The organism is Woronichinia naegeliana WA131 (genome assembly GCA_025370055.1).
GTDB lineage: Bacteria > Cyanobacteriota > Cyanobacteriia > Cyanobacteriales > Microcystaceae > Woronichinia > Woronichinia naegeliana.
On record CP073041.1, the window covers coordinates 3,806,319 to 3,863,989 of the forward strand.

The window sequence follows — 57,671 nt, forward strand, 5'->3', positions numbered from 1 at the left end:
AGGCCAAACGGATAGAAAAATTAATCCGAAAAGCTTCACCGCCTGAATAGGTTTCGTAGGGACGAGTTCCTTGGATATCAGCAATCAGAATATCTAAGGTGTCAATAAATTTAGGAGTACGACGTTGGGCAGTGGCTTTACTGGCTTTTTGAGTGACAAATTGGATATGGAGTTGATTACCCGTTAAACGAGCGAGGATACGATTGGTTTCTGCTTCTAATTGGGGCAGAATGTTTTCAATCATGAGGGTTTGAATGCCATTTTTTCCGAAGGCTTTAGCCAACTCCTGATGAATGCGATATTGTTTTTTAATTTCTTGCAGTTGTTGTCGATGTTCCTGATTTTGTTCCTGCAAAATATCTAATTGAATTGCCTGTTGTTCATAACGTCCTTTTTGAGCTAAATAGTCATCTAATTGACGACGACGACTTTGGATACTGGCTTCTAGGGTTTTAATTTGGGCTTCATGGTCGGCATAATGTTCTACTTGATGGTTTAAGCGTTGGATTTCAAGGTGCATGGTTTGATATTCCCTTTGCCGTTGTTCTCGGCGATCGCTATTTTCATCTAAACGCGCTTGATAGGGGGGAAATTGTTCCTGAGCCTGTTGTAATTCTTGATAGCGTAATTGCCAAACCTGTTTTTTCTGTAGGGTTTGTAATAATTCCTGGTGCTGCGATCGCTGATAACCTAAATGATTGAGTGCCTTTTGAGCCGCTTGTAATTGTTGATAAAGCTCAGAATCGTGATGTAATTGTTGACTAGCAAGTTGACGATCTGCAATTTTTGCTAATAGTTGAGGACGTTCTGCCTGAATCAATTTGAGACGACGTTGAGCATCTTCTAGTTTCGATTGTTGAATTTCAGCCCAGCGATATTTTTCTACTTCTCCCCTGACTAAAGCATGACTTTGTTCATCATACTGTAATTGCTCTAATTCCTCATTCAAGTTAATTAATTCCTGTTGTAAATCCTGGGCATAGGTTTTCTGAGCTAGTATTAAATCTAACTGTTCAATTTCCGTGTCAAGACTAGCAATTTGATTATAAATCTCGCCACTACGCTCTAAATCAGCTTCTAATTGTCCATACTGTTGTTGCAAAGTATCATAAATGGCTAACTCTTCTTTGATTTGGGCATATTCACCCCGTAAAATTTGTAATTCTCTTTCACAGACAGACATTTGTTCTTTCAAAACCCAAATTTGCTCCTGTAACTGTTGCTGTTGTTCCTGGGTTTTTTGAATGACCTGTTGATGATAATGACCATCTAAATTTTGCTCACAGAGAGGACAAATTGCACCCGGTGTATCGAGTAATTGTTGTTTTTGAATTAATTCCTGAATCTGTTCTTCACAGAGTCGTTGATGTTCCTGAAGGCGCTCTTGAAAATGGCGACGCTCCTGACCTTTTTCATGAACTCGCTTTTGGTAAACTTTCTTTTTATCGAGTTCTTTAATCTGAGCATCTGTCGTTTGTAAGGCCTGACGTTTACGGGGAATTTCAGTAATATTGGCCTGTAATTCTTGCCTCAAAAGTTGACGTTGTTCCCGTTTTGCTTGTAATTGAGCGGCTGCTCGTTCAACGTCGGACTGAAGTTCATAGCGTCTTTGTTGTAGCGGCGAAACGCGATGTTGGAGACTATCGAAATGTGCTAATCGTTGCCGAGCCTTTCTTAATTGACTGAGACCGGTTTCAATATCTAGGGTTTTTGTCAGAATGGGCTGTAATTCTTTTTCCTGTTGATTAAGAGTATCAAGACGCATCTGAAATTGCTTTAATTCCAGTTGAATGGCATGATCGGTTTGCAGAATTTCTTGCTCTAGTTGTTGCTGTTGCTGTTGGGCTTCCTGAAAAAGCTGAAATTTGCTTGCTAGATCTGATTCCTGTTGTCGATATTGTAAAAATTCTTGATAGTTTTGCTGGATTTCTTCCCTTTGATCTAAAATTGCTTGAAGTTTTTGTAATTGTTGCTTAAGTTCCTGATCAGCTTGATCAAGACGTTGGATTTCTAGCATTAAATTTTGGGCTTGACTTTGTTGCCAATCCAATTGTTTCTGCCAGGTTCGACGTTGATTTTGGCTGGTTTGTAATTGCTGAAGTTGCCATTGTTCCTGTTCCTGTATCTTTTGAATGATTTCAATTTCCTGCTCCAACCGTTTTCGATGCTGTTCAACCACTTCTCTCTGGGCTAAATCCTGTTCAACGGCTTGTAATGTCGCCTCTAGTAACTCGATCTGTCCTTGCTTTTGCTTGGAAATATCTTTCGCTTTAATTGCTAAAACTTCGTATTGATCTAATTTTAATAAATTAGCTAAAATTTGTTTGCGATCGCTGGGGCCTTTGAGCATAAATTCATCCGCCCGTCCCTGACGTAAATAGGCAGAATTAATAAAAGTATCGTAATCTAATTTAAGAACTTCAATAATTTGCTCTTGAGTAGCCCGCAAACCTTTACCTGACAGAGAACGAAACCCCGCTTCATATTTAATTAAAAAATCTAAGGCACTGCTTTTGCCTCGATGACGACTGCGAATAATTTTGTAAGTTTCTTGATTATTTTCAAACAAGAAATCAACTCGTACATAGTCGCTGCCATTGTGCAGCACATCATCTTCGCTATCCGCCCGACTTTTTCCCCAAAGCACCCAGGTAATGGCCTCCAATAGAGAAGATTTACCTGCCCCATTCGCACCACAAATGCAAGCCGTATGCAATCCCCGAAAGTCGAGGGTTGTATCCTGGTAGCTGAGAAAATTTTTAAGGGTTAATTGTTGGGGAATCACCCAGTTTAGTCTCCATGTATTGTTGTGTTTGTCCAGTTCTTCAATCTTGCTATAACATTTGTATTTCTGATAAACTGGAAAAACTGTTGCGTTTCGCTGATCTTAACTAATGTCTAATGATTATAATGATTCTCTAGAGGAGGCAAGACGCAAACTCGTTGGGGACAACGCTGATTGGATTGTAAAATTTGACGTAGAGGACTATGTTAACAACCCTCCTATGATTAGGATATTATATCAGGAGAAACAACTTTTGCAGACAGAGTGCTTCGGGTTAAAAAAAGATTTAGAGGAGCAGGTGGTAGAATTTAATGAACTTCACTCAAAAACAGTGCGGTTATCAGAACAATTAAATCAGGTTCAAAAAGACTCGCTCCCGATTTTTACCCTATCAGTTTTGGCAAACTTGATGACGGGTATTGGGATCAACCTCCTTACCAGTAATTCTCAACAATGGATAGGTGGACTATTTATCATTGCTTCAGTGGTCATTTTAATCATAATCTATCAAAAAACGCTCAAATAATTTATTAGTCACATTAAATATAAGGAGAATTTATCTATGAGTACCACTCAAGTTTTAGAAGAAGATCTTAATAATACCCATCCCAATGATAGTGATTGGATGGAGAGTATCCGTTTAAGCCGGCTTGGTAACGACTATGCTGCTACCAAAGATTATGAAAAAGCAATAGATTATTTTCTACAATCTCTAGCAATTGCCAACCAAATTAATGATGATAGTCTTAAAGCTAAGATTCTTAGCAGCTTAGGTCTTGCCTATGCTATTTTGGAAGACTATGAACGAGCTATTGAATACTATCAAAAGTCACAATCTATTGCCGAAAAAATTGGAGATTATTCTAGGATTTCCATCAATCTAGGTAACTTAGGAACTATCTATAAATCTCTAAAACAACATCATAAAGCAATTGAGTATTATCAACAAGCTTTGATAGTTGCCAAAAAGTTCTCTGATCAATCTATAGTCGGAATTAATTTAAGTAACCTAGGACTCTCCTATGCGGAACTTAAAGATTATTCCAAGGCCATTGAATGTCAAGAACAAGCATTAGCAATTGCTGAAATTCTTAATGATCATCAAGCATTAGTTAAACGATGTGGCCGGCTTGGTAATATTTATGCTGATTTAAATCAACAAGATAAGGCGATTTATTACTTTAAAAAATCATTAGAAATTGCCAAAGAGATAGGTGATCGTTTTAGTGAAGGATTTTACTTGACAAATTTGGGTATCAGTTTTGCCCAGCTTCATCGTAATGAAGAGGCAAGAAAGGCTTTAACAGATGCCGTTGGCATTTTATCTCAAGTTGGTAGTTCTTCTGTCAAGGTTGCTGAAGATGTTTTGGCGAATCTTCATTAACCGAGTAAAAAGAAAGAAAATAAACTACTGAAATTATCAATCGGAGCGGGTAACATTTCGCCTCGAAAGTCTAGAATCTGCACTAACACTAAATAGGCGATCGCTAAAATAACTGAAATTGCACCTGTAACGATAGCAACGATTTTTCCTCGATCCATGGGGTTTACCTCATTAATATTGACTAAAATTGACTAAAATTTACTAAGATTTAAAGAAATTTAGAGAAATTATTCATCCTATCCCTTACAAAATAGCGTATCGAGGGTATTGCGTCCCGTGATGGGATTGGTTCCCTGGGCTAAACCGCAAAGATAGGCTTCTGTATCGGGTCGTAGAATAATATCCGTGAAATCGGCTCCGGTGATGATCGCCTCGCCAAACTTAGCATTCGTCCCAAAGGCTCCTTCTAAAAGCGCGTTGGTCAAATTGGCATGGGTCAAACGGGACGATTCAAAATCACTGGCACGCAGATCGGCGGCTTCAAAATTCGCGCTTTCTAAATTAGCAGAGAAAAAACGGACTCCCTGCAAATTGGCATGACTAAAATTGCAACCGCGTAAATTGGCATGATCAAATTCAGCATCCCGTAGATCTTGACCTGAAAAATCACAGTTGACTAAATTAGCCCGATTATAACTAACCGCTTCCACCGGCCCTAGAAACCAGAGCCAGCAAGTCGCAACAAGACAAAAGGCGATCGCTGTTCGACGCAAATCATTAAGCAGTTTGAAATGGGTAAGCATCGTCAAAATTCTCCGTTCCGAAAGCAAGTAGGGTGAAAAAAGCTTTTAAACAAGAGAAACTTCATAACAAATTACTAAGCGTCTCTCTGTAGGATCTTAACTGAAGTCTGCCATTCATCCCCAGTCAACCCATTTTCCGAGTCTCTTCCTCCTCTACTTTCTCCAGTCAGACCTATTGTGTTATAACTAATAGTAATAACAGTTTAAGGTAAACAATCAATGAAGCGAAAAACTTACTCCATTAGTCCCGCTAAAATTGGCAACCAGGACGGCTTTCGCTTACCACGACTATTTTCCCTAGAACATCCCCAGTTAGTCAAAGCATCAGGAGAAGTCGAGGTTTTAGATGAACAGACCTTACTGGTACGCTTGCAACCAACTGAACGAGAAGAAGATACGGAAGAAGATGGAGTAATGATGACCCTCTTTTTAGAATTCTTGATGAAAGATGCGATTAGTCATCCCGATAATCTGATTCCCTACACCCAGGAAATGAGTACTGAGCTAGACGAATTATTAGCCGGTGTGGAGATCGACCAATGAAACCAATGGTCTGTCAGGGGTGGAGAATTTATTTTCACCCTCTCTTTTTTCAGCAGTGGCAAGACTTAATTAAACAGGTCGAACACCTCAAACTCAAATTAGAAGGCGATCGCTTTCTGAAGCATCCAGAGGTAAAGCTACTCAAAGCGATCGATGTGGGCATTAGAGAAAAGATTCCCCTCGATCCAATGGCCGCTTATTTTAGATTACAAGGGCCTTTGCGACAGTTTAATCGCCTTAAAAAAATGGGTTTACCGCCTCGATACCGCCTATTTTTTCGGGTTTTTCCCCAAGAGAAAGCTATTATTATTCTCTGGCTGGGCTTTCCCAGAAAAGCCGGTGATCAAAAAGATTGTTATCGTGTCTTTGAAAAAATGCTCAAAAATAATCAATTTCCGCCGACGATGGAAGAGTTGCTGAACTTACAAAACTCGGAACCTTCTCCCGATCAAATCTAGTATAAAATTTCACTCCCCCCATCCCCCTAGTCCCCCATCTCCCAGTCCCCCCAGTCTCCCGATCGCCCAAAGCAGCCAACAAAGCAGTAAGGTTAGAAGAGTAAAATTTCCTGGGTTATGAAACGAATTTTTATTACCGGCATTAGTGGTTGTATTGGTCATTACTTAGCCGATGCCTTGATTGAGAATACCGAACATGAACTTTTCCTACTGGTCAGAAATCCGGCCAAACTACAATTTAATAGCCAAATTAGGTCTGGTATTCATCTCCTAACGGGGGATATGGCCCATTTAGAACCCTATGACGACCTGCTTAAAAGTGTGGATGTGGCCATCTTAATTGCCACAAGTTGGGGTGATCCCCAAGAAACCTATGAGGTTAACGTGGTGCAAACCCTAGGGTTAATCAACCGTCTGGATCCGCAACACTGTGAACAGATTATTTATTTTTCTACTGCCAGTATCCTTAATCGTCAAGGGCAACCCCTCAAAGAAGCGGGAGAATTGGGGACTGACTATGTTCGCACCAAGTATCTTTGTCATCAAGCTCTCTCTTGTTTAGCGATCGCTGATAAAATCACCACCGTTTATCCCACCCTAGTATTTGGCGGCGAAGAACATAAACCCTATTCCCATCTATCGGGAGGTTTTGGTGAAATCCTAAATTGGATTAACTTGATTCGTTGGTTTCGGGCCGATGGTAGCTTTCACTTTATCCATGCCAAGGACATTGCCCAGGTTGTCGCCTATCTAGTGGAGCATCCCCAGGGTCATTATCAAGATGTGGTCTTAGGCAATGCGTCTCTGACTGTTGATGCGGCGATCACCGAAATCTGCACCTATCTGCAAAAGCCCATTTATTTTCAGATTCCGCTTTCCCTCGCTTGGGCCAACTTTTTCATCAAAGTTTTTCGTTTGCAAATGGCTGACTGGGATCGATTTTGCCTGGATTATCGCCATTTTACTTACCAAGACCCCCGTAATCCTGCTAGTTTCGGACTAACGCCCCACTGCGCCACCGTGCCCGATTTATTGCAGATTCATGGCATTTTGCCTCGATCTTAACGGTTAGGACAGAAAAACCTTACCGCAGATGGGCAAGGATAACACTAGAATAGGGAAAGAAGCCACTCCCCTGAGAAAGCAAGTGACTTCTCCATTGAACATAAATGGTAGTTTGCTCTTAAGCGTTGTTTAGTTTACGGCTAGACAACGTTATTTTTTGAACCTGGTTCAGGCATGGCAAGGAGAGACGCTTACTCTTCCTCATCGTCAGCACCCACTTGTTTTAAGTGAATATGCTTACGACCTAGGGTAATTTCAAATTCATCACCAGGTCTTAAGCCCATTTTCTTGGTGTAAGCAGAACCAATTAACAAATTGCCATTGGATTGTACGCTAATGCGATAACTAGCAGAACGACCACCCCGGCCTTGACCATTTAAGGTGCTGTCTAATTCAATCCCCTCTGCGTCAATTAACGCATTGAGAAATTTCATCATATTGACACGGGGAACACCTTTTTTGGTGGTGGTGACGTATCCACACTCTTTCGCTTTATCGTCTTTGCTGAGGGAACCAAGCTCCCTGACTTTATCGAGTAACTCGACTCCCGTTAAGGGTTTAGATGGGGGGATTTTAGACATGAACTTCGCGTTTTAGTAAAGAATTGTCACGTTTACAGCTTTGATTCGGGATAACAGTAGGGTAACTAAAAAAAATTAGGGTTCCTATCTGTCTCTAACCTTATCTTACACGCAGAAAGTAAAATTTATTCAATTTCTGTCGAAATTAATCTGATGCTTTGAAGTCAATCTTTATCTTATCCATCGACTTGACATTCTTCAAGGTTTAACCGATGCCCTTCTCCCCTCTATTCCGGTTATCGCTTCACCAACCCAGAGAACTATTATGGTTATGCCTAATGGAAACGTCTTCGTTTAAACTAAGGAAATGAAGCTCACAACCAAAAGTCACTATAGCGTTAAAGCCCTGTTAGATCTTAGCCTTCAGTCTGGTTATGGCCCAGCTTCTGTAAAAGCGATCGCCCAACGGCAGGATTTACCTGCTCCCTATTTAGAAAAATTACTGATGGAAATGCGTCGAGCCGGTCTTGTAAGATCTCTTAGAGGTGTACAAGGGGGTTATCAATTGGCTTATCCACCGACCCAAATTTCTCTCGGTCAGATTTTTGATGCAGTGGGAGAAACAGTAGAGCCATTACCTCGCCATCACCCTGATCAAGTCCAAGCAGAAGACTGGGTAACTTATAGTCTCTGGAAACAACTTCATCAAAAATTTAAAGCGGCTCTTTATACCATTACCCTGGCAGATCTCTATTATGATGCCCGAAGTTGGCAAGCCTCCCAGGGAGCAGAAACGAATTTTATGGTTTAATAGTCAATCTCGTCAGAATTGTAACCGGAGGAAAGACGATGAATTTAACGGAATCTTCCCAAATCTATCAAGGAAGTTGCCACTGTGGCAAGGTTCAATTTCAAGTTCTGGTGACCAATCATCGGGCAAGGGATTGCAACTGCTCTATCTGTTATAAGAAGGGTTTTATTCATTGTATTGTTCCCTTAGAGCATTTTAGCTTACATCAAGGAGAAGAGGCTCTAAGTACCTATACTTTTAATACCAAAATCGCTAAACATACTTTTTGTTCACATTGTGGTATCCATCCTTTTTACTATCCCCGTTCCCATCCCGACTGTATTGATGTTAATGTGCGCTGTTTAACCGGAAATGTTCTCTCTAATTTTGTCATTGAGCCTTTTGATGGTCAAAATTGGGAAGATAATATTGAGCAAATTCGTTTTTTATGAAGATTTTGTTGGTGGACGATGAGATTGCTCTAACCACGCCCCTCAGTCGTGTTCTTTGCCAAGAAGGTTATCAGGTGAAAGTGGCTAATGATGGGCTAGAAGGATTGGGGTTAGCTTTGGAGCAGGACTATCATCTGCTTATTTTGGATTGGATGTTACCCTTTCAGTCTGGTTTGGATATTTGTCGAACCCTGCGATCGCGGGGCAAAACAGTACCAGTGCTTTTTTTAACGGCCAAGGATACCTTAGATGATCGTGTTTTAGGCTTAGATGCTGGGGGGGATGACTATTTGATTAAACCCTTTGAACTGCGAGAATTGTTAGCACGAGTGCGGGCCTTACTGCGACGCTTTCAAACCGTAGAAACTTCCGACAGCGATCGACGGATAAAATTTGCCGATCTAGAACTAGATGAAGATAATCAGATTGCCTATCGACAGCAACGAGTCATTCATCTCTCAGAGAAGGAAGTGAAACTGCTGGCTTTTTTCATGCTCCACCCCGGACAACTCTTAAGTCATGAACAAATTTATCAGTCTCTCTGGACAGAGAATGATCCGCCAGGGAGTAATGTGATAGCGGCCCTGATTCGTTTACTCAGACGTAAAATTGAGTTAACAGGAGAAACCACCTTAATTCATACCGTCTATGGCAAAGGTTATCGGTTCGGAGAGTAAAGACGAAGGGAATCAATGCCAACCGAGTTTGATCACCTTAAATGCTCCAAACGTAAGTATTGTACTGCATTATAATCTGAGAAGCTGTTATAATGGGAAATATTTGCAAGGCTTGAATAACATTTTAGTCCGGTCGTCTGTTGATATTCTTAACTGGTCTTGTGAGGTTGTTTAGGAGACTTTATGAGCCAACCCTTGATCCTCCATCAACTTGTCTTCAATTCGACAACCTTTAAAAAAACGATTCATCTCCATGAGTCGCTTTATTCTATCGGCCGACATCCTTCTAGTTCCATCGTTATCCCCTCCTTAAAACTTTCTCGTCATCATGCAACCCTTGTGAAATACGTTGTAGATGAGCAGGAGTTGTTTTGTATTGTTGATGGCGATACTTACGGAAAAAGAAGTACAAATGGCATTTATATAAACGGACAAAAATACTTAGAATATGAGTTGAAGCATGGTGATACAGTAGTTTTTCCAGGGGATATTCGAGCCACCTATCAAATCGTGCATGGAGCTGATAACTCCTATTACCGAGAAGATCAAGGAGAGGATCAGACCAGTGATAGTGCTATTTTTAAAGCAATTTTAACGCAAGCAAAATCAACCAACTTAGGTTCAAGCGTTGATCCTGACCTGGTAGAAGATCTGAGCTTAGTTGATTTTACTTCTCTTGTTGAACTCAGTCCGAATCCGATTATTGAACTGGATTTTGCCGGTAATATCATTTATTTGAATGCTGCCGCCACCAAGAATTTCAACAATATTCATAAGCTCCAATCGGAGCATCCTTTATTGGTGAATATTACTCAAAACCAACAACATCGTAATGGCAATTTAGTCGTTCGTGAAATTGAGGTGAATAATCATTATTTTGAACAATATATTCATTACTTACCAGAACATCAGAAGATTCGGAGTTACATCTTTAATGTCACTCAGCGAAAAAAAGCAGAGAAAGTTCTTAAATATAAGGCTTTTTACGATCCTTTAACTCATCTACCCAATCGCTACTATTTTAACCAAAGATTATCTCTAGCGATCGCCACTGCTCGCACCCAGAAATCCCAAATCGCTTTAATGTTCCTAGACATAGATAACTTCAAAAGAATCAATGATAATTTAGGTCATCGGTTTGGAGATGACGTTCTACAGCATTTTAGTAAACGGATTAAACGCAATCTACGTCAAGGAGACTTGCTCTCCCGTTGGGGAGGAAATGAATTCACTATTATATTAGATACCTTTGAAGATCTTCAAGAAGTAGAAGACATTGCTAATCGTTTGTTAAATTGTCTTAGCATTCCCTTCCAGATTGGAGAACAACAGCTTTATGTAAAAAGTAGTATTGGTATCGCGCTCTATCCCCGTGATGGCGAGAACGCAGAAGAGCTACTGAAAAACTCCGATTCCGCTCTCTATCGAACCAAAGAAAGTGGTCGTAATCATTACCAATTTTCTAGCCCTCATTTAATTGTTCAAACCTCAGAATCTTTTCAGTTAGAAAACTGGTTATATCAAGCCCTAGATAAAGAGGAATTATTACTTCATTACCAACCTCAAATTAATATTCAGACGGGAGAACTCTATGGCATGGAAGCTCTGATCCGTTGGCAACATCCTAAATTAGGGTTAGTTCATCCCAGCAAATTTATCCCTCTAGCTGAACAGAATGGTCTGATTCATGCCATTGGCGAATGGGTACTAAGACAAGCCTGTGAGCAAAATTATCTCTGGCAAAAAGGCGGCGTTAAACCATTTCGGATTGGGGTAAATCTTTCTACCAAACAACTTCAACAACCAAGCTTAATCCATTCTATTACTAATATTTTAGGAGAGACAAACTTAGGGGCTGAATGGTTAGAACTAGAAGTAACAGAATCAGCTTTAATGCATAACTTTGATATTGCTCGTAATACCCTACAGCAGTTACGAAATCTAGGTATTCATCTATCAATGGATGACTTTGGAACGGGTTATTCTTCCCTCGGTTATCTTAAGCAATTTCCTTTCCAAACCCTCAAGATTGATCAGGTTTTTATCAAAGACTTAAGCAAAGATAATTTACAAGATATGGCGATTATTTCGGCAGTTTTAGCTTTAGGTCAGGGTTGTAACCAGAGTGTGATTGCGGAAGGGGTGGAAACCGAAGAACAATTAGAATTACTCAAACAACTGCAATGTCAGATTATCCAGGGCTACTGGTTTAGTCGTCCCTTACCCGTTAGTGAAGTTTCACGCTTTATTAATCAAAGTCATTTCTATCCTAAGTTAGGGCAATAAATGAGGAGTAAAACTTTGTCCAACTTTATAGCGATACATTCTTAAACGTTCATTTAATCTAATTAATTTTAAGTCTCCCATTTTGGGCGGTAAATGGAGTTTTAATCTTCTAAATAATTCTTGAGCCATTTCTGGATCATCGATTATGACTCGATCCTGATTGCGGTATAGAGGATTATTAGTCGCTAGTTTTGGAGAAGAGCTTTCAATAAACTTGACAAAATTAGCGCATTCTTGCTCCGAATAAATATCATTGACAACCCAAAGCAATGACTCGGACTCGAAACGCATGGGGACTTCTATCGTCATTTTTCACCTCGTTAGCCAGGGCAACAATCAGATCAAGCTAACTAATGTTAACAATTATATTGTTTGTCAGGAAATGGTAGCAAAATATACTTTTACTGTGGTCTAATAAAAAGTAGAGACCCATAAAACAGTTTAGGGGTAAAGGTTTCCAGTTGATCCCCTCTGTTAAAGGAGTGCAGTCTGAATGTCTGAATCTTTGTTTGCCGATGCCAGTAAACGTCTTGAAAAGGCGTTAAAGTATGTAGCTATTTCCGAGGATGCAGGAGAACGGTTGAAATACCCGAAAACCAGTCTCAGTGTCTCAATTCCGGTACGAATGGATGATGGTTCCTTGCGGATTTTTCAGGGTTATCGGGTTCGCTATGATGACACCAGGGGGCCAGGTAAAGGCGGTGTTCGTTATCATCCCAGGGTGACGATGGATGAAGTACAGTCCCTGGCTTTTTGGATGACTTTTAAGTGTGCCTTATTGAATTTACCCTTTGGGGGGGCAAAAGGCGGTATTACCCTAAATCCGAAGGAATTGTCTAAACCAGAATTGGAACGTCTTAGTCGTGGCTATATTGAGGCGATCGCCGACTTTATTGGCCCAGATATTGATATTTTGGCCCCGGATGTTTATACCAATGAAATGATGATGGGCTGGATGATGGATCAATACAGTATTATCCGTCGCCAAATTAGTCAAGGAGTTGTCACCGGCAAACCGATCACGATGGGAGGAAGTCAGGGACGCAATACCGCCACTGGGACGGGAGCCTTTTTTATCATGCAGGCCATGTTACCCCGCTTTCAACAACAACCCGATAATACGGCGATCGCGGTTCAAGGCTTTGGTAATGCGGGAATGGTAGTAGCCGAATGTCTCTATCATGCTGGCTATAAAGTAGTCGCCATTAGTGATTCCCAGGGTGGCATTTATAATGAGCAAGGATTGGATATTCCTAGCATTGTGGCCTATAAACGCAATCATCGCAGTGTGGCTAATATGTACTGTCAAGACACGGTTTGTAATATAGGCAATAATTCCAGCCTCACCAATGAAGAGTTATTGAGCTTAGATGTGGATGTCTTGGTTCCAGCCGCTCTAGAGAATCAAATTACTGAAGCCAATGCCGATAACATTAAAGCCCGCTACATTTTTGAAGTTGCCAATGGCCCCATTACCTCTGGGGCTGATGCCATTCTAGATCGTAAAGGAATTTACGTTTTTCCTGATATTTTAGTCAATGCAGGGGGTGTAACTGTCAGTTACTTTGAATGGGTGCAAAATCGCAGTGGTTTATATTGGAATCTGACCGAAGTTAATGAACGCTTAAAAACGAAAATTGTGGCCGAAGCTGAACAGGTTTGGAAAATTGCCCAGGAATTTACCATTTCGCTGCGAACTGCTGCTTATATCCATGCCTTAAACCGTTTAGGAGAAGCCCTTGATGCCAAAGGAACCAGGGATTATTATCTAAATCGCTTAAAATAACATCTGTGTAGATTTCTCTAAGACAGATATGCGGATTTTAGTAATTTAAATCGTCTTTGGCGGGCCGATCAAGCCCGTTCCTATCAATGATCCGAATGGCGCAACTTCCACAGATAGCATTCCGACAATTTTTGCGAAAGGCTAAACTGCCATTCTGTTCCCACTTGATACGGTTTAGGCAATCGAGGATTGTGGTTTTTGGCTCTACGTCTAAAACATAGCTTTGCAGAGAAGGAGTTTGATTGTCAGCCGAACGGGCAATGTGAATGGTAATTTCTATAGGGGCGATCGCGGTTTATCATTAAATATGAGGGGAATGAGAATGTCTTCTTTTAGTTTAGAATAAAATTTTTAAGAGAAATGCTACGTTTTGTAAGGTTTGGCAGAGGGCTTGAAGTGGTACACAGTTCCCAGCCAGCGATCGCCTCTTGTCCTACTCAAAAATCAATCACGGATCAGGCTAGATAAATTCTAATTAAGACTTAAGTAGCTGGTTGCAATTAAATATAAAACGTGGGATGGGCATCCTGCCCGTTCACAGGCTAGAAGCCTGTTCCACCATCTAAAATTAATTAAGCCCACTTACTTAAATGACGCTAAAAAAAATTGTAATAGTAATCGTATCGCTATAATTCCCAGATTTTGTCCTAGTTTGTTGGGCTGGAATACGACCATAAATGGAAACCATAACATCACTATTATTCGTTGGATTCAGCGGCCCATAATGACTACTGCTTTCAGTTCCATTTCCCCAAATGATATTTTTGCCTGAGTCTAGATAGAGATTGTAATTAAGGGCATCATCGCCACTTTTCAGAGTGCGGGAATTATAACTATTACTATTACCTTTATTCAAATCAATCGTAATTAAGTCCGTTCCTAAATCTATACAGCGATAGGTTACATTTCCCACTGCATCCGTCGGCATATTGCTAAAAACATCATAGGAACCAAAGGTAACTCCTACTACATTCGTAATTGTACAACTACCCGCGATCGCCGTTTTAGAAACCGCGTCAAAAGTTGTTAACAAGGAATAAAAAGCAATCAAACTGTAAATAAATATCGCCAGTCCCCCAGAATTGGCGGATTTAGCGATTATCTTGTTTGTCAAGGCCTTGATAGGATCGCTATCAAATAAAATTAGTCAAAACAAACAACTCATCCTCATACAACTCGTCAGAGAATGAGTTATGTTAACTCTTTCAACCAATATCAGAGAATTAGCACGCTTGCAGTTTTTCCTCCTTTGTCTCTATATTTTCAGGACATCGCCAAGGTTTTTGACTCTTGACTATAGCATGAAGAAATCCCAATAGCTTATGAGCACAGGCAATTAAAGCTACTTTTTTGGCCTTACCTGCCTGGAGCAATTTTTGATAAAACGCCTTAATTACCGGATTGTGTTGTATTGCCACTAGGGCTGACATATACAGCACGGCACGCACCCTTGCTCGTCCACCGATAATACGTCGTTTTCCTCGCATTTGCCCACTGTCACAGTTCATGGGAGCAATTCCCACTAGACTCGACAGTTTCTTCAATGGTAGCTCTCCTAATTCTGGCAACATTGATAGCAAGGTCACGGCCGTTACTCTGCCCACTCCAGGTACACTGGTTAATAGCTCATACTGCTTTTTACTCTCTTCGTTGTCTTGCCGCAGTTGGTCTATCTGCTCATCCATTCCTTTTATCCTTTGTTTGAGCCATTGAATATTAGTCTCAATGTCAGCTTTCGCCGTGCTACTACGAACACTGTGCGCTCGTTTTTGTTCACTGTTTAGCATTTCCACTAACTGACTACGACGATTGACCAAATCGGATAAAGCTACTTGAGATGGGTGCGACCTTTAGTTGATAAAAGCTGTTGTAATCAGGGTTCTACAGGGAACCCATATTGATCAAGTTTTGCCCAAAATTGACTCCATCGTTCCTTGGTCAATACCAAAGCTCGTAGGCTCAAAATAATTCCTGCTCCTTTTTCCTTCCATCGCATCCCTGAACAACATAATCGTTGTTTGACCAACGTCTTACAAGCTGCTTCCGTAACACCTGAACCAATCGGATACTTTTTCTCTAAGTATTCAGCATAATCCATTTGATGCTGATGATTCTCGTAATAAGTAATCGCCGCTTGTAGTTTCTCGGTAAGATTCTTAGAATGACTTTTTTCTTCTTTGACTTCTTTCATCAGATGGGTGCGACCTTTAGTTGATAAAAGCTGTTGTAATCAGGGTTCTACAGGGAACCCATATTGATCAAGTTTTGCCCAAAATTGACTCCATCGTTCCTTGGTCAATACCAAAGCTCGTAGGCTCAAAATAATTCCTGCTCCTTTTTCCTTCCATCGCATCCCTGAACAACATAATCGTTGTTTGACCAACGTCTTACAAGCTGCTTCCGTAACACCTGAACCAATCGGATACTTTTTCTCTATGTATTCAGCATAATCCATTTGATGCTGATGATTCTCGTAATAAGTAATCGCCGCTTGTAGTTTCTCGGTAAGATTCTTAGAATGACTTTTTTCTTCTTTGACTTCTTTCATCAGATTTAGCAGTTCTCCTGCTTTTCCTTTTTCATGCTTGAGTTCTCGACAATTTTCAGTCAACCATTCTTTTTGTTTTGACACGGTATTCGGATGCAACGCTTCTGCCAAGGCACCTAAGTAACCAGAGGCATGATAGAAATCTAATATCTGTTCTTCCGTTTGCTTTTCTAAAAACTTCCAATTTGATTCTGCCCCGTCTGCTATCCCGACCAATGTTGCCTCTGGATAACGGTTTTTCGCTCGCTCAATTTCTCTTTCTAATCTTTCTAGAAAACTCTTTTTTCCATACTCTGGTGCCGCACCTAGATAGATTGTAGGTTGACGTTCGCCTTCACTATCGTATAGGGAAACGGTTCCCACCATTGCTTCACGGTAGCCATCCTCACACATCAGCATACAGGTTCCATCTAATCCTATTCCCACTGTTGCAATTTGGCTATCCTCCTTGGGCGGGGCATAACTCCACGCTTCTTCTTTTGCCTGTACCACACTTCCTACTGCTTCACTCAATCTTTGGATATAGGATAGCGCTACTTTTCTACCATGATTTTCTAATAAATCATTTTTCACCTCTTTGCCTGCCATCCCTGACATTTTTGAGGATACCTGTTTTGCCAATAATGGCGTTGATGTTATGATTATCCTTGCTTCTCTTTCTAAGGGGCAATACGTTTTTCCTCAAAGGTGAACGCTGATATACATGACGATTCACTATAACCTCACCATAAGGTGTTTGATATTCTTTCGGTTGCTCTCCCTTACTCTTCCAGATTTCTTCACCGATTTTTAAGGGTGAACCATCTGTATCTAAATATTTCAAGGCTTCTTTGCTGGCGATGCAACCTACTTCGTTTAAGCCTTTTTGAATATTTATTTCTGTATCCAACATTGAACGACTGAGTTCTAATGTTAGTTCTATTTTTATCTTTGAACCCTCTACATTAATTAGTTTTGCTGTCATCATTGTTTCCTCTTTGTCACTTTTCATCTCATGTTAACACTTTTCTTTTCCTTCATCAACTAAAGGTCACACCCCCTCTTTGCCTGCCATCCCTGACATTTTTGAGGATACCTGTTTTGCCAATAATGGCGTTGATGTTATGATTATCCTTGCTTCTCTTTCTAAGGGGCAATACGTTTTTCCTCAAAGGTGAACGCTGATATACATGACGATTCACTATAACCTCACCATAAGGTGTTTGATATTCTTTCGGTTGCTCTCCCTTACTCTTCCAGATTTCTTCACCGATTTTTAAGGGTGAACCATCTGTATCTAAATATTTCAAGGCTTCTTTGCTGGCGATGCAACCTACTTCGTTTAAGCCTTTTTGAATATTTATTTCTGTATCCAACATTGAACGACTGAGTTCTAATGTTAGTTCTATTTTTATCTTTGAACCCTCTACATTAATTAGTTTTGCTGTCATCATTGTTTCCTCTTTGTCACTTTTCATCTCATGTTAACACTTTTCTTTTCCTTCATCAACTAAAGGTCACACCCCATCAGATTTAGCAGTTCTCCTGCTTTTCCTTTTTCATGCTTGAGTTCTCGACAATTTTCAGTCAACCATTCTTTTTGTTTTGACACTGTATTCGGATGCAACGCTTCTGCCAAGGCACCTAAGTAACCAGAGGCATGATAGAAATCTAATATCTGTTCTTCCGTTTGCTTTTCTAAAAACTTCCAATTTGATTCTGCCCCGTCTGCTATCCCGACCAATGTTGCCTCTGGATAACGTTTTTTCGCTCGCTCAATTTCTCTTTCTAATCTTTCTAGAAAACTCTTTTTTCCATACTCTGGTGCCGCACCTAGATAGATTGTATGTTGACGTTCTCCCTCACTATCGTATAGGGAAACGGTTCCCACCATTGCTTCACGGTAGCCATCCTCACACATCAGCATACAGGTTCCATCTAATCCTATTCCCACTGTTGCAATTTGGCTATCCTCCTTGGGCGGGGCATAACTCCACGCTTCTTCTTTTGCCTGTACCACACTTCCTACTGCTTCACTCAATCTTTGGATATAGGATAGCGCTACTTTTCTACCATGATTTTCTAATAAATCATTTTTCACCTCTTTGCCTGCCATCCCTGACATTTTTGAGGATACCTGTTTTGCCAATAATGGCGTTGATGTTATGATTATCCTTGCTTCTCTTTCTAAGGGGCAATACGTTTTTCCTCCTACTGAACGCTGATATACATGACGATTCACTATAACCTCACCATAAGGTGTTTGATATTCTTTCGGTTGCTCTCCCTTACTCTTCCAGATTTCTTCACCGATTTTTAAGGGTGAACCATCTGTATCTAAATATTTCAAGGCTTCTTTGCTGGCGATGCAACCTACTTCGTTTAAGCCTTTTTGAATATTTATTTCTGTATCCAACATTGAACGACTGAGTTCTAATGTTAGTTCTATTTTTATCTTTGAACCCTCTACATTAATTAGTTTTGCTGTCATCATTGTTTCCTCTTTGTCACTTTTCATCTCATGTTAACACTTTTCTTTTCCTTCATCAACTAAAAGTCGCACCCTCCCCACTTTGATTCCATCCCCCACATACACTCGTTTTTCCTTGATTCGATATAGATTTTCATGCTGACTTACCCACTTCGACCATCCCAAGGTCAGTCCTTTGACGTTAAATGCCTTGGATTCAAACCAATGTAGTGCCTGATGGTAGTAGCTCTCTGTTAACCCTAAGGCATTGACATAGCTTGTTATTGCGCTCGGTTGGCTGTTGAGCACTACTCCCCAGGCTAATAGGATAAACCATTGGTACGTTGCTTCTCGGCTAAAGGCGGGACGGAGATTCTCTAGGATTTGCTCTAGTCGCTGACATAGTTGCATAATTGATAGATAGCACTGGCTATCGATTTTCTATATCAGCCAGTTTCGGACATAACGGCACTCTTGGGTATCGCATGTCCGATTTTCTTTTCTCACTTACCCTGCTCGAGAACTTCCCACTGTCCAGTTCTGAAGTAGAGTAGAAAGATTCATTACCAAAAAGTTCATCGCAATTACCGTTTCCGAGGTCTCAGGTAGTTTGGCCATCACTCGACCAAGACTAAATTTCCTCTTTCCCTGTCCGAATTTACCCTCAATGGCATTACGCACTCTTTCATCTGAGCGTGCCTCTTTCTTTTTTTCTTTGCTCACCTCTTTCGGCGGTCTTCCCAATCGGGGACCACTCATTCTTATATCCCTTTCTTTACAATAAGCTCGATTCGCTTTTGTTCGATAGATTTTATCCACATGAACCGATTCCGGATAACATCCTGTTTCCCTTTTATATTCTTCTATTCGCGCTTGTAAATCTCCCGATTCGTTGTAATTATCCCAACTTAATTTGTCTAAGAAGACAAAGCCATTCACATTACTTGCCGATATTTTAGCTCCAAACTCTACTGCTTTTCCCGCTTTTCCACGCACTATTGGACGCACGTGAGGTTGGCTTACACTCACAATTCTGTTTTCTACTTTATTTGTCTTTTTTTCATACATTTCTAACTGTTGCTCATACACTTTTCCTATCGTTACAAGCTCTTCTTGCTCTTTTTTCGTTAGTTTTTCTAACTTTGCTCCCTCTTCTATCATTTTTTCTATATCAGACAAGTTTCTTTTTATATATCCTAGTTGTTTTTTTGTTCCTTTTCTTCTTTCTTTTTTTGACACACGACGTTTTTTTGCTATGGCTAAGTACTCTTTTCTTGCCACTTCCCTATAAGTCCTCGGCTTTTCTTTCCTTTTCTCTTTTATTTCTTCATACAGCTTATCTATTATTTTTTCTGTTTTTTCTCTGGCATCATTCAATATTCCTATATCCGTTGGATATTTTATATCTGCTGGTGTACAAGTCGCATCTAGCAATAACTTTCCTTCATTTTCTTTTTTTTCTGACGCTACACCCGTCGCTTTTTTTTCTATTTCTTTATTAATTTTATTTATTAATTCCATTCCTATTTTTTTACGAAAATGAACCATCATTGACGCATTAAATGCTTCTTTGCTACTATAGCTTTCCATTCCTATAAAGTACTGTAAATAAGGGTTCTCTTTTATTTGTTCTACTGTTTCTCTGTCACTTTTTCCTGAAATTTCTTTGATAATTAGGGCTTGCTGAAAAAAGCTGAAACCTTTACGGAGAAAAATAGTAGGCGAATTAAGAACCGCTAGAATGCACGAAAATAGGGTAGAATGCCTCAAAACCATTGCATTAAGAAGAGAGAAAGCAGATGTACCGAAAGCAACAGTACTCAATTGAAACACCAGAAAACTTGAAAAATCTGTTCGGCGGGCAGTTAGACGAAGAAAATCGTTGGATAGAAATGTCAAAAATGATTCTTTGGGAAGAATATGAGGAAGAATATGCAAAAAACTTCACAGAAAAAAAAGGAGCCCCAGCCAAATCATTTAGAATGGCATTAGGAGCATTAATTATCAAAGAAATTTCAGGAAAAAGTGACAGAGAAACAGTAGAACAAATAAAAGAGAACCCTTATTTACAGTACTTTATAGGAATGGAAAGCTATAGTAGCAAAGAAGCATTTAATGCGTCAATGATGGTTCATTTTCGTAAAAAAATAGGAATGGAATTAATAAATAAAATTAATAAAGAAATAGAAAAAAAAGCGACGGGTGTAGCGTCAGAAAAAAAAGAAAATGAAGGAAAGTTATTGTTAGATGCGACTTGTACACCAGCAGATATAAAATATCCAACGGATATAGGAATATTGAATGATGCCAGAGAAAAAACAGAAAAAATAATAGATAAGCTGTATGAAGAAATAAAAGAGAAAAGGAAAGAAAAGCCGAGGACTTATAGGGAAGTGGCAAGAAAAGAGTACTTAGCCATAGCAAAAAAACGTCGTGTGTCAAAAAAAGAAAGAAGAAAAGGAACAAAAAAACAACTAGGATATATAAAAAGAAACTTGTCTCATATAGAAAAAATGATAGAAGAGGGAGCAAAGTTAGAAAAACTAACGAAAAAAGAGCAAGAAGAGCTTGTAACGATAGGAAAAGTGTATGAGCAACAGTTAGAAATGTATGAAAAAAAGACAAATAAAGTAGAAAACAGAATTGTGAGTGTAAGCCAACCTCACGTGCGTCCAATAGTGCGTGGAAAAGCGGGAAAAGCAGTAGAGTTTGGAGCTAAAATATCGGCAAGTAATGTGAATGGCTTTGTCTTCTTAGACAAATTAAGTTGGGATAATTACAACGAATCGGGAGATTTACAAGCGCGAATAGAAGAATATAAAAGGGAAACAGGATGTTATCCGGAATCGGTTCATGTGGATAAAATCTATCGAACAAAAGCGAATCGAGCTTATTGTAAAGAAAGGGATATAAGAATGAGTGGTCCCCGATTGGGAAGACCGCCGAAAGAGGTGAGCAAAGAAAAAAAGAAAGAGGCACGCTCAGATGAAAGAGTGCGTAATGCCATTGAGGGTAAATTCGGACAGGGAAAGAGGAAATTTAGTCTTGGTCGAGTGATGGCCAAACTACCTGAGACCTCGGAAACGGTAATTGCGATGAACTTTTTGGTAATGAATCTTTCTACTCTACTTCAGAAGACAAAAAGTAAAAAGTTGTAGAGTCGTTTTTCTTGTGAAAAATGGTGTTAATTTTCCTCTCTTTTGTGAGGAGTGATTTGTGTTGACCTTTTTAGACAGAAAGGAACAATATATTAAACAAAATCTGTATTTTGATTTGTTTCCATAAGGATAAGTTATCTATGCTTTTTCAGTCCATACTTCCCTAACCCACATTTCTTTCGTTTTTTGACTTTTTCAGCAAGCCCTAATTAATGCTCCTAATGCCATTCTAAATGATTTGGCTGGGGCTCCTTTTTTTTCTGTGAAGTTTTTTGCATATTCTTCCTCATATTCTTCCCAAAGAATCATTTTTGACATTTCTATCCAACGATTTTCTTCGTCTAACTGCCCGCCGAACAGATTTTTCAAGTTTTCTGGTGTTTCAATTGAGTACTGTTGCTTTCGGTACATCTGCTTTCTCTCTTCTTAATGCAATGGTTTTGAGGCATTCTACCCTATTTTCGTGCATTCTAGCGGTTCTTAATTCGCCTACTATTTTTCTCCGTAAAGGTTTCAGCTTTTTTCAGCAAGCCCTACTTAATACCCAAGGTTGAGGGATATCCAGCCAACTGACTACAATACGGGCAATGTGATGGTAATCCAGCTCAAATCCTGAGAAAAAGCGTTGTAAGCGTTTTTAATGAGAATCCACCAATGCCCGACCTTCAAAACCCAGGGCCAATTCTTTAAGGTTAACCGTTTTCACTTTGAGGAGGGCGAGTAAGAACAAGGCTAGGAAGGAGAGTCTGGCACCATGCCATCCCAAATCCCAAATGGGGTTTTAGGGCTTGTTTCAATGCGTTATATTGGTTCATGGGTTTTCTTACATTACGTTCATCTTCCATGAAACCCCTTTCTCGTATACTTTTCAAGCCTTTTGTCCTGTACTTAGATAAAAATAATGTCTCTTGTAATCCTGATAATTTCTTTTCCCAATTCAATATTGTTGTTTTCGCGTAGCCAAATACTCGGGCTGCTGCATTTAATCCTATTCCTTCCATTCTGGCTTTTAATACTTTTACAATTTCACTTAATGGGGTTTCTAAGCCAGCGATTACGCTACCATAAGTCTCAGCAAAACAAGAACTACATTCTTGACAAATGAACATTTTACGTTCCCCGTTACCTTTCGTTTGATAATAAGAATGTATTTTTACGTTTTCACTATAGCAATGAGGACAGTTTTTCTTGAATAAGGCATCCTCTTTCTCTTGGCACAAGCCAACATCATTCAGGATTTCCATAGAGCTTTTCTTTAATATTGACATTATTTTCTGTTTCCTTCTTCTTTGATATAATGACAATAATAATAGTATAATAAAAACGGGCCGATGTCTAGTCTTAAACTATTTTTCTATTTTCTCAAAGCCTTACACCATAACTTTTTCCAACTTTGATCAGACGATACCAGTTACCCACCTTACAGTCCAGACTATAATTTAATGGAATTAGTCTGGCATTCAGCAAAAGAGTATATTGCGAATAAATTGTTCAAGTCACTTGAGGAATTAGAATCTCTCATCAAAAAACTTCTTAATGAAGGCGGATTGACAATCCGTTGGGGGCGCAAAATCAAAAACAAGGGATCAAGTACTATTGTAGGTTAAACTGATGACAGCTTACCTTTCAAAAAATAAGATGCGTTCGCCCTGGCTCTCAGACTAAGGTCTGAGCAATTATGCGCAAGCTGTTTTCCAGAAAGAAGTTAAGAATGTAAAATCTTCGAGAGAAATTGCTGGGCCCTAGAAGAGTCAGGATGATTAAAGAAATCACTTTGTTTTCTATCTTCCACAATCTGACCTTGATCCATGAAAATAACGCGATGAGCAACCTGTCTTGCAAATCCCATTTCATGGGTGACAACCATCATGGTCATGCCTTCTTGGGCTAGTTCTACCATGACATCTAGCACTTCGCTGACCATTTCCGGATCTAAGGCTGATGTCGGTTCATCAAAAAGCATGACAATCGGATTCATGGCCAAGGCCCGCACGATCGCCACCCGTTGTTGTTGACCGCCGGATAATTGTCCTGGATGTTTCAGGGCTTGATCTTCTAGACCAACTCTTGCTAATAGTTGTTTCGCCTGGGCGATCGCCTCCTGTTTTGGACGTTTTAGAATTTTAATCGGGCCAATGGTCAAATTGTCCAGAACAGAAAGATGGGGAAAAAGTTCAAAATGCTGGAAAACCATACCCACCCGCGATCGCAACTTGGGGAGATTAGTTTTGATTTTACCGACGGAAGTGCCATCTACTAGAATAGTACCCTCTTGAAAAGGTTCAAGGGCATTAATACATTTGATGAGAGTGGATTTTCCCGAACCAGAAGGGCCACAGATGACGACCACTTCTCCTTCCTTCACCTGGGTCGTGCAGTCCTTCAGCACTTGAAAATTTCCATACCATTTAGAAACATGATTAATATCGATCATGGATTGTCTTGGGTGATAATGCTTTACATCGGCAAACAATAACCATTATGGTTTCTAATTCCCCTCGCGCCCAACCGCCCCTCGAATTTATTCCTCCAGCCCTGAATCCCTGGGTTTTAGCCACTTGTCAACGGATTTTACCCCTCTGGCTCCATTGGCAAACGCCTATTGAAAAAGTCACTGGCAAAAATTTGGACATTCTAGTGCGTACTTATGAGCAATTTCAAGCTGGCCAAGTGCGCTTTCTCCTTGCCTTTCGTCATCCCAGTGTCAACGATCCCTACTGCATGGGCTATTTGTTTTGGCAATTGCTACCCCAAGCAGCCAAAGCTCAAAAGGTGGGACTTGATGCTCCTCTCCATTCCCATTTTATGTATGACCGAGGGATTCCTCTCTGGGCGGGAAAAAATATTGCCTGGCTCTATTCCCGCTTAGGCGGAACGTCTATTCAACGGGGTAAATTAGACTTGCCTGGACTGCGATCGGCGCGGGATTTATTGGCAAATAGTCCCTATCCCTTAGCGGCGGCTCCTGAAGGGGCGACCAATGGCCATAATGAGGTGATTAGCCCCCTGGAACCAGGCATTGCTCAATTAGGTTTTTGGTGTGTGGAAGATTTACAAAAAGCGAATCGTTCGGAAGCAGTTTTGCTCTTGCCCGTTGGGATTCAATATTCTTATCTGGAGCCGCCCTGGATTGAAATTGAAACCTTACTCAGCCAATTGGAAGAAGATTGTGGGATAACATCACCGACTGATCATAGCTTAGAAGAACCTAAACTTTATCAACGGCTTTATCATTTGGGAGAAGTGATGTTAGATTTGATGGAAAACTTTTATCGAGATTTCTATCATCAAGATCTGCCAAAAGTTGCTCAATTACAAACACTACTCATCCAAAATTTAGAAACTGTCCAGGCTGAACCTAACCGCCTTTTTGCCCTACGATTACAAAATTTGCTGAATGTTGCTTTGGGAGTAGCGGAACAATATTTTAATATTCATGCTAAAGGGGAACTATCGGAACGCTGTCGTCGTTTAGAACAGGCTGGTTGGGACTATATTTACCGTGAGGATTTAAAGCCTAACAATCCCATCTGTACGGTACAACGAGGTTTAGCCGATCGCCTGGCAGAAGAGGCAGAGTTACGAATGTGGCACATGAGAATTGTGGAAACCTTTGTGGCGGTGACGGGCAATTACGTGCAGGAGAAACCGACCGTAGAACGTTTTGCGGATACCTTGCTGCTGCTTTGGGATGTGATCACTCGTATTAAGGGCGAAAGTGCTTTTTTCCGTCCGAGCCTGGGCAAACAACGCGCTCAAATTACCATTGGGGAACCAATTTCCGTCACTCAGCGTGCCCCGGACTATAAAGCTAATCGTCGGCAAGCAGTAGCTAGGTTAACCCAGGATTTACAGGATTCTCTAGAAAGTTTGATTATTCATTGATTTGCAGTAGGCTTTTAAGTAGGTGAAACTTAAGAATTGTCAAATTCTTTTATCGGCCTCTCCTTCTCTAATTTTAAGTGACTGGTTTCAATTAAATTGAACATAGATTTTGTGCCTGATCTCCTCTACCCATCTTGATAAGGCTACTGTGTACACACATCTAACCGTTAACCTCGTTTTGCCCCCCCGGCCCCCCAACCTTGGGGGGAGATCTGTATCTTTCTCGGTTCAAAGTCCCTCAGCATTGGGGGATTTAGGGGGCTAGATAAGGTTAAACAGAAAACCAAAGACTTGTGTGTACACAGTAGCTTGATAAGAGGGGTGTCCTACGGAAGGAGGGATCTTATAAATTTTAAGACCTACCTACTTAACTAATGGAAATTTTGTCTTGGGAATCATTAAAAACGGCTGAAAAGTGCGCTATTCAAAAAGCGTTTCGGGAAGATTGTCATTCTTTGGATTGGGTTGCACCTCTCAATGTCGAAGAACTATCGGATTTTGTCTGTCAAGTTGCGGCTCAAAAGCAATCTATTTTGCCGATGGGTTCAGGCAGTAAGCTCGGTTGGGGTAACTTGGTTAATCCGGTTAATTACGTTCTCAGTACACGAAAATTAAATCGTTTGGTTGATCATGCGATCGCCGATTTAACCATTACGGCCGAAGCGGGCATGAAATTGGCAGATCTTCAGGCCTTATTAAAACCCCATCGTCAATTTTTACCCATTGATCCCGCCTATTCTGAACAGGCCACCTTAGGGGGCATTATGGCCACTGGTGATACGGGCAGTTGGCGACAACGTTACGGAGGAATTCGGGATTTAGTATTAGGTTTTTCCTTTGTGCGGTGGGATGGAAAAATTGCGAAGGCTGGCAGTCGTGTTGTCAAAAATGTGGCCGGTTACGATCTGATGAAATTATTTACGGGTTCCTACGGTACTTTAGGCATTATTTCTCAGATTACGTTTCGCCTTTATCCCTTACCGGAAACCTCCCAAACCCTTTGGTTATCAGGTCAGGCAGCATCAGTGGCTACATTAGCTCAACAATTTTTAAAATCTGGATTAGCACCAACGGCAGCGGATATTTTATCTTCTGATTTAGCTCAATCACTGCATTTAGGTTCAGAAATCGGGCTATTAGTGCGTTTTCAAAATATTCCCGAAAGTGTTCAAGAACAGGTCAAGCAATTACAAGTCATGGCGGCGGCGATCGCTTTAAATCAACGCAGTTTCATTGAGGAAGAAGAAAGGCAATTATGGCAAAACTTATCCTCCACAATGACTGTCCCTAAATCTGAAGCCGAAATCATCTGTAAAATCGGTGTTATGCCGGAGCAAGCGGTTCATTTTCTTCAGCAATATTCAGGTCTAGGACAAATTCATTTAGCGACTGGATTGGGTCGCTTATCGCTGCCTGAATTGGATTGGCTGCAACTTTCTCCACAACGACTTTTCTGTGAAAAATATCGCGGTTTTCTGACGGTTTTAGCCTCATCAGCTAGTTTGAAGGAGAAATTTGAACCCTGGGGTTACAGTGGCAATAGTCTAAACATTATGCGCCAACTTAAATACAAATTTGATCCGCACCATTGTTTTAGTCCAGGACGCTTTTGGAGTGATCATCCTTTAGATTGATTTTCTCTGTCTAGTTTCCCGCTTGTGCCCTTCTTTTCTGAATTGACGCTGCAATTCTCAGGAAATCGCGATAAACCTCACAAGTCTCAGGAACTCCTAGGCAATATAATGAACCCAAAAGAATTACGACCTTGAGCCTTTGGAGCCTTTCAAGACAATGTTAAGCAAAGTCCCTGCCAAAATTGAAGCGATCGCCGTCCGTGAAATTCTTGATGTTTTTATAATCAAGCTGTATGTTGCGATAGTCAGACGATCGCTTAAAAACGGGGCAAAATATCTTCTAAACAGAGTTGTAAATCAGGAAATAAAGATGAGAAAATATGGGATTTTAAACGATATTGGGTTTGTTGAGACTCTTCTCCCATTAGTTGACACACCGTAAAAGTTGGTTGTTTCGGTTTACCAATAAAGGCAACTCCACCTAACCCCCGATAATCTACAATCCAATATTCTGGAATTCCTAAAAAAGCATATTCCTCAACTTTTCTGGCATAGTCTGTTTCCCAATTGGTACTCACCACTTCTACGACTAATTTAATTGATCTTCCTAGAGTAATAATCGGTTCTCGATGCCAAAATGGTTCGTCGCCTAACACTCTTTCGTCTAACACGATCAAATCGGGACGACGCGCTGTTGCAATCTCAGAAAAGGGACGAATTAGACAGGTACGTGGTATAAACCAAGGCTGCTTATTTTGCAGTAATGCCATGCCAATATAGGCCGCCAATTTACCGCTAACGGTTTCGTGATAACCTGTGGGTTCCATGTCAATTAATTCCCCATCGGCTAATTCGTACTGGGGAGAATCTGCATATTGCTCTAAAAATTCTTCCAGGGTAATTGCTTTAGATACTGTTAACATGAGATGTTACCAAAAGTTGGGAATAATCGTTTATTAAAATGCTTAAAAACTGGTAGGGGTTTGGTTTCCAAATCTATAAATCAACGGACTTAGGAATTAAGCCCCTAGCTTTAATCAAAAGGTTCCGTTGGTAACGTAGTTGAGAGCACTAGCTGACTGGGGATTAGCCAAAACGGCCGTCACGGCACAGAGGGAAACTGCGGATAGGTTCAAGAAGGCGGATGCCGGAAACTTTTTGGTCATTGAGTTTTTCCTTACATAAGATTTTTCATGGGCAAATCGTAGCAAATATTTACGATTGAGACAAGTAGCGGCCTTAGCCCAACCTACCCAATTTTTGAGTGCAATCTGTTTGTGATGGAAAAGGGCGATCGCTGTTTATCCACCAGATAGAGCAATTCTCAGGAAATCGCGATAAACCTCACAAGCCCCAGGAACTCCTAGGCAATATAATAAACCCAAAAGAATTACGACCTTGAGCCTTTGGAGCCTTTCAAGACAATGTTAAGCAAAGTCCCTGCCAAAATTGAAGCGATCGCAGCCCGTGAAATTCTCGATTCCCGTGGCCGTCCGACCGTTGAAGCTGAAGTCAGACTAGAAACCGGAGCCTTTGGCATTGCTCAAGTACCGAGTGGAGCCTCAACGGGCAGTTTTGAAGCCCATGAATTGCGGGATGATGACCCCAAACGTTACGGCGGGAAAGGCGTTTTAAAAGCTGTCCGTAATATTATCGAAAAGATCGAACCGGAACTGATCGGATTAGATGCCTTTGATCAGTTAAGCGTTGACCAGACCATGATCAAGCGTGACGGTACTACCAATAAAAAAGAGTTGGGTGCTAATGCGATTTTGGCTGTTTCCCTGGCCAATGCGAAAGCGGCGGCGGCGGAACTTGAAATTCCCCTTTATCGTTATCTGGGTGGCCCCCTCGCCAATGTGTTACCTGTTCCTATGATGAATGTCATCAATGGCGGAGCGCACGCTGACAATAACGTGGATTTTCAAGAATTCATGATCATGCCGGTCGGAGCCGAAACTTTTGGGGAAGCCCTACGCTGGGGAGCCGAAGTCTTTGCGGTTTTGGGTAAAGTACTAAAAGAACGCAAGTTGTTATCCGGTGGCGTGGGTGATGAAGGGGGTTATGCTCCTAATTTAAAATCTAACCAAGATGCCCTGGATATTCTCATTGAAGCGATTGAAAAAACGGGTTACAAACCTGGAACTGAAATTGCCCTAGCCATGGATATTGCCTCCAGTGAATTCTACAAAAATGGTCAATACACCTACGATGGTGCGCCTCACAGTCCCCAGGAATTTATTGATTATCAAGCTAAGTTAGTCAGTCAATATCCCATTGTTTCGATTGAAGATGGTCTTCAAGAAGATGACTGGGAAAGTTGGAAAGGTTTAACGGAAAAATTGGGAGCAAAAACTCAATTAGTGGGTGATGATTTGATGGTGACAAATCCCATTCGTTTACAAAAATCGATTGATTTGGGCGTTGCTAACGCTATTTTAATTAAGCTCAATCAAATTGGTTCTTTAAGCGAAACCTTGGAAACCATTTCTCTAGCCACCCGTTACAGTTACCGTTCTGTGATTTCCCATCGTTCGGGGGAAACGGAAGATACCACGATCGCTGATTTAGCCGTGGCCACCCGTGCGGGTCAAATTAAAACGGGTTCTCTCTGTCGCAGTGAACGGGTTGCAAAATATAATCGCCTGTTACGCATTGAAGATGAACTCGGCGATCGCGCTGTTTATGCTCCCAAATTAGGCCTTGGCCCCAAACATTCCTAGTTAATCTTAAAGATTAGAAAATTTGGTGGGAATTTACCCACCTTTTTTAAGCAATGGAAAAATTAAAGACAGTAAAACTTGGTACGGGGACAACCAACTTAGTTCTCATCACATCTGTTTCTTCGTGCAACCCCAAAAGTACCACAATGAAAAGTGGCACACAGTTTGCTTGATCTACGCTGTTTATAGGGCATGGTTTAACAATTAAACACCATATATGGCTACATTAAAAAAAAGTGAATGATTTTGTCAAAAAAGATTTACATTTTGTTAAAACGCATTTACATTCCGTTAAAATAAATGTAGGGTTGTAAACTAATTGATTGCTTGTCTCATCCAAAGGCATAATCTAAAATCAACAGAGATTGTTTTCTAAGATACACATACCAATAAAAGAGGTTTATTATGGCAACTCTAGAAAAAAATATACACGATATAGCTAGAGAAGCTAGAGAATGGGTTTCTTCGGAGGAAGGTCAAAAGACTATTGAAAAAGCCCTAAAAGAATCGAAAGAAGTGTTATCTCGTCTTCATCAATCATCAGCAAATAACGCAGAAACACTTAAAAGCCTTGCTTCTCGAAAAATTAGCAATTTTTAATCTTCTGAAAAATATTAGCTCGTTTTATTAGTTTATTTTTGACCTAAAGTGAGTTCAAACTTCAAAGTAGTCGGATACTCTATTGGCGAATTAAAGTCCGTTCTTGCGGGCAATTCCAAGGCTTCTATTCATCTTATAGAGTCAAAGATTTACATCGTGTATTTCGAGGAGTATTTTGATACGCTAAAAGCTCGAACAATTATAGTTGAGTATAACTATGTTGATCGTGATTTTCTAGAGGATTTTGCAGGATATTATGTCAGGTGTTTTCCTGACTATAAAAGGTATTGCACTCGTATTCATTTTTTTGATCGTTCATTTACTGAAGACGACTTCAAGAATCTAATAAGTGCCTGTGAAAATAACTTACTAACTGAAAAAGATTTGCAAGATAGCTACTTGGGCTTTGTTATTGTCAAGCCTCTTCCAAAAACTATTATAGGCCGAACCTGTCTCCGTACTTATCCCAAAAATAATGCGGGAAAGGACGGAGAAAGATTTTTTCCGATTATTCGACAATACAATGTTAACCTTTTCGGTATTTCATTAAATGTTGAAACTCTTGCTTTTCAAGAACAAGATCAAGTAGCCGCCGCTTGTGCAACTAGTGCTTTATGGACTGTATTTCAAGGAACTGGAAAAAAGTTTCAACACTCAATACCATCACCCGTAAAAATAACAGAAAAAGCTTTTCAAAGTTTTCCTTTAGCCACTCGTGCATTTCCTAATCGTGATGGATTGACAGCCGAGATGATGGCTCAAGCAATTAGAGATGTAGGGCTAGAGCCTTTCAGCCTAAACCCACGTGAGGAGTATGTTAGAAAAGCCACATTGTATGCCTATTTGCGCGGACAAATTCCTATTTTGCTCGGATTTACAATATATAAAGTAAATGAGCAGTATCAACGCGATTACACAATTGGAGGACACGCAGTTGCTGTTACAGGATTTCATCTTGGCAGTCAAATAGAACCGCTTATGTCATCAGGTTTTCTGCTGAAAGCTTCTCAAATGGACAAAATTTATGTTCACGATGATCAGGTTGGCCCTTTTTCTAGAATGAACTTCGATAAGATAAAAATTTCTTCGGAAGATTCACCACAAATAGACTCTATTTCTACGTCATGGGGAAGTCAAGGAGGTAATTATAGGGCAGTTATTGAGTTAATATTGATACCTCTTTATCATAAAATTAGGATTCCCTTCGAGGTTGTTTTTGATGCTACTGTAAGATTTAACTGGTTTTTCATTGAAAGTTTAATAATTAACGAAAAAATACCATTTCTTGAAGAAAGATTAGAATGGGATATTTACTTAACAACAGTTAATGACTTAAAATCTGAAATCTTCAATTCTAATGAGATCGAAAGTAAACTACGTTTAGAAGTATTGTCGTATAGTTTGCCTCATTTTATTTGGCGTGCAACAGCCACTCATGAAGGAGATAAAGTTTTAGATTTTCTTTTCGATGCTACTGATATTGAGCAAGGCCAGTTTTTTCTAAGAGCAATTGAATATAATCAGGAACTATCAGAAGTATTGCGAGAAATAGCCAAGTCTCCATCTTTAGAACAGACTTTTCAAACAACCTCAGAAGGAAAAATTATTGAATGGTTTAAACAACAATCGAATGATTAGAGACTTTGTTATGGAAAACTAAAAAATGCGATCGCAATCAAAATCCTTAGATGACATTATTTCCGCTGATTTGGCGGTGGCCACCCGTGCGGGTCAAATTAAAACGGGTTCTCTCTGTCGTGGTGAATCAGAATAGAACTTAAGTCTTGACCGAGTTGAGATATTAATTGCCGCGGCATAACCGCCTTTTTGGGTAAAGCAATAGTTGACCAAAGCTTTTCTCCTGTCGTCCTATAATGAGATCTGGCCAACGGTCTGGGTAAAACTGGTAAGCCGAATTGGTACTGGCACTATATGAATGCTAAGGAGTTTAAGTTCAAAAATGGGAACTATCTGGGAATTAGATTTTTATTCGCGCCCAATTTTAGATGAAGAGCAAAAAAAACAATGGGAAGTATTGATTTGCGAGTCCCCCCAGTCTCCCCGACAGTTACCAGAGTCCCTATTTCGCTATAGCCAATTTTGTCCGAGCAGTACCGTTAACTCTGTTTGGCTCAAAGAAGCGATTAAGGCAGCGATCGCCGAATCAGGAGAAATGCCCCAAAAGATACGCTTTTTCCGACGGCAGATGAATAACATGATCAGTAAAGCCTGTGAGGAGTTAGGGATTCCTCCAGCCCCCAGTCGTCGTACCTATAGCTTGAACCAGTGGCTCAATCAACGTCTAGTCGAATTTTATCCTCAGCAACCAGGCTATGATCCCCAATTAGTCAAAAATACATCGGTTCAATATCCAGCTTTGAATGCTATTCCCCTACCCGATGCGATTCGCGGCGATCGCGGGGATCAATGGGCCTTAGTTAGCTTGGAAGTAGCGGCCTTTGAAGATTTACCCGAATGGGAGATTAGCTTTGGAGAAAGTTTTCCCTTGACCGCCTTTGGTGTCACCCCAGAAACTTCAATTCCAGGCTTAATTCTCTTTTCACCGCGATCGCTGCCCTTTGCCGGTTGGTTGTCGGGATTAGAATTGGGCTATCTCAGCTTCAGCAAAACCCCTCAACCCATGATTCGCCTAGAGACGGGAACCAGTGACAGTTGGATTTTAGCCAATATGACCAATGCCAATACCGTGGCCGAGGCCCAGGGCTTTGAACAACGCAAGGCGCAAGCCCATAATCTCCATTTTCTCGCCATTCAAGATCGTCCTGAATCAGAGTCGTTTGCGGGCTTTTGGCTTCTTCAAGAAGCTGATGAACTCAAATAAAAAGCTAAAACGAGGGAGAATTTTTCTCTAAAGCCTGACAAAAATTATAACCAGGAAGATGACTAAGGGGTCAAAAACAAGTAATATGGATAGGCTAGGGGTACTTTGTTCACAAACAAAAATAGTTCCCCCCCCATCCCATATCCTTGATTAGGAGGTTTAAAAATTCAGGAATGACTCAAGTTGTCGTCGGTCAAAACGAACCCATCGAATCAGCCTTACGTCGCTTCAAACGCCAAGTCGCCAAGGCAGGCATTTATACAGATTTCAAGAAACACCAATTCTTTGAAACACCTCAGGAAAAACGGAAACGTAAGGAAGCCACCCGTAGAAGACAGCGTTCCCGTCGTCGCTAGATGAAAAATGATGTTGAGATGTTAGCCCCTCCCGTTTTGAGAGGGGTTATCTATTATTTAGGATTGACGGGATTTTAACCAATCGGCGATCGCTGGGGGCAGATCTCGTTGGACTTTACCACTGACATACATGCCAATATGACCGACGGGGAAGGATTTAACGGTGTAATCCTCGTTGTTGATGTAATCTCCCAGGGCCAGGGAAGAAGCCGGAGCCACTAAATGATCTTTTTCGGCATAGAGATTGAGGATAGGCATGGTTAAATTGCTAAGATGAACCGGGCGATCGCCGATCACTATTTCCCCCTTAATTAACTTATTCCCTTGATAGAAATCCTTGAGGAATTGGCGATAGGTTTCTCCGGCTTGGTCAGGACTATCAAAAATCCATTTTTCCATGCGGAGAAAGTTAACTAATTTATCTTCACTTTCCATGATTTCTGGCATATCTAAATATTTTTGATAACTTAGCTGTAACGGTTTCAGCATCAAAAATTCTAGATTGAGAAAATCGCCTGGAATATTTCCCAAGGCATCCACCATCAGATCAATATCCACTGCCTCGGCTCCGATGGTGCAACCACCCCTGGCATTTAATAGCGTTTCTGGTTGGTGGAAGTCAACCGGAGCGACCATAACAATCAGATTTTTAACCTTTTCGGGGTAAATGGCTGCATAACAAAGGCTAAAGGTTCCGCCTTGGCAAACCCCCAGTAAATTAATTTTAGGAAGATGATGCCGTTCTCGAATCACATCCACACAGTTATTGATATAGCCATTGAGATAATCATCCAAGGTTAACCAGCGATCGCTGCGAGTGGGATAGCCCCAATCAATGAGATAGACATCAATGCCCAGTTTAAGTAGATTGGCCACCAGGGAACGGTCAGCCTGTAAGTCCACCATATAGGGACGGTTGACCAGGGCATAGACAATCAAAACCGGAATGGCCAGGGGATGTTCAACCACCGGCTTAAAGCGATAGAGAACAATTTTATCTTCCTGATAGATCGCCTCCTTGGGGGTTACACCGATTTGAATATCCTCTTCCGTGAGATTACTCAAATTTTCAATTCCCTTAACCACCTTTTTGGTTAATTCAACATATTCATGGGTGGATTCTTCAATTCGCATTTGCGTTAAAAACGGTAGCATAATTCTCATCCAGTTAATGATAAAAAGCAGAGGAAAAGCCTGATTCTTGAGGGTGTGACCTTTAGTTGATGAAGGAAAAGAAAAGTGTTAACATGAGATGAAAAGTGACAAAGAGGAAACAATGATGACAGCAAAACTAATTAATGTAGAGGGTTCAAAGATAAAAATAGAACTAACATTAGAACTAAGTCGTTCAATGTTGGATACAGAAATAAATATTCAAAAAGGCTTAAACGAAGTAGGTTGCATCGCCAGCAAAGAAGCCTTGAAATATTTAGATACAGATGGTTCACCCTTAAAAATCGGTGAAGAAATCTGGAAGAGTAAGGGAGAGCAACCGAAAGAATATCAAACACCTTATGGTGAGGTTATAGTGAATCGTCATGTATATCAGCGTTCACCTTTGAGGAAAAACGTATTGCCCCTTAGAAAGAGAAGCAAGGATAATCATAACATCAACGCCATTATTGGCAAAACAGGTATCCTCAAAAATGTCAGGGATGGCAGGCAAAGAGGTGAAAAATGATTTATTAGAAAATCATGGTAGAAAAGTAGCGCTATCCTATATCCAAAGATTGAGTGAAGCAGTAGGAAGTGTGGTACAGGCAAAAGAAGAAGCGTGGAGTTATGCCCCGCCCAAGGAGGATAGCCAAATTGCAACAGTGGGAATAGGATTAGATGGAACCTGTATGCTGATGTGTGAGGATGGCTACCGTGAAGCAATGGTGGGAACCGTTTCCCTATACGATAGTGAAGGCGAACGTCAACATACAATCTATCTAGGTGCGGCACCAGAGTATGGAAAAAAGAGTTTTCTAGAAAGATTAGAAAGAGAAATTGAGCGAGCGAAAAACCGTTATCCAGAGGCAACATTGGTCGGGATAGCAGACGGGGCAGAATCAAATTGGAAGTTTTTAGAAAAGCAAACGGAAGAACAGATATTAGATTTCTATCATGCCTCTGGTTACTTAGGTGCCTTGGCAGAAGCGTTGCATCCGAATACCGTGTCAAAACAAAAAGAATGGTTGACTGAAAATTGTCGAGAACTCAAGCATGAAAAAGGAAAAGCAGGAGAACTGCTAAATCTGATGAAAGAAGTCAAAGAAGAAAAAAGTCATTCTAAGAATCTTACCGAGAAACTACAAGCGGCGATTACTTATTACGAGAATCATCAGCATCAAATGGATTATGCTGAATACATAGAGAAAAAGTATCCGATTGGTTCAGGTGTTACGGAAGCAGCTTGTAAGACGTTGGTCAAACAACGATTATGTTGTTCAGGGATGCGATGGAAGGAAAAAGGAGCAGGAATTATTTTGAGCCTACGAGCTTTGGTATTGACCAAGGAACGATGGAGTCAATTTTGGGCAAAACTTGATCAATATGGGTTCCCTGTAGAACCCTGATTACAACAGCTTTTATCAACTAAAGGTCGCACCCGATTCTTGATTAGCCTGGGCATTAGGAAGGATCGGCTGAAATCTGGGATTCAACGGATTCAATTTGTGCCAATTGCTTCTTGAGTTGTTTAACTTCTTTGCGAAGAGAATAGATATTTTGATGAACTTCATCAATTTCGCTGCGAGTCGGTAGATTCATCAACTTCATCCACTCTTCCATCAAGATCTGTTGTTGCAGACGATAGCTGTTGAGCTTATTGATAAAGTTTCCCCGTATGCGCAGATTGTCGTCCTGACGGAAGGTTTCCTCAAAAATGCGATCGGCGATAACACTGGAAATTTGCTGGAATTCCCGCCAATCCGTAATTTTTTTATCCTGTCCGTAGAGGGTAACTAACTCCTGCATGAGGGCTTCTAGGGAACGATATTGAACATCGGCAAGCACAATTTGATAATCAACACTGGCTCGGTACAGTTCCGTCCACACATCAAAGGTTTTCAGTAACTTGCCATTAATCTCACGGGTGGGCCCCAACAGAGGACTTTGCATTAAACTGCCAAAGGTTTCCTCGTAGAGCAAATTCCAATAGAGATTATTGAGTTCTAGCCAGGGCTTATTGCTTCCCGTCGTGGTTTGACTGAGGGGCTGGAGTGATGCGGTAACGGAATCTAGCCAAAGTTGATTGAATTTTTGTACTTCTTTGAGATACATTTGCCAGAGTTCACTCACATCCTGGGTAACTTTGCCAGAAGCGATTGCGGACTGTTGGAGTTGCTGCTGAACCTGGGCAAGATATTGACCCAATAATGGCTGCCAATTTTGTCCCGCCTCAATTTTCGGAAAAAGTTCTTGCCAGGTGTTGAAGGACGTTTCTAGGAGACGAGCGTATAGAGCTTGATTCGTGAGTATTTGTTGACTAAAGTGTTGAAATGCGGGCTGACCTTGCTCAATGGGGTTAGGGATATTAGGCTTACCCATCAGATCAAACCAGTTTTTCCACATCTGAGTTCCTGTTTCTAGCCAAAGTTTGCCGAAGGGATTGGCCATTTCCGTCCAAGGGTTAGTATCTTGTTGCATAATGTTAACGCTACCTTGCTGACTTTGCCTTTCTATCTATTATGACTTAGAACTAGAATTTTGCTTATAAAATTAAGTCAGGAAACAGTGAGTCAAGAAAGCTAAAGAAAAAGTTAAAAATTCAGTCTCAGTGGATGGGTAAGATATTGCAAAAACTTCTCGATTAATCCTTTGCGAAAATTGGGGAGAGGTCGTTTTTTATGATTAAATGACTATTATTTTTCTCATTTTCTATACAATTCTTTCAGTACGTTAACGCATCATTTCAAGCAACCCTTACGCACCCAAATAATGAAGTAAATGCGACGTTTTGTAGTTTATTGGTATAGATTTGATAGTGACAACCTGCTTTCCTTTTGATATTGTATCACAGAGAGATAAGCCTTGAATCGCCGCTCTCCCTAATCAAGTTGTCCTAGAAGGACAGGGCTTTAAACCAATTTTTCTGGTAAGCTGAACGTTATTATCAAGCCAAAGCCTGAATAAAAAAGTTTTGTACTAAATATCGTTGTCTGTCCAAGCAGCCCTCTATGGTTATCACCCCCAATCGTCTTACCCGCTTAATTGTCTGTAGTCTCATCGGTTGGACAGTACTTGTTGTTATTGCTCCAGGGCGAGTAACAAAGCCGATCGCCCTAGGATCCCTATCCGTTTTGGCCCAAAGCCCTACCCCCAATGACCTAGGCTCAAACACCAAGCCTGAACCTCTATCGCCGGAAGTCAGAAAACAATACAATCTCACCATGCAATCGGGTTATGGGGCTGCTCAATCTCGTCGTTATGCTGAAGCCCGTCGATTTTTCCAAGAAGCCTTGAAGTTGAACCCCAATGATATTTATGCTCGGCAGGCACTATTTAATATAGACACTTATCAAGTCATCAACCAGCAACAATTTCCGCCCCTCTGGTTATTATTGCTAGGCGTCATGGTGATGATGATTGCTTTATTTGGCATTTTTTTGCTTATTTTCCATCAATCCCAGCAACATTTCTTAAGGGAAGTCCTGGAACGTCGTCAACAACTTGAACCTTTACAGCAATCACTACAAGCTGGGGAATTGAAAGCAACCGCAAATACAACTCAATCCCAGACTCCCGCACCTCTTCCCCTTACGCCCCTCATGCCTTCTCTGAGTTCTGAGGAAAACAATCTCCCTCTGCAAACAACCCAACGGATCCGTAAAACAGAGTTTGTGGAGCAACTAATTACGGATTTAAGTACAACCGATGCCCGAAAACGACGTAAAGTCATTTGGGAATTGGCTCAAAAGGGGGATTCACGGGCCGTTAAGCCCTTAGTTGACTTAATGATTAGTACTGATTCCCAAGAGCGGAATTTAATTCTAGAGGCCCTATCTCAGATCAGTACACGCACTCTAAAGCCGATGAATCAGGCCTTAGCTCTATCTTTGCAGGACAAAAATCCTCAGGTACGAAAAAATGCGATCCGAGATTTAACCCGTCTCTATGATTTAATGTCTCAAATTAGTCAACAGCTTTCCTTTGCAGTTCATGACCACGATAGTGGGGTTCAAGAAACGGCTCAATGGGCGATGGATCAGTTAAATTTACAAAATCCTTCCCGATTAGGTATGTTCAATCGCAGCAATCTCAGTACAGTTGATCCTAGTTTGTCAGAAGGCTCAGAGGGCTAGGGTCACTGTAGAACTCAGACACTAAATACCAGTGGTCGAAACCATTGCAGCCATAAGAGGTTCAGGCGTAACGTTAAAGGGTAAGCGATGAATATCGGAAGTAGATTGACAGGTGAACTCAGCAATTTGTCGTAATTCCGTCATAGTGATTGCTCCCATACCCAGCTCCTCTAGGGTTTTCGGTAGGCCAATCTCACCATAGAATTTGAGTAATTGTTGACGGGAGGAGAGGGCCAACTGATTCTCCGCCAGCAATTCCTCTAGTCGTAGTTGTACTAAAATACCGTAGGCTACCTTTTCCCCGTGCAAAGCATGATGGGCTAAGGGCAATTGAGTTAAACCATTATGAACGGCGTGGGCCGCGACCGTCCGACAATTTGCGCCACCTAATCCCCCAATCACTCCCGCTAATAAAACTGTTGCATCAACAACTTCCCGCCAGATTTGACTGCCTGGATTTTGTAGGGCTTCCGCCGATTTTTGTAATAACAAGTCCCGTAATACCCTGGCCTGTTGAACGGCTGCAATGGTTAAGGTATCAGAGGAATGGCCACTGCTGACGGAGGCTTCATACCATTTGGCGATCGCATCCCCAATACCGGCAATGAGCATTCGTTGAGGGGCCGTTTGCACCAATTCATAGTCGAGGATTAGAAGGTCGGGACAACGGCGTAGGGGGACATCATACTGAAAAGCTCCGGCTTCACTATAGACATTAGACAGAGCCGTCCAGGCCGCACAGGTAGCACCGGCGGTGGGAATCGTTATAACCGGTAATTGGGAAGCGTGGGCCACCAGTTTAGCGGTATCAAGAGCCTTGCCACCACCAATACCAATAATCAGATCCGCTTGGTGATTTTTAACGGCGGCTTGCAGATGGGCAAGGGAAGATTCGGAACAATCAGGAGCATAACTTTGGGCTAAGGCTGTTAATTGCTGAGACTCAAACAGCTTAGTGAGGGATTTTTGGACTAAATCCAGCGTCATTTGTCCCCCAATCACCAACGGTCGTTTCCCCAGAGCCGCGATCGCTTTTCCCGTTTCCCCTAGGGGCGATCGCAAGACCAAGGCCGGTGCCACATTCAAATTTGCAGATAAGGCGGTTACTGGAGAGACAATTTTGGCTGATTTTGCGACCATGTGTTAGCTTCCTGTCCTTTTTTAGATTCAATAATAGTGTGGGAAAAATACTTAACTTTTTTCAAGATAACAAACTTTGCTCTTTCCTGTTATCATCCACTAGGTTAGTTTTCTCCTCATTATCTAACGTTTTTAATGAGGGTTCTATCCCACATATAATGTACTTTTAAACATTCTAGAGAGTTTGAACTTACGTTTTTCTCACTCAATCTCTACTCTTAAAATAACAGCTTAATAGATCGTTACAATAAAAATTAGAATTCGCAAAAAAAACAAGAGAAAATAAGGGTAGTTTAAGTTCGATCCTCCCCTAGGGACATTTTCTCTAGCGCGGTTTCAATAATGTTAATACCCGCACCAGGCAGACAGGAATTTTCGCTAATATAGCGTTTCCAAGCCTTATTACGGGGTTGACCACTAAATAGATTTAATAGATGCCGACTAATACTATGTAATTTCAAGCCTTGATGCACCCAATGATCGATATAGGGCAACATGCTCGCAACAATTTCGGAACGAGTGGGCGGCATCCGATCTTCCCCGTAAATATCGCGATCAACGGTGGCGAGAAGGTAGGGATTATCATAGGCCGCACGACCAATCATCACCGCATCAACGGCTTGCAGATGGTCTTTAACTTGCGCGATGGTAGTAATGCCGCCATTAATTTCAATGCAAAGTTGAGGAAAGTCTTGTTTCAGTCGATAAACCAGGTCATAACGAAGCGGTGGAATGGTGCGATTTTCCTTGGGACTTAGACCCGTTAACCAAGCTTTGCGAGCGTGGACAGTAAAGCGTTGACAACCGGCTTCGGCCACTATTTGCACAAATTCGGCCAGCTTTTCGTAACTATCTCTGTCATCAATGCCAATTCGATGTTTGACGGTAATCGGGATGGAAACGGCTTGCTGCATTTTGGCCACACAGTCGACCACTTGTTGAGGTCGCGCCATTAGACAAGCTCCAAATTGTCCATTCTGAACGCGATCGCTGGGGCAACCCACATTGAGATTAATTTCGTCGTAACCCCAATCCTGGCCAATCTGGGCACATTCGGCTAAGGTTTTGGGATCGTCGCCTCCCAATTGCAAGGCCAGAGGTTTTTCCTCTGGGGAAAATGCCAATAATTTCTGGCGATCGCCCCTTAAAATGGCTGCGGTGGTAATCATTTCTGTATAGAGCAAGGTTCGACGGCTAATCTGTCGCCAAAAATAACGACAATGGCGATCGGTATAGTCCATCATCGGAGCCGCACTTAAAGGATAACAATCAAGATATTTCATTAGACCTCTTGCATAAATATTATATGTTACAATAAAGGGTTAACTAAAATACGTTTTATACAAACAGTGGCATAAATTTACCGTATAAAAACAGAAAATGCTATCGTGAAAGTGGAAACTAAAATCACTCATCGTAATTTAATTATGGAATATAGCAAGGCAAGAAAACTATCAGCAAATCGATTCAAGAGACTGACAGGGGTTCAAAAACCGACATTTAAGCGAATGGTAGAGTTGGTCAAAAATGAGGAGAAAAAAAAAGAAGGTTGGTTGTCCGTGTAAATTGAGAATAGAAGATCAAGTTTTAATGGCCCTTCAATATTTAAGAGAATATAGAACACAGTACCATATTGGAACAGACTGGGGAGTATCAGAATCAACGGTGTGTCGTACAACTCAGAAAATCGAAAATAGCTTAATTCGCTCAGGAGTATTCAGTCTACCTGGAAAGAAAGAGTTACGTCAAAAAGGGACAGAAGAAAAAGTAGTGGCAATTGATGTAACAGAGAGTCCGATAGAAAAACCAAAAGAAAATCAGAAAAATTATTATAGTGGGAAGCAAAAAGAACATACATTAAAGACGCAAATAATTGTTGACCTAAAAAGCCAGAAAATCATCTGTCTAGCGAGTGGTAAAGGGAGAGTGCATGACTTCAAGCTATTCCAAAATAGTGGAGTAAGAGTAGGAGATTTGATAAAAATGATAGCGGACAAGGGATATCAAGGAATTGCCAAAATTCATAAATGAAGTGAAACACCGATTAAGAGAAAAAAGGGTAAAAAATTAAGTAGGGCTTGCTGAAAAAGTCAAAAAACGAAAGAAATGTGCAGCAATTCCAAATTCAAACGGTAACATAGGATACAGACATGATCTTGTTTTTATGGATGCAAGAGATATTAACCTAATCTCTGAGTTTTTTTGCATTCCCTCCTCCAATCTCGGTCTCTTAGAGAGTCAGTAACCTGCAAACAAACTTGATCAATCACTAAATAGAGCATTACATTGATTCTAAATATTGGCATTAAACCCCTTGACCGTAAGCACTTCAGGGATTTTGTATCTTTAGCTACATTCTGAATTTGGAATTGCTGATTGATGACACGCCCTAAAATTTCTTTCAAGTCGGTTTCAACAATCGTTGGTGGCATAGTTTATGATTCCCTTAGAGATTTTTTGAATGGATTGGAAGAAGTTAGCCGCTTTTCCTTGTCTTTGGCTTCTTTTCTTTCAAAACGGAGATATAGCAGTTGGGTGAACTATCCCTTATTGGATTTAGGAAGCCTGTTGATTTAACCATTGTCGTTGTAATTTAGCCATCCACTTTTTTGAGCCAAATACCCCCATCAATAAATCAGGGATACTCAAATCAGCATCTAAATTTTCCCAGTGTAAAGCATCTCCCGATGGAGTCAATTCCACCCTGGCTAAATCCTCTGGACTGGCTTCTGTTAATCCTTGGGCGATCGCTGGCGGAAAACTGAAAATAGACCCATTTTTTAAATGAATAACAACTAAATAGTTGGTCGCATCATACATCGCAGAAACTGCTCTAGGTTCACTCATATTAGCGATTTTGGCCGCCGTTTGAGCTTGGGTAAACTGCTCCCTAAAAGCCAGGTCATCAAACGTTGTGTTATCCATGAATATCTTCCCACTGGGTTAAAAAAACTGAGGCATTCTCTTTGACTATCAAAAGAGCTTGTTTGGCCTCCTTTGCGGTCATGCCCTCTACTCGAATCATTAAGGGATAACGTTGATCGAGGTTTTGCCCGTATCCCCTGCACTTCAAAATAATTAATCTCAAATAGCAAAAAACTCCAGTATCCTAGAAGGTATCTTACGCCAACCAAATACTCGGAGTTTTTGTGCCTGACCAACTCAATATCGGTCAAAAATCTAATGTTCCCATTGTATCTTTTATTCATCAAGATGGATATACATTCTTAGAATCCCTCTCTGAAAAAGATAAGCCTTGGGATAAGCATCGGAAAAATGCCGACATCATCTCTAATTATTACAAGCAAGGGGGAATGGATTCTCACGCCGAGAGGGTTTCCCTTTGCTCTCAATTACTAGAATTCAAACTGGTTCCCGATAATAAGACAGGTCAACAGAGGTTAAAGTTGGCTTCTGCTAAATTCTGTCGGGTTCGCCATTGTCCGATCTGTCAGTGGAGACGATCGCTCCGTTGGAAGGCAAAAGCCTACGAGAATCTACCAAAGGTAGTTACTGATTATCCTGATGGGCGTTGGATTTTTCTGACGTTGACCATGAAAAATTGTGAGTTGACCGATTTAAGAGAGACATTGCATCATCTTAATCAGTCTTTTAGACGGTTAACCCAGTTGAAGGCATTCCCTGGGATAGGTTGGATAAAGTCGGTTGAGATTACAAGGGGACGCGATGGGCAATCAGCACATCCTCATCTCCATTGTCTAATCCTGTTGAAGGATAGCTATTACAAGGAAGATTATCTATCCAAGACTGATTGGATCGCTTTATGGAAGCAATGCCTTCGAGTTGATTATTCTCCAATTCTGGACGTAAAAGCTGTTCAGGCTGAAAGTTCACCAGTGGGGTTGATTGCGGAAATCTTAAAGTACCAGTGCAAGGAAAGTGACCTTGTGGCTGATTGTGATTGGTTTTTGGAGTATGTTAAACAGGTACATGGTACAAGAGCAGTCGGGGTTGGCGGTGTTCTTCGGGACTATTTCAGAGAATTAGAAGAGGAGCCAGAGGATTTAATTGGCCATGATGAGGAATCAACGGAAGAGACTGAAGGCCCGTCTCTCTATTTTCGATGGAATAGGAAAATCAAAAAATATGTCATGGTTACGGCGACCGCGATAGGGATTGTCTGTAAGATTCCCGAAAAGGGATATGACGACACCACCTAACACCACTAAAACATGACTCTTTCTATACTCTAAACGGCTAAAAAATGGACTTATAAAAAAGGACTAAAATCCATTGCTAATAAGGCTTTTAGCCATTTTGAAAAAGTTAAGTTCTAACCCGTTCAGAGTATAACACTGGCTTTATCCATGTATTTCATGGATAATTTTTGCTATACTTTACCATGTATTACATGACATTTTCCATTACTTATGATAATGATGGTGTAACATAGTCAATATAGGAGAAAGAAAATGCCTAGAGGTGGTAAGCGTGTTGGCGCAGGAGGAAAGTTTAAGTGGAATCACGGGAAAACAAGAGTTATCAGGGTTCCCGATTCACTCGCTAATGATATTTTGGAGTTCGCTAGGCGATTAGACGCAAGCGACTATGATTGTGTTACAGAGACAAAAATCATTGATTTGTCAGGGGTGTCAGTTTTCACAAAGAATGGCAAGTCCTGTATATTTCTCAGTGATCTACTATTTTTGGGTTATGAGATTAAGCCAGATAAATTAACGGAAAGAATTATCTCTGAAGCTTATAAAGACCAGTTAATCAAAGGAATTTAGAGTATGAACACTAGAATTAAGACTATAGAGCGCAAAATTGAGGGAATTGCCATATATCAGCGAGAAACAGATGGATATGTCAATGCAACCCAGATATGTAAGGCACATCTGGAGATAACGGGAGAGAGAAAAGATACGTCCAATTGGCTACAAACAAAAATGGCACAGTCCGCCATCAATAAGCTTTCTCTCGTTACAGGAATTCCTGTAACGGAATTAATAGAGGTAAAGCAAGGTGGCAAATATCAGGGGACATGGATACATCCCCGTCTTGCTGTTCGTTTTACGATGTGGGTCAACGATGATTTTTCTTTGTTCGTAGAAGACTGGATTCATTCTTGATTGGGTTCTGGCTATACTCCTGCTCAGATGGAAGCAGATATAGACAGGATTGCTATGCGTGATAAATTGAAAAATTCTAGCAGGACAGCACTGACAGATCAGGTAAAGTCGTTTTTAGAGGCATCCAACCAATACAACCCACGTTCTAAAGAAACAGGGATATTCTTTGGACGAGTCCACAACGAAGTCAATCTTGTTCTTACAGGAGAGAAGGCTTCTGACATGAGGCAAAGGCTGGAGTCTTCTTTAGGTAGGGCTTGCTGAAAAAAGCTGAAACCTTTACGGAGAAAAATAGTAGGCGAATTAAGAACCGCTAGAATGCACGAAAATAGGGTAGAATGCCTCAAAACCATTGCATTAAGAAGAGAGAAAGCAGATGTACCGAAAGCAACAGTACTCAATTGAAACACCAGAAAACTTGAAAAATCTGTTCGGCGGGCAGTTAGACGAAGAAAATCGTTGGATAGAAATGTCAAAAATGATTCTTTGGGAAGAATATGAGGAAGAATATGCAAAAAACTTCACAGAAAAAAAAGGAGCCCCAGCCAAATCATTTAGAATGGCATTAGGAGCATTAATTATCAAAGAAATTTCAGGAAAAAGTGACAGAGAAACAGTAGAACAAATAAAAGAGAACCCTTATTTACAGTACTTTATAGGAATGGAAAGCTATAGTAGCAAAGAAGCATTTAATGCGTCAATGATGGTTCATTTTCGTAAAAAAATAGGAATGGAATTAATAAATAAAATTAATAAAGAAATAGAAAAAAAAGCGACGGGTGTAGCGTCAGAAAAAAAAGAAAATGAAGGAAAGTTATTGTTAGATGCGACTTGTACACCAGCAGATATAAAATATCCAACGGATATAGGAATATTGAATGATGCCAGAGAAAAAACAGAAAAAATAATAGATAAGCTGTATGAAGAAATAAAAGAGAAAAGGAAAGAAAAGCCGAGGACTTATAGGGAAGTGGCAAGAAAAGAGTACTTAGCCATAGCAAAAAAACGTCGTGTGTCAAAAAAAGAAAGAAGAAAAGGAACAAAAAAACAACTAGGATATATAAAAAGAAACTTGTCTGATATAGAAAAAATGATAGAAGAGGGAGCAAAGTTAGAAAAACTAACGAAAAAAGAGCAAGAAGAGCTTGTAACGATAGGAAAAGTGTATGAGCAACAGTTAGAAATGTATGAAAAAAAGACAAATAAAGTAGAAAACAGAATTGTGAGTGTAAGCCAACCTCACGTGCGTCCAATAGTGCGTGGAAAAGCGGGAAAAGCAGTAGAGTTTGGAGCTAAAATATCGGCAAGTAATGTGAATGGCTTTGTCTTCTTAGACAAATTAAGTTGGGATAATTACAACGAATCGGGAGATTTACAAGCGCGAATAGAAGAATATAAAAGGGAAACAGGATGTTATCCGGAATCGGTTCATGTGGATAAAATCTATCGGGTACATCCCGGATAAAGTAGTACATAGAATCTGGGGTAAAATGGAAAAAAACTGATGAGCGAAAAAAGTATGTTACCGATTCCCCCAGAAGAAAAAGCACTGTTAAAACAGCATCTCACCGAATCAGCCCGTATCTTGCGCAAATATACGGAACCAGAGAAACAGAAGGACTTTGGAAGCATCGAAGTAGAAGTCAGAACCCAGATGTTAGAAATTGTGGGGCCAACAATGGGGGAGTTTTTTTTTCAGAAGGGGGAAAAAAACGGTCTGGAAACAAGCGAAAAATCAAAACCCTAGTCGGAGAAGTGGAAATAAGCCAAAAACAAGCCAGAAAACTAAAGGTGTCGCCAAAAATCGTCTTAAGTCCAGGTTTAGAGAAATGCTGTCTAAGAGCCAGTGCGAAAACATCCTACCAACAAGCAGAAGAAGATATAGAGGAGTTGATGGGGATAAAAGTAGGACATAGCAGTTTACATCGCTTGGTAGAACGGACAGAACTGCCCTTAGCTCAAGCTCAGTCAGAGAGTGCGGGGGTCAGTATAGATGGGGGAAAGATTTGTCTGCGGGGCGAGGAGAAGGAAGGGGGACAGTGGCGAGATTATAAACTGGTGAGTCTTCATGGCAATGTCTGTGAAGCCTTTTTCCAAGACCCAGAGGGCTTAAAGAATTGGAGCAATGTTCAACCTTTGTCCCCAATAGTGACCTTTTTGGGAGATGGTCATCCCGCAATCTGGAATGCGGTAGAGAGTTTCGCCACTCAATCGTGGCTGATACGACGAGAGGTGTTGGATTGGTATCATCTCAAGGAGAATCTGTTCAAAGTGGGTGGCTCTCTCAAACGGCTAGAAGCAGTGGAGCATTTACTGTGGCGGGGTTTTGTGAACAAGGCAATAGATGCGTTTGATGGAGTCAAAAGCAAGAGGGCAAAGAATTTTCAAGCCTATTTGACGAAGCATTATCAGCGTATCCCTGATTACCAATACTATCAACAGCTTGGTATTGTGATTGGTTCTGGTGATGTGGAGTCTAAGATTAAACAGGTGGGAGCTAGGGTTAAATTGTCGGGAGCACGTTGGCATCTTCATAATGTTTCTCGTATTCTTCGGCTACGATGTGCTTATCTCAATCACTCTCCTCTTTTGAGTGTCAATGTATTATCTTAAGTGGGATGCACCCAATCTATCGAACAAAAGCGAATCGAGCTTATTGTAAAGAAAGGGATATAAGAATGAGTGGTCCCCGATTGGGAAGACCGCCGAAAGAGGTGAGCAAAGAAAAAAAGAAAGAGGCACGCTCAGATGAAAGAGTGCGTAATGCCATTGAGGGTAAATTCGGACAGGGAAAGAGGAAATTTAGTCTTGGTCGAGTGATGGCCAAACTACCTGAGACCTCGGAAACGGTAATTGCGATGAACTTTTTGGTAATGAATCTTTCTACTCTACTTCAGAAGACAAAAAGTAAAAAGTTGTAGAGTCGTTTTTCTTGTGAAAAATGGTGTTAATTTTCCTCTCTTTTGTGAGGAGTGATTTGTGTTGACCTTTTTAGACAGAAAGGAACAATAGATTAAACAAAATCTGTATTTTGATTTGTTTCCATAAGGATAAGTTATCTATGCTTTTTCAGTCCATACTTCCCTAACCCACATTTCTTTCGTTTTTTGACTTTTTCAGCAAGCCCTAGGTAAGCCTGTTAGTGAAAATGAATTACTTCGTGATTATTTTCCTATTACTGATTTGGCTGATTATGCTGCGATTTGTCAGACAGCAGCAAACAACATAGAAAACGGGATGCACCCCATAAACGCCATAAAAATGGCCGCCAAGCAAGTTTTGCCTCCGAACCATGTTCCAAATCCAATTGACTTTACTGAAAAAATAAGTTTTGCAAGGTATCGCTTAGAGCAAGCTAGACGAGGACGGTTCTATCTTGAAGATGAAAAATAATAAATAATCAAGTAATACATGGATAGTGCTATCCTTTCGGTAATCAATCCTCTGACTTTCATGTATTACTCGGTATGACCCGCATTCGTGGTGACAACGGTAAATTTATTCAAAAGTCTAATGAGCTTCGTCCTGTCAGAAGCATTCGGGCGACAGATTCAACATGGGAAATGCTAGGAAATATAGCCGACAAACAGCGTATTACAAGGGCAGATTTGATTGAACATTTTGCATTAAACCATGTATTACATGAGAGTTTGGAAAAAGAAAACGAGAAACTGAAAGACGAGATGGCAGTATTGCGACTTCAGCTATCGGACATGGAGGGTAAGACTTCTTTCTCTAATCATGGAAATCCTCAACAACTAGATATGTTTTCAGGTATTAAGCAACTTGATCGTGATCTGCTACATCAGCTTCGAGATCGGGTTCTTGGGATGAAGATTTTGTCGGTTGGGGAACAATCCAAGTATTACAAGGAGACCGTAAAGGTGCTTAATAAGTTTATTAGCCTCCTGTTGAAAGAACTCTAGCCTTTTGCCATGTCTCTTTGATGCGGATCGAGACCTGTTTAAGTAGTTCGTTTCTCGTAGTCAAGGGAGTGTTGTAGTGAAGTCCTAGACCTTCAAAAGTCTATTCTGGTAGTCGCCAAGCTCTGTACTTCCCCCGATATGTCGGTTGGAAAACTCATTCAGGAATCTGCGATAATCAGGACAATACGCTCTGGTGGAGACCAACGTAGGAACCGACATAGAGCCTCCATAGTCCGTAGCCACTCGGCAGGAGGCTTGTCAATATTTGCTTCTTTACCGCCAAATTTACACCGCATTTGGCGGCCTTTAGCGCGTCAGCGCGACTAGACGAAAAATTGTTGGCATTTTATCAATTTAACAGGACTGGCTAAACCACGATTAAAAGCTGAGTTTTGATTCTTCAACCTGCCAGACCAATAATAGTTTTATTTTAGCATTGGTGAAAAACAGAGATCGCTATCTCGTTTTCCTTGATCGCCGATTAGAGTTTTGGCATAATTCCCAAATATTTAGCCGCCCCGCCCAAAACAAGATCGCTTACCTAGTCCAGAGACTTTCTCATCTACGAGGCTGATTTGTCCTGATAGCTTTTCATCTACGAGACTGATTTGTCCTGATAGCCTTTCTTCCATTCGGGCCTGATTGATCTTAAGGTCGATTAGGTCTTCTCGAATATCCTTAAGGTCTTTTTGGATACTACCTAAAATTTCTTTCAAGTCGGTTTCAACGATAGTCGGTGGCATAGGTTATAATCCCTATAGATTGTGCTTGAATGGATTGGGAGGAGTGGACAATAGCCCTATTTTAGCATTGGTGAAGAAGAGCAATGGCTTAATAGGTAATAGTACTCAGGCTCGGCACAAACTAAACAATTACATTAAAAACCTTTCTACTCAGACTTTTAAATGAATAGAGGCAAAAGTTGTGAAAGGGTTATGAAAAGTTTGTGTAAAAATTATGCAAAAAATGTATTAGTGAATACATTCATTTTTAATTATTCATAGTATCATCCAAAGGTGTGATTACTTAGAAAAAATAAACCAAAGTATTCGTGTATTTATACTCTAAACGGCTAAGAAATGTACTTCCCGCAAAAAGGGCTGAAATCCTCATCTGATAAAGATTTTAGGCATTTTCAAAAAGTTAAGCTCCAACCCGTTCAGAGTGTACTTAATTCAACAATTCAAATTACATTAGGAGAAATCCAAACCATGTCTATGCTCTCTTCCCGTTGTTCCGTCCTCACCGCCGCCCTGCTCGGCTCCACCCTCGCCCTCAGCAGCACCCTAATCTCCAAACCCGCCGTTGCCGCGCAGCCAACAACGGCGCAAAGCTCGATCGAAGTTAGCGCGACGGTAGCTGGAACTTGCACTCTTAGCACCACGCCCATGAACTTCGGCTCTTACGATTCTTCTATACTAAACACGGTCACAGGTTGCGAATTCTAAAAATAAGAGATAATATAATAAAAATAGAAAAATTAGTCAAGAGGCTGAGAAATGATTAAGTTAGAATTTACAGAAGAAGACAAAAGACTGTTGTCTTACGGTCGGTTTAATCACCCGCATCCTAGAGTGCAGCTAAAGATGGAAGTTTTATGGCTAAAAAGTCAGGGATTGTCTCATCAAAAAATTGCTCAATTCGCAGGAGTTTCAGTAAATACGGTGACAAGCTATATCCGTGATTATCAAGAGGGCGGGATAGAAAAACTAAAAGAAATAAAATTTAATCGCCCGAAAAGCGAGTTAACAGAGCATCAAGGGACAATTGAGGCATATTTTGAGTCAAATCCACCAGCAACAATAAATGAAGCAGTAAAAAGAATAGAAGAATTAACAGGAATAAAAAGAAGTCCGACGCAAGTCAGAAAATTTTTAAAGTCAATAGGAATGAGGTGTCTAAAGGTGGGAACAATTCCATCAAAAGCAGATGTAGAAGCTCAGGATAGCTATAGAGAAAAAGAGCTAGAACCAAGGCTAGAAGAGGCAAAAGCAGGAAAAAGGGCAGTTTTCTTTGTAGATGCCTCTCATTTTGTAATGGGAGCATTTGTAAATTTTATATGGTGCTTCAAGAGGATTTTTATTAAGTCACCATCAGGGAGAAAACGTTTTAATGTGTTAGGAGCATTAAATGCAATTACCCATGAAGTAATTATGGTAACGAACAGTTCTTATATTACGGGAACTCAGGTTTGTGAACTCCTAGAAAAGATAGCAGAATTAGGACTATTAATACCGATTACGTTGGTATTAGACAATGCTCGTTATCAAAAATGCCGAATTGTACAGGAGTTGGCAGAATCATTAGGAATAGAGTTACTGTACTTACCTCCTTATTCTCCTAACTTGAATTTAATTGAAAGACTGTGGAAGTTTGTGAAGAAGAAGTGTTTATACGCAAAATATTATGAAGATTTTACGCAGTTTTCTGCAGCAATTTCAGGATGTCTTGAAGATGCTAACGTAAAATATAAGGAGGAGCTTGATTCTCTGCTCACCTTACGATTTCAACGCTTTGATAAATCTCAGATTATGAACGTTTGAAGTATAATGAGGCCACCGCAGTGAGCACCATTCTTGTAACTTGTACTAACGGGCTAGAGCCTGAAGTTCACCTAGATCAAGGTCAAAATCCTCTATCGGGCAGTACACTTGAAGCTCCTCAACGATCAATGGTTTCCGATGCTTTGCCTGCTGGCACTTTGGCTTACGGCATTTATCAAGATCAGAATAATAATGTCTGGGGGAGTGGTGGAACCTCTCAATCATTCCTTGCAAATGGAACCGCCACGGGGTTGACTGCTTACGGTAAAATTCCCGCTGGTCAAACTGCCCCTGTTGGGAATTACTCTGATACTGTTGCTGTCACTGTTACCTACTAAGGACACTAGACAACCATCTTTGTCCTGGTGAGTGTACGTACTCTTTTCGTGTCAAATCCAGGATTGTGTCGTTTATTTGGGGGAATTTCAGACAAGCTAACAGTTTGAAATCCCCCATTATTGGTAAATTTAGGGGTCAGAAGAGGTATTCTGAAAAAAAGTCTCCTTAAGTTTGACCCATCGTTAGGAGAACTTAATCTAATGTCTGTTCTCAAAGCCCGTTTGCCCTGGTTGCTTCTGCTTTTGTTAGCGAGTGGCTGTTTTTTTGTGCCAAAAAGTTGGGCGGGAAATGCCACTAGTAATTTATCGGTTACGGCCACCGTTCCCCCCTCTGTTAATGTGGATACCACTCCCGTCAACAATATCCCCTATGACGCATCAACAGGGTCTGATGTCTCCTCCAATATTACCCTAACCGCCAGTCAAGGAACCAATCTGACCATCCTGATTGGCCAGGGACAGAATCCAGGTTCAGGCTCAAGCGACAGTAATCCCGTGCGACGAATGAGCGATGGTCAGGGAAATTTCCTCGACTATGAACTCACCAAAGATGCCTCTTTTAATAACGATTGGGGTAACACGGAGCCAACAGGAGTCACTCTTGCTGGAACTGGCTCTCAACAGAATGTCCCCTTTCATTTGCGGATATCTCCTGGTCAAAATGCCAAGGTAGGTTATTACATAGATACTCTCCTGGTGACAACCCTTTATTAAAATGCTCTGAATCAAAACCCGTTAAAAAAATATCCCTAAAATTCCGTAGGGGTTTGGTTTCCAAATCCCAAATATTTCAAAATCCAAAACATTGTGTGGGGGTTTGGTTTCTAAATTTTAAAAAATTGGACTTGGAGACCAAGCCCCTACAGGTTCAATCATTGTGGTTTTCTCGGCGCAAATTTCTGGACAATCACAAATTTTCTGGGCGCAAGCAAATTTCTGGGCGCAAGCCTTCATCCGTGTCAACTTAAAGGAATGGGTTCCCAAATTTGTTGATTGAGAGCGGCCTTTTCTCGATGTCGCTTTCTCTCAGCTTTGACCAAACCAAAGGGTGTGACCTTTAGTTGATGAAGGAAAAGAAAAGTGTTAACATGAGATGAAAAGTGACAAAGAGGAAACAATGATGACAGCAAAACTAATTAATGTAGAGGGTTCAAAGATAAAAATAGAACTAACATTAGAACTAAGTCGTTCAATGTTGGATACAGAAATAAATATTCAAAAAGGCTTAAACGAAGTAGGTTGCATCGCCAGCAAAGAAGCCTTGAAATATTTAGATACAGATGGTTCACCCTTAAAAATCGGTGAAGAAATCTGGAAGAGTAAGGGAGAGCAACCGAAAGAATATCAAACACCTTATGGTGAGGTTATAGTGAATCGTCATGTATATCAGCGTTCACCTTTGAGGAAAAACGTATTGCCCCTTAGAAAGAGAAGCAAGGATAATCATAACATCAACGCCATTATTGGCAAAACAGGTATCCTCAAAAATGTCAGGGATGGCAGGCAAAGAGGTGAAAAATGATTTATTAGAAAATCATGGTAGAAAAGTAGCGCTATCCTATATCCAAAGATTGAGTGAAGCAGTAGGAAGTGTGGTACAGGCAAAAGAAGAAGCGTGGAGTTATGCCCCGCCCAAGGAGGATAGCCAAATTGCAACAGTGGGAATAGGATTAGATGGAACCTGTATGCTGATGTGTGAGGATGGCTACCGTGAAGCAATGGTGGGAACCGTTTCCCTATACGATAGTGAAGGCGAACGTCAACATACAATCTATCTAGGTGCGGCACCAGAGTATGGAAAAAAGAGTTTTCTAGAAAGATTAGAAAGAGAAATTGAGCGAGCGAAAAACCGTTATCCAGAGGCAACATTGGTCGGGATAGCAGACGGGGCAGAATCAAATTGGAAGTTTTTAGAAAAGCAAACGGAAGAACAGATATTAGATTTCTATCATGCCTCTGGTTACTTAGGTGCCTTGGCAGAAGCGTTGCATCCGAATACCGTGTCAAAACAAAAAGAATGGTTGACTGAAAATTGTCGAGAACTCAAGCATGAAAAAGGAAAAGCAGGAGAACTGCTAAATCTGATGAAAGAAGTCAAAGAAGAAAAAAGTCATTCTAAGAATCTTACCGAGAAACTACAAGCGGCGATTACTTATTACGAGAATCATCAGCATCAAATGGATTATGCTGAATACTTAGAGAAAAAGTATCCGATTGGTTCAGGTGTTACGGAAGCAGCTTGTAAGACGTTGGTCAAACAACGATTATGTTGTTCAGGGATGCGATGGAAGGAAAAAGGAGCAGGAATTATTTTGAGCCTACGAGCTTTGGTATTGACCAAGGAACGATGGAGTCAATTTTGGGCAAAACTTGATCAATATGGGTTCCCTGTAGAACCCTGATTACAACAGCTTTTATCAACTAAAGGTCGCACCCAAACCAAATAACTTAGCACGTTCAGCCAGATAGGTTACTGTATCAGGCTTTTCTCCTCTAGCAATAGCCTTCGCTACATAGTATAGACTCCGAAACACCATCTCTACTGAGATTTTTTCTTTCGGTTGATTTAGAGCAATCGCCACTTCCCCTACCAATTGATTTAAGACCGTATAGAAAATCAAAGTGCAAATAATCTGGATTTGGACACCATTCTTATTCCCTACCCATAAATAGGCTAGTCCTAAAAGTCTTTTCGTTAATAAAAAGGCTTCTTCGATTGTCCATCGTCTTCGATATAAATCACAGACCTCTTCGGCGGACAGTTGTTCGGGAGACAACACATTTGTTAAATACTGATACCAGATTGTTCCCCATAATACTGAGACTAATCTCACCGGATGCTTGCAAGGATTAGAACGGTAATTTCCCATAATGATAATCTCATCTCTGTAATGACTACCTTGAGACAATACTTGTTTGGTTTTGTAAGATGTACCCGCTCTAAATCTGGTTAGAAAAAACTTTTTAGCTTCTGTTAACAAATCAAACCACACAAAGCTAAAAAATCCCATATCTACGAGAATTAAACCATTTTCTGGTAATTTAGCTGCCAATTCTTCACACCATATTTTATCATTTGATTTATCATTTTCTGTGTACCATAAAGTAACGGGTCTTTGGGTAAAGGCTTCCACTACCATCATTATTTTACCCCCCAATTTACTCTTTTCTTCTTTACTTATTTTCATATTTTTCCTTATCTGCTCTAGCGTTTAGCCATCTGCTATCCACACTGCACTAAACTTTTCTCTTATTTTTTCCCATTTTTCTCCTACTTGGAGCTTCTTCCCTTTTTCGGCTGCTTTTTCTAACACTCCTTTTAGTAATATTGCAAATATTTCGGCTGGCACATTCATCATTCTTTTTGATACTGCCTGTTTGCTTACTTTTAATGATGCTACCCATAGCAATCCCTCTTCCTCTAACAGTCTTACCGCTTCACTTATACCCGCTATTTGACGATACACTATACTTAACACTAATGCCACCATTACTGGTAAATTTAGCACCCTATCTCTCATCATTTTCTCATGAGTTCCCTGTAAATATTTTAATGGTGTAAACATTGTGGGTTCTAGTAATTCAAACAACTCTTTTGTTATTTCAGGGATTTCTACCCCTGGCTGATTTGTCTTACGACGTAAGTCTGGGTTTCCTTTTCTCCGAGGATGTTGTCTTGCCATTTGTTTTTTGCTCACTTTTTTATATACTAACCTTTTTTTCAGCCTACTCTTACTTCCGCCTGCTTTTAGGCTAATCTTTTGTGAGTAGGCATTTTGGCTTAAGTTGACACCAATGGCAAGCCTTGCGCCCCTACAGGAAAACTTGTAATATTAATAATTTTCTCAATTTTATTGAATGCGTTTACCTTCTTGTCGTGATTGTATTGGCCTCGGAATTATTGGTTTAAGTCTGATTTTTATCAGCCCCAAATCCCTCTCCCAAAGTCAAGAAACTAAAGGATCTGCTCATTTTTCCGTGATTCCCGTTCAGATTTTTATTAATGGCGCGGCTCCGTCTCCCAATACTTTTTTAAAGATTAACAACACCAGTGACGTTACCAAACGCTTTCAAGCCCAAGTATTTAGTTGGACTCAAACCGACAAAGAACCGATCCAGTTAACTCCCAGCCAAGAAATTGTTTTATTTCCCCTCTTGCTGACCATTGAAGCAGGCAAAAGTCGAGATTTACGAGTAGGAATTGTTGCACCTCCCAAGCCCGTCGAAAAAACCTATCGCATCCTCATCCAAGAGTTACCCGATGCTCAAACCCAAGAAAAGCCTAAAGGTACAGGCATTAGCTTTCTGATTAAAATGAGTGTGCCTGTTTTTGTGACCCCTGAACAACCACAAAGTCAGCCTGGCATCACTAATCTGGCCAACAACAAAGGCAAATTTTCTTTTCAGTTGAGCAATACGGGTAACGCTCATTATATGGCTAAGGACATGCAGGTGACAGGAACGGATGCAAGCGGTAAAACCCTTTTTCAAAAATCAAGAACAGGCTGGTATGTCCTCGCAGGTAGTACTCCACTTTATGACCTCGAATTGCCTAAAACAGATTGCCAAAAGGTGACAAATTTAACCGTTAATCTCAAAACAGATACGACAAATGTTAGCCAGAGTTTGCCAACTCCCAAAGGTATTTGTCCTTAAAAGAAATAGTGTGAACTTTAACAAAAGTATCTGGATAAAGATTTTAGGTATCATCATCACCAGTTTTTTTTTAGTTGCCTTACCCCTACGAGCCGAAGAACAAAATGTTCTGCTGGATTTAGTAATCAATCAAAACCAACAAAATCCTAGTCTGGTGATTTTAGAAGGGGAAAAAGTTTGGGTTAAAACCCAGGATTTAGAAACCGCAGGACTGGAAAATTTTATTGGTGAACAAAAACTAATTAAAGGAGAAAATTATACTGCCTTAAATTCTCTCAATAAAATTCTCAGCTATCAAATTAACCTCGAAAAATTTAGCCTAGACCTAACCGTTCAAACCGATTATTTAAAATTAAATATTATTGACCTTTATCAAAGTAATCGTCCCGATAATATGGTCTATACCGAAGATTCCAGCTTTTTTCTTAACTATAGCGTGGGAACGATCGCTCTCAGTCAACTGATTGTCGCGGGAGAAATAGCTTGGAATTGGGATAATGTGTTGTTGTATAGCAATATTAATATCGGTTCAGATCGCAACACCGTTCGAGGATTGAGCAATATTACTCTCGATAATCGAGAAGATCAAACCCGTTGGATTATTGGCGATAACTTTATTAGCACAGGCGATCTGGGCGGCGGCGGTTACATTGGCGGTGTCACCTATACCACAGAGCGTAGCCTTGATCCCTATCAGCCCTACTCGCCATTTGTGGATATTCCTGGAGAAGTTGCCCTACCCTCCACTGCCACGCTTTACATTAATGAACGTCAAGTCCGCCAAATTGACCTCTCCCCTGGCCCCTTTATTCTTAAAAATTTATCCGTACCAACGGGAGTAAGCCGTGTCAGTTTAAAAGTCAAAGATAGTACAGGTCAAGAAAAAAATTTTGACTATCCCAGCTATGCCATCACCCAATTTATTCCTCCTGGCAAAACCGAATTTGTTTATGGCTTAGGAATACGTCGTAATAATCTCAATAATGATAGTTGGGGTTATGGGACACCCCTTGCCACAACCTACAACAACTCCATTTTTCTGTCGCCTGGAGACTTGGGAAC

Annotated in this window: 52 protein-coding genes and 12 pseudogenes (2 of these 64 cut by a window edge); 38 read left to right on the plus strand and 26 right to left on the minus strand. The window is 40.7% G+C overall.

Annotation, left to right across the window (positions count from 1 at the left end; genetic code table 11):
* A protein-coding gene (gene sbcC, locus KA717_19190) for an exonuclease subunit SbcC (GenBank protein ID UXE64411.1) crosses the window boundary here: on the minus strand, positions 1 to 2,785 show its 5' portion. The gene continues 239 nt to the left of window position 1, outside the view; the window shows 2,785 of its 3,024 coding nt (coding positions 1-2,785); it begins with the start codon at positions 2,783 to 2,785; its stop codon lies beyond the left edge, outside the window.
* 109 nt (positions 2,786 to 2,894) lie between these two features.
* Between sbcC and KA717_19195 the strand changes: the two genes are divergently transcribed.
* Positions 2,895 to 3,311, plus strand: a complete 417-nt coding sequence (locus KA717_19195; GenBank protein ID UXE64412.1) for a hypothetical protein — start codon at positions 2,895 to 2,897, stop codon at positions 3,309 to 3,311.
* 36 nt (positions 3,312 to 3,347) lie between these two features.
* Positions 3,348 to 4,169: a tetratricopeptide repeat protein gene (locus tag KA717_19200; GenBank protein ID UXE64413.1), complete on the plus strand. Its 822-nt coding sequence runs from the start codon at positions 3,348 to 3,350 to the stop codon at positions 4,167 to 4,169.
* Here KA717_19200 and KA717_19205 read toward each other — a convergent pair.
* Both KA717_19205 and KA717_19210 read right to left on the minus strand, forming a co-directional pair.
* Positions 4,166 to 4,327: a hypothetical protein gene (locus KA717_19205; GenBank protein UXE64414.1), complete on the minus strand. Its 162-nt coding sequence runs from the start codon at positions 4,325 to 4,327 to the stop codon at positions 4,166 to 4,168. The two genes, KA717_19200 and KA717_19205, sit on opposite strands and share 4 nt — an antisense overlap.
* Before the next feature lie 78 nt (positions 4,328 to 4,405).
* Positions 4,406 to 4,912 carry a pentapeptide repeat-containing protein gene (locus KA717_19210; GenBank protein UXE64415.1) on the minus strand — a complete coding sequence of 169 codons (507 nt, stop codon included), beginning with the start codon at positions 4,910 to 4,912 and terminating at the stop codon, positions 4,406 to 4,408.
* Positions 4,913 to 5,131: 219 nt separating this feature from the next.
* Here KA717_19210 and KA717_19215 point away from each other — a divergent pair, with 219 nt between their 5' ends.
* The 3 genes from KA717_19215 (at position 5,132) to KA717_19225 (ending at position 6,978) form a co-directional block, all read left to right on the plus strand.
* Entirely contained in the window at positions 5,132 to 5,455 is a 324-nt protein-coding gene (locus KA717_19215; GenBank protein UXE64416.1) for a hypothetical protein, read from the plus strand.
* On the plus strand, positions 5,452 to 5,913 hold the full coding sequence (locus tag KA717_19220; protein UXE64417.1) for a type II toxin-antitoxin system YhaV family toxin: 462 nt from the start codon (positions 5,452 to 5,454) through the stop codon (positions 5,911 to 5,913). The genes KA717_19215 and KA717_19220 overlap by 4 nt, the downstream gene beginning before the upstream one ends.
* 117 nt (positions 5,914 to 6,030) lie before the next feature.
* Positions 6,031 to 6,978, plus strand: coding sequence for an NAD(P)-dependent oxidoreductase (locus KA717_19225; protein UXE64418.1), 948 nt, complete (start codon positions 6,031 to 6,033; stop codon positions 6,976 to 6,978).
* A gap of 191 nt (positions 6,979 to 7,169) precedes the next feature.
* Here the strand turns inward: KA717_19225 and KA717_19230 are convergent, their stop codons facing one another.
* On the minus strand, positions 7,170 to 7,559 hold the full coding sequence (locus KA717_19230; protein ID UXE64419.1) for an AbrB family transcriptional regulator: 390 nt from the start codon (positions 7,557 to 7,559) through the stop codon (positions 7,170 to 7,172).
* Between the two features lie 307 nt (positions 7,560 to 7,866).
* On the opposite strand from KA717_19230, the gene KA717_19235 reads away from it, so the two are divergent.
* The 4 genes from KA717_19235 (at position 7,867) to KA717_19250 (ending at position 11,704) form a co-directional block, all read left to right on the plus strand.
* Entirely contained in the window at positions 7,867 to 8,310 is a 444-nt protein-coding gene (locus tag KA717_19235) for an RrF2 family transcriptional regulator (protein UXE64420.1), read from the plus strand.
* 38 nt (positions 8,311 to 8,348) lie between these two features.
* Entirely contained in the window at positions 8,349 to 8,741 is a 393-nt protein-coding gene (locus KA717_19240; GenBank protein UXE64421.1) for a GFA family protein, read from the plus strand.
* Entirely contained in the window at positions 8,738 to 9,418 is a 681-nt protein-coding gene (locus KA717_19245) for a response regulator transcription factor (protein UXE64422.1), read from the plus strand. The genes KA717_19240 and KA717_19245 overlap by 4 nt, the downstream gene beginning before the upstream one ends.
* A gap of 183 nt (positions 9,419 to 9,601) precedes the next feature.
* Entirely contained in the window at positions 9,602 to 11,704 is a 2,103-nt protein-coding gene (locus KA717_19250; GenBank protein UXE64423.1) for an EAL domain-containing protein, read from the plus strand.
* Here the strand turns inward: KA717_19250 and KA717_19255 are convergent.
* Positions 11,693 to 12,013, minus strand: coding sequence for a hypothetical protein (locus KA717_19255; GenBank protein ID UXE64424.1), 321 nt, complete (start codon positions 12,011 to 12,013; stop codon positions 11,693 to 11,695). The two genes, KA717_19250 and KA717_19255, sit on opposite strands and share 12 nt — an antisense overlap.
* A 184-nt stretch (positions 12,014 to 12,197) precedes the next feature.
* On the opposite strand from KA717_19255, the gene gdhA reads away from it, so the two are divergent.
* Positions 12,198 to 13,490: an NADP-specific glutamate dehydrogenase gene (gene gdhA / locus KA717_19260; protein UXE64425.1), complete on the plus strand. Its 1,293-nt coding sequence runs from the start codon at positions 12,198 to 12,200 to the stop codon at positions 13,488 to 13,490.
* A 37-nt stretch (positions 13,491 to 13,527) separates the two neighbouring features.
* On the opposite strand, the gene KA717_19265 is transcribed toward gdhA, so the two are convergent.
* The 9 genes and pseudogenes from KA717_19265 to KA717_19305 form a co-directional block, all read right to left on the minus strand.
* A complete protein-coding gene (locus KA717_19265) occupies positions 13,528 to 13,719 on the minus strand; it encodes a 2Fe-2S iron-sulfur cluster-binding protein (GenBank protein ID UXE64719.1) in 192 nt (63 codons plus the stop codon).
* Between the two features lie 357 nt (positions 13,720 to 14,076).
* Positions 14,077 to 14,604 (minus strand): spore coat U domain-containing protein, encoded by a 528-nt coding sequence (locus KA717_19270; protein UXE64426.1) that lies wholly within the window; start codon positions 14,602 to 14,604, stop codon positions 14,077 to 14,079.
* A 109-nt stretch (positions 14,605 to 14,713) separates the two neighbouring features.
* Entirely contained in the window at positions 14,714 to 15,307 is a 594-nt protein-coding gene (locus KA717_19275) for a transposase (protein ID UXE64427.1), read from the minus strand.
* Between the two features lie 56 nt (positions 15,308 to 15,363).
* Positions 15,364 to 15,636, minus strand: a pseudogene (locus KA717_19280) (ISKra4 family transposase).
* A gap of 84 nt (positions 15,637 to 15,720) precedes the next feature.
* Positions 15,721 to 17,002, minus strand: a pseudogene (locus tag KA717_19285) (ISKra4 family transposase).
* 55 nt (positions 17,003 to 17,057) lie between these two features.
* Positions 17,058 to 17,495 carry a hypothetical protein gene (locus tag KA717_19290; GenBank protein ID UXE64428.1) on the minus strand — a complete coding sequence of 146 codons (438 nt, stop codon included), beginning with the start codon at positions 17,493 to 17,495 and terminating at the stop codon, positions 17,058 to 17,060.
* A 32-nt stretch (positions 17,496 to 17,527) separates the two neighbouring features.
* Positions 17,528 to 18,535, minus strand: coding sequence for an ISKra4 family transposase (locus KA717_19295; GenBank protein ID UXE64429.1), 1,008 nt, complete (start codon positions 18,533 to 18,535; stop codon positions 17,528 to 17,530).
* Positions 18,536 to 18,541: 6 nt separating this feature from the next.
* Positions 18,542 to 18,898 carry a hypothetical protein gene (locus tag KA717_19300; protein ID UXE64430.1) on the minus strand — a complete coding sequence of 119 codons (357 nt, stop codon included), beginning with the start codon at positions 18,896 to 18,898 and terminating at the stop codon, positions 18,542 to 18,544.
* 123 nt (positions 18,899 to 19,021) lie between these two features.
* Positions 19,022 to 20,164: pseudogene (locus tag KA717_19305) on the minus strand (IS5 family transposase).
* Positions 20,165 to 20,286: 122 nt separating this feature from the next.
* Between KA717_19305 and KA717_19310 the strand changes: the two are divergent.
* Positions 20,287 to 21,624: pseudogene (locus KA717_19310) on the plus strand (IS5 family transposase).
* A gap of 228 nt (positions 21,625 to 21,852) precedes the next feature.
* Here KA717_19310 and KA717_19315 read toward each other — a convergent pair.
* A pseudogene (locus KA717_19315) lies at positions 21,853 to 22,056 on the minus strand (IS5/IS1182 family transposase).
* Positions 22,057 to 22,180: 124 nt separating this feature from the next.
* A pseudogene (locus KA717_19320) lies at positions 22,181 to 22,460 on the minus strand (IS4 family transposase).
* Between the two features lie 600 nt (positions 22,461 to 23,060).
* Here KA717_19320 and KA717_19325 point away from each other — a divergent pair.
* Positions 23,061 to 23,252, plus strand: a pseudogene (locus KA717_19325) (transposase).
* Between the two features lie 98 nt (positions 23,253 to 23,350).
* Here KA717_19325 and KA717_19330 read toward each other — a convergent pair.
* Positions 23,351 to 24,079 (minus strand): amino acid ABC transporter ATP-binding protein, encoded by a 729-nt coding sequence (locus tag KA717_19330; GenBank protein ID UXE64431.1) that lies wholly within the window; start codon positions 24,077 to 24,079, stop codon positions 23,351 to 23,353.
* A gap of 47 nt (positions 24,080 to 24,126) precedes the next feature.
* Here KA717_19330 and KA717_19335 point away from each other — a divergent pair, with 47 nt between their 5' ends.
* Together KA717_19335 and KA717_19340 are read left to right on the plus strand one after the other, a co-directional pair.
* Complete coding sequence (locus KA717_19335) at positions 24,127 to 25,530, plus strand: 1-acyl-sn-glycerol-3-phosphate acyltransferase (protein UXE64432.1); 1,404 nt, start codon at positions 24,127 to 24,129, stop codon at positions 25,528 to 25,530.
* 374 nt (positions 25,531 to 25,904) lie between these two features.
* Positions 25,905 to 27,164 carry an FAD-binding oxidoreductase gene (locus tag KA717_19340; protein ID UXE64433.1) on the plus strand — a complete coding sequence of 420 codons (1,260 nt, stop codon included), beginning with the start codon at positions 25,905 to 25,907 and terminating at the stop codon, positions 27,162 to 27,164.
* A 257-nt stretch (positions 27,165 to 27,421) separates the two neighbouring features.
* On the opposite strand, the gene KA717_19345 is transcribed toward KA717_19340, so the two are convergent.
* Positions 27,422 to 28,027, minus strand: coding sequence for a Uma2 family endonuclease (locus KA717_19345; protein ID UXE64434.1), 606 nt, complete (start codon positions 28,025 to 28,027; stop codon positions 27,422 to 27,424).
* A 501-nt stretch (positions 28,028 to 28,528) separates the two neighbouring features.
* On the opposite strand from KA717_19345, the gene eno reads away from it, so the two are divergent.
* The 6 genes from eno (at position 28,529) to rpsU (ending at position 33,625) form a co-directional block, all read left to right on the plus strand.
* Entirely contained in the window at positions 28,529 to 29,827 is a 1,299-nt protein-coding gene (gene eno / locus KA717_19350) for a phosphopyruvate hydratase (GenBank protein UXE64435.1), read from the plus strand.
* A 405-nt stretch (positions 29,828 to 30,232) separates the two neighbouring features.
* A complete protein-coding gene (locus tag KA717_19355) occupies positions 30,233 to 30,427 on the plus strand; it encodes a hypothetical protein (GenBank protein UXE64436.1) in 195 nt (64 codons plus the stop codon).
* Positions 30,428 to 30,475: 48 nt separating this feature from the next.
* A complete protein-coding gene (locus KA717_19360; protein UXE64437.1) occupies positions 30,476 to 32,065 on the plus strand; it encodes a hypothetical protein in 1,590 nt (529 codons plus the stop codon).
* Between the two features lie 25 nt (positions 32,066 to 32,090).
* The gene (locus KA717_19365) at positions 32,091 to 32,201 is read left to right on the plus strand and encodes a hypothetical protein (GenBank protein UXE64438.1); all 111 of its coding nucleotides are present in this window, start codon (positions 32,091 to 32,093) and stop codon (positions 32,199 to 32,201) included.
* A gap of 186 nt (positions 32,202 to 32,387) precedes the next feature.
* Positions 32,388 to 33,269 carry a Tab2/Atab2 family RNA-binding protein gene (locus tag KA717_19370; protein UXE64439.1) on the plus strand — a complete coding sequence of 294 codons (882 nt, stop codon included), beginning with the start codon at positions 32,388 to 32,390 and terminating at the stop codon, positions 33,267 to 33,269.
* Between the two features lie 173 nt (positions 33,270 to 33,442).
* Positions 33,443 to 33,625 (plus strand): 30S ribosomal protein S21, encoded by a 183-nt coding sequence (rpsU, locus tag KA717_19375; GenBank protein UXE64440.1) that lies wholly within the window; start codon positions 33,443 to 33,445, stop codon positions 33,623 to 33,625.
* Positions 33,626 to 33,682: 57 nt separating this feature from the next.
* Here rpsU and KA717_19380 read toward each other — a convergent pair whose 3' ends face one another.
* On the minus strand, positions 33,683 to 34,780 hold the full coding sequence (locus tag KA717_19380; GenBank protein ID UXE64441.1) for a class III poly(R)-hydroxyalkanoic acid synthase subunit PhaC: 1,098 nt from the start codon (positions 34,778 to 34,780) through the stop codon (positions 33,683 to 33,685).
* A 124-nt stretch (positions 34,781 to 34,904) separates the two neighbouring features.
* On the opposite strand from KA717_19380, the pseudogene KA717_19385 reads away from it, so the two are divergent.
* Positions 34,905 to 36,186 (plus strand): annotated as a pseudogene (locus tag KA717_19385) (ISKra4 family transposase).
* 55 nt (positions 36,187 to 36,241) lie between these two features.
* On the opposite strand, the gene phaE reads toward KA717_19385, so the two are convergent.
* Positions 36,242 to 37,258, minus strand: a complete 1,017-nt coding sequence (gene phaE, locus KA717_19390) for a class III poly(R)-hydroxyalkanoic acid synthase subunit PhaE (protein UXE64442.1) — start codon at positions 37,256 to 37,258, stop codon at positions 36,242 to 36,244.
* A 530-nt stretch (positions 37,259 to 37,788) separates the two neighbouring features.
* On the opposite strand from phaE, the gene KA717_19395 reads away from it, so the two are divergent.
* Positions 37,789 to 38,913 (plus strand): hypothetical protein, encoded by a 1,125-nt coding sequence (locus KA717_19395; GenBank protein ID UXE64443.1) that lies wholly within the window; start codon positions 37,789 to 37,791, stop codon positions 38,911 to 38,913.
* A gap of 21 nt (positions 38,914 to 38,934) precedes the next feature.
* Here the strand turns inward: KA717_19395 and KA717_19400 are convergent, their stop codons facing one another.
* Positions 38,935 to 40,053 carry an iron-containing alcohol dehydrogenase family protein gene (locus KA717_19400; protein ID UXE64444.1) on the minus strand — a complete coding sequence of 373 codons (1,119 nt, stop codon included), beginning with the start codon at positions 40,051 to 40,053 and terminating at the stop codon, positions 38,935 to 38,937.
* 293 nt (positions 40,054 to 40,346) lie between these two features.
* Positions 40,347 to 41,336: a tRNA dihydrouridine(20/20a) synthase DusA gene (gene dusA, locus KA717_19405; GenBank protein UXE64445.1), complete on the minus strand. Its 990-nt coding sequence runs from the start codon at positions 41,334 to 41,336 to the stop codon at positions 40,347 to 40,349.
* 144 nt (positions 41,337 to 41,480) lie between these two features.
* On the opposite strand from dusA, the pseudogene KA717_19410 reads away from it, so the two are divergent.
* Positions 41,481 to 42,081, plus strand: a pseudogene (locus KA717_19410) (transposase family protein).
* Between the two features lie 528 nt (positions 42,082 to 42,609).
* On the opposite strand, the gene KA717_19415 reads toward KA717_19410, so the two are convergent.
* A complete protein-coding gene (locus KA717_19415) occupies positions 42,610 to 42,978 on the minus strand; it encodes a DUF2442 domain-containing protein (protein ID UXE64446.1) in 369 nt (122 codons plus the stop codon).
* Between the two features lie 224 nt (positions 42,979 to 43,202).
* Between KA717_19415 and KA717_19420 the strand changes: the two genes are divergently transcribed.
* The 8 genes and pseudogenes from KA717_19420 to KA717_19455 all read left to right on the plus strand — a co-directional run bounded on the left by KA717_19420 (position 43,203) and on the right by KA717_19455 (position 49,072).
* Positions 43,203 to 44,234, plus strand: a complete 1,032-nt coding sequence (locus tag KA717_19420) for a protein rep (GenBank protein UXE64447.1) — start codon at positions 43,203 to 43,205, stop codon at positions 44,232 to 44,234.
* Between the two features lie 252 nt (positions 44,235 to 44,486).
* The gene (locus tag KA717_19425) at positions 44,487 to 44,804 is read left to right on the plus strand and encodes a hypothetical protein (protein ID UXE64448.1); all 318 of its coding nucleotides are present in this window, start codon (positions 44,487 to 44,489) and stop codon (positions 44,802 to 44,804) included.
* 3 nt (positions 44,805 to 44,807) lie between these two features.
* A complete protein-coding gene (locus tag KA717_19430) occupies positions 44,808 to 45,146 on the plus strand; it encodes a KilA-N domain-containing protein (protein UXE64449.1) in 339 nt (112 codons plus the stop codon).
* Positions 45,147 to 45,522: 376 nt separating this feature from the next.
* A pseudogene (locus KA717_19435) lies at positions 45,523 to 46,596 on the plus strand (IS5 family transposase).
* Between the two features lie 54 nt (positions 46,597 to 46,650).
* On the plus strand, positions 46,651 to 46,893 hold the full coding sequence (locus KA717_19440) for a hypothetical protein (protein UXE64450.1): 243 nt from the start codon (positions 46,651 to 46,653) through the stop codon (positions 46,891 to 46,893).
* The gene (locus tag KA717_19445; GenBank protein ID UXE64720.1) at positions 46,881 to 47,759 is read left to right on the plus strand and encodes an ISKra4 family transposase; all 879 of its coding nucleotides are present in this window, start codon (positions 46,881 to 46,883) and stop codon (positions 47,757 to 47,759) included. Before KA717_19440 ends, KA717_19445 begins: the two co-directional genes overlap by 13 nt.
* Positions 47,760 to 47,773: 14 nt before the next feature.
* Positions 47,774 to 48,067 (plus strand): annotated as a pseudogene (locus tag KA717_19450) (transposase).
* Positions 48,068 to 48,613: 546 nt separating this feature from the next.
* Complete coding sequence (locus tag KA717_19455) at positions 48,614 to 49,072, plus strand: hypothetical protein (protein ID UXE64451.1); 459 nt, start codon at positions 48,614 to 48,616, stop codon at positions 49,070 to 49,072.
* Positions 49,073 to 49,581: 509 nt separating this feature from the next.
* Here KA717_19455 and KA717_19460 read toward each other — a convergent pair.
* Entirely contained in the window at positions 49,582 to 49,815 is a 234-nt protein-coding gene (locus tag KA717_19460) for a hypothetical protein (GenBank protein UXE64452.1), read from the minus strand.
* Positions 49,816 to 50,151: 336 nt separating this feature from the next.
* Between KA717_19460 and KA717_19465 the strand changes: the two genes are divergently transcribed.
* From KA717_19465 to KA717_19485, 5 genes and pseudogenes are all read left to right on the plus strand, one after another.
* Positions 50,152 to 50,520, plus strand: a complete 369-nt coding sequence (locus KA717_19465) for a hypothetical protein (protein UXE64453.1) — start codon at positions 50,152 to 50,154, stop codon at positions 50,518 to 50,520.
* Between the two features lie 51 nt (positions 50,521 to 50,571).
* On the plus strand, positions 50,572 to 51,615 hold the full coding sequence (locus KA717_19470; protein UXE64454.1) for an IS630 family transposase: 1,044 nt from the start codon (positions 50,572 to 50,574) through the stop codon (positions 51,613 to 51,615).
* A 20-nt stretch (positions 51,616 to 51,635) separates the two neighbouring features.
* A complete protein-coding gene (locus KA717_19475) occupies positions 51,636 to 51,953 on the plus strand; it encodes a spore coat protein U domain-containing protein (protein UXE64455.1) in 318 nt (105 codons plus the stop codon).
* 201 nt (positions 51,954 to 52,154) lie between these two features.
* The gene (locus tag KA717_19480) at positions 52,155 to 52,667 is read left to right on the plus strand and encodes a spore coat U domain-containing protein (protein UXE64456.1); all 513 of its coding nucleotides are present in this window, start codon (positions 52,155 to 52,157) and stop codon (positions 52,665 to 52,667) included.
* Positions 52,668 to 53,073: 406 nt separating this feature from the next.
* Positions 53,074 to 54,355, plus strand: a pseudogene (locus tag KA717_19485) (ISKra4 family transposase).
* Positions 54,356 to 54,370: 15 nt separating this feature from the next.
* Here KA717_19485 and KA717_19490 read toward each other — a convergent pair.
* Both KA717_19490 and KA717_19495 read right to left on the minus strand, forming a co-directional pair.
* Positions 54,371 to 55,141 carry an IS4 family transposase gene (locus tag KA717_19490; protein ID UXE64457.1) on the minus strand — a complete coding sequence of 257 codons (771 nt, stop codon included), beginning with the start codon at positions 55,139 to 55,141 and terminating at the stop codon, positions 54,371 to 54,373.
* A gap of 24 nt (positions 55,142 to 55,165) precedes the next feature.
* Positions 55,166 to 55,651, minus strand: coding sequence for a hypothetical protein (locus tag KA717_19495; protein UXE64458.1), 486 nt, complete (start codon positions 55,649 to 55,651; stop codon positions 55,166 to 55,168).
* Between the two features lie 160 nt (positions 55,652 to 55,811).
* Between KA717_19495 and KA717_19500 the strand changes: the two genes are divergently transcribed.
* Positions 55,812 to 56,609 (plus strand): fimbria/pilus periplasmic chaperone, encoded by a 798-nt coding sequence (locus KA717_19500; protein ID UXE64459.1) that lies wholly within the window; start codon positions 55,812 to 55,814, stop codon positions 56,607 to 56,609.
* Positions 56,610 to 56,619: 10 nt separating this feature from the next.
* Positions 56,620 to 57,671, plus strand: the 5' portion of a protein-coding gene (locus tag KA717_19505) for a hypothetical protein (GenBank protein UXE64460.1). Its footprint extends 13 nt past the window's final position; only the first 1,052 of its 1,065 coding nucleotides appear in the window; it begins with the start codon at positions 56,620 to 56,622; its stop codon lies off the right edge, out of view.

Coding starts and splice junctions, on each gene's coding strand:
- KA717_19200 (UXE64413.1), top strand. CDS start 3,348: ATGAGTACCACTCAAGTTTTAGAAGAAGATCTTAATAATACCCATCCC.
- dusA (UXE64445.1), bottom strand. CDS start 41,336: ATGAAATATCTTGATTGTTATCCTTTAAGTGCGGCTCCGATGATGGAC.
- KA717_19455 (UXE64451.1), top strand. CDS start 48,614: ATGACCCGCATTCGTGGTGACAACGGTAAATTTATTCAAAAGTCTAAT.
- KA717_19205 (UXE64414.1), bottom strand. CDS start 4,327: ATGGATCGAGGAAAAATCGTTGCTATCGTTACAGGTGCAATTTCAGTT.
- KA717_19480 (UXE64456.1), top strand. CDS start 52,155: ATGTCTGTTCTCAAAGCCCGTTTGCCCTGGTTGCTTCTGCTTTTGTTA.
- KA717_19380 (UXE64441.1), bottom strand. CDS start 34,780: ATGCTACCGTTTTTAACGCAAATGCGAATTGAAGAATCCACCCATGAA.
- KA717_19250 (UXE64423.1), top strand. CDS start 9,602: ATGAGCCAACCCTTGATCCTCCATCAACTTGTCTTCAATTCGACAACC.
- gdhA (UXE64425.1), top strand. CDS start 12,198: ATGTCTGAATCTTTGTTTGCCGATGCCAGTAAACGTCTTGAAAAGGCG.
- KA717_19255 (UXE64424.1), bottom strand. CDS start 12,013: ATGACGATAGAAGTCCCCATGCGTTTCGAGTCCGAGTCATTGCTTTGG.
- KA717_19430 (UXE64449.1), top strand. CDS start 44,808: ATGAACACTAGAATTAAGACTATAGAGCGCAAAATTGAGGGAATTGCC.
- KA717_19490 (UXE64457.1), bottom strand. CDS start 55,141: ATGAAAATAAGTAAAGAAGAAAAGAGTAAATTGGGGGGTAAAATAATG.
- KA717_19340 (UXE64433.1), top strand. CDS start 25,905: ATGGAAATTTTGTCTTGGGAATCATTAAAAACGGCTGAAAAGTGCGCT.
- KA717_19300 (UXE64430.1), bottom strand. CDS start 18,898: ATGCAACTATGTCAGCGACTAGAGCAAATCCTAGAGAATCTCCGTCCC.
- KA717_19425 (UXE64448.1), top strand. CDS start 44,487: ATGCCTAGAGGTGGTAAGCGTGTTGGCGCAGGAGGAAAGTTTAAGTGG.
- KA717_19240 (UXE64421.1), top strand. CDS start 8,349: ATGAATTTAACGGAATCTTCCCAAATCTATCAAGGAAGTTGCCACTGT.
- KA717_19235 (UXE64420.1), top strand. CDS start 7,867: ATGAAGCTCACAACCAAAAGTCACTATAGCGTTAAAGCCCTGTTAGAT.
- KA717_19230 (UXE64419.1), bottom strand. CDS start 7,559: ATGTCTAAAATCCCCCCATCTAAACCCTTAACGGGAGTCGAGTTACTC.
- KA717_19345 (UXE64434.1), bottom strand. CDS start 28,027: ATGTTAACAGTATCTAAAGCAATTACCCTGGAAGAATTTTTAGAGCAA.
- KA717_19460 (UXE64452.1), bottom strand. CDS start 49,815: ATGCCACCGACTATCGTTGAAACCGACTTGAAAGAAATTTTAGGTAGT.
- KA717_19215 (UXE64416.1), top strand. CDS start 5,132: ATGAAGCGAAAAACTTACTCCATTAGTCCCGCTAAAATTGGCAACCAG.
- KA717_19415 (UXE64446.1), bottom strand. CDS start 42,978: ATGGATAACACAACGTTTGATGACCTGGCTTTTAGGGAGCAGTTTACC.
- KA717_19295 (UXE64429.1), bottom strand. CDS start 18,535: ATGAAAAGTGACAAAGAGGAAACAATGATGACAGCAAAACTAATTAAT.
- KA717_19290 (UXE64428.1), bottom strand. CDS start 17,495: ATGAAAAGTGACAAAGAGGAAACAATGATGACAGCAAAACTAATTAAT.
- KA717_19195 (UXE64412.1), top strand. CDS start 2,895: ATGTCTAATGATTATAATGATTCTCTAGAGGAGGCAAGACGCAAACTC.
- KA717_19355 (UXE64436.1), top strand. CDS start 30,233: ATGGCAACTCTAGAAAAAAATATACACGATATAGCTAGAGAAGCTAGA.
- KA717_19395 (UXE64443.1), top strand. CDS start 37,789: ATGGTTATCACCCCCAATCGTCTTACCCGCTTAATTGTCTGTAGTCTC.
- KA717_19500 (UXE64459.1), top strand. CDS start 55,812: ATGCGTTTACCTTCTTGTCGTGATTGTATTGGCCTCGGAATTATTGGT.
- KA717_19365 (UXE64438.1), top strand. CDS start 32,091: ATGCGATCGCAATCAAAATCCTTAGATGACATTATTTCCGCTGATTTG.
- KA717_19370 (UXE64439.1), top strand. CDS start 32,388: ATGGGAACTATCTGGGAATTAGATTTTTATTCGCGCCCAATTTTAGAT.
- KA717_19400 (UXE64444.1), bottom strand. CDS start 40,053: ATGGTCGCAAAATCAGCCAAAATTGTCTCTCCAGTAACCGCCTTATCT.
- KA717_19335 (UXE64432.1), top strand. CDS start 24,127: ATGGTTTCTAATTCCCCTCGCGCCCAACCGCCCCTCGAATTTATTCCT.
- rpsU (UXE64440.1), top strand. CDS start 33,443: ATGACTCAAGTTGTCGTCGGTCAAAACGAACCCATCGAATCAGCCTTA.
- KA717_19245 (UXE64422.1), top strand. CDS start 8,738: ATGAAGATTTTGTTGGTGGACGATGAGATTGCTCTAACCACGCCCCTC.
- KA717_19470 (UXE64454.1), top strand. CDS start 50,572: ATGATTAAGTTAGAATTTACAGAAGAAGACAAAAGACTGTTGTCTTAC.
- KA717_19465 (UXE64453.1), top strand. CDS start 50,152: ATGTACTTCCCGCAAAAAGGGCTGAAATCCTCATCTGATAAAGATTTT.
- KA717_19330 (UXE64431.1), bottom strand. CDS start 24,079: ATGATCGATATTAATCATGTTTCTAAATGGTATGGAAATTTTCAAGTG.
- KA717_19210 (UXE64415.1), bottom strand. CDS start 4,912: ATGCTTACCCATTTCAAACTGCTTAATGATTTGCGTCGAACAGCGATC.
- KA717_19220 (UXE64417.1), top strand. CDS start 5,452: ATGAAACCAATGGTCTGTCAGGGGTGGAGAATTTATTTTCACCCTCTC.
- phaE (UXE64442.1), bottom strand. CDS start 37,258: ATGCAACAAGATACTAACCCTTGGACGGAAATGGCCAATCCCTTCGGC.
- KA717_19225 (UXE64418.1), top strand. CDS start 6,031: ATGAAACGAATTTTTATTACCGGCATTAGTGGTTGTATTGGTCATTAC.
- eno (UXE64435.1), top strand. CDS start 28,529: ATGTTAAGCAAAGTCCCTGCCAAAATTGAAGCGATCGCAGCCCGTGAA.
- KA717_19440 (UXE64450.1), top strand. CDS start 46,651: ATGAGCGAAAAAAGTATGTTACCGATTCCCCCAGAAGAAAAAGCACTG.